The 54,237-nt window shown below is 71.1% G+C and carries 73 protein-coding genes (2 of these 73 only partly in view); 60 read left to right on the forward strand and 13 right to left on the reverse strand.

What is annotated here, in order from left to right:
* A protein-coding gene (locus D7193_RS14930) for a transketolase (RefSeq protein WP_120780067.1) crosses the window boundary here: on the forward strand, positions 1-246 show its end. 1,668 nt of this gene lie to the left of the window's left edge; only the last 246 of its 1,914 coding nucleotides appear in the window; its start codon lies beyond the left edge, outside the window; the stop codon is at positions 244-246.
* A 21-nt stretch (positions 247-267) separates the two neighbouring features.
* Here D7193_RS14930 and D7193_RS14935 read toward each other — a convergent pair whose 3' ends face one another.
* Positions 268-1,020 (reverse strand): alpha/beta hydrolase, encoded by a 753-nt coding sequence (locus tag D7193_RS14935; RefSeq protein WP_120780068.1) that lies wholly within the window; start codon positions 1,018-1,020, stop codon positions 268-270.
* Between the two features lie 181 nt (positions 1,021-1,201).
* Positions 1,202-1,672, reverse strand: coding sequence for an ArsI/CadI family heavy metal resistance metalloenzyme (locus tag D7193_RS14940; RefSeq protein WP_120780069.1), 471 nt, complete (start codon positions 1,670-1,672; stop codon positions 1,202-1,204).
* A gap of 78 nt (positions 1,673-1,750) precedes the next feature.
* Here D7193_RS14940 and D7193_RS14945 point away from each other — a divergent pair, with 78 nt between their 5' ends.
* Genes D7193_RS14945 through D7193_RS14960 form a run of 4 tightly spaced genes read left to right on the forward strand, consistent with a single transcriptional unit; the run spans position 1,751 to position 3,783 of the window.
* Positions 1,751-2,119, forward strand: a complete 369-nt coding sequence (locus D7193_RS14945) for an ArsR/SmtB family transcription factor (RefSeq protein ID WP_120780070.1) — start codon at positions 1,751-1,753, stop codon at positions 2,117-2,119.
* On the forward strand, positions 2,116-2,853 hold the full coding sequence (locus D7193_RS14950) for an aquaporin (RefSeq protein ID WP_120780071.1): 738 nt from the start codon (positions 2,116-2,118) through the stop codon (positions 2,851-2,853). Before D7193_RS14945 ends, D7193_RS14950 begins: the two co-directional genes overlap by 4 nt.
* Positions 2,850-3,359, forward strand: coding sequence for a GNAT family N-acetyltransferase (locus D7193_RS14955; RefSeq protein ID WP_120780072.1), 510 nt, complete (start codon positions 2,850-2,852; stop codon positions 3,357-3,359). Before D7193_RS14950 ends, D7193_RS14955 begins: the two co-directional genes overlap by 4 nt.
* A gap of 13 nt (positions 3,360-3,372) precedes the next feature.
* Positions 3,373-3,783, forward strand: a complete 411-nt coding sequence (locus D7193_RS14960) for an arsenate reductase ArsC (protein WP_120780073.1) — start codon at positions 3,373-3,375, stop codon at positions 3,781-3,783.
* A 53-nt stretch (positions 3,784-3,836) separates the two neighbouring features.
* Here the strand turns inward: D7193_RS14960 and D7193_RS14965 are convergent, their stop codons facing one another.
* Complete coding sequence (locus D7193_RS14965) at positions 3,837-4,712, reverse strand: alpha/beta fold hydrolase (protein WP_120780074.1); 876 nt, start codon at positions 4,710-4,712, stop codon at positions 3,837-3,839.
* Positions 4,713-4,958: 246 nt separating this feature from the next.
* On the opposite strand from D7193_RS14965, the gene D7193_RS14970 reads away from it, so the two are divergent.
* Positions 4,959-6,326 (forward strand): pyridoxal phosphate-dependent decarboxylase family protein, encoded by a 1,368-nt coding sequence (locus D7193_RS14970; RefSeq protein ID WP_120780075.1) that lies wholly within the window; start codon positions 4,959-4,961, stop codon positions 6,324-6,326.
* Between the two features lie 186 nt (positions 6,327-6,512).
* Here D7193_RS14970 and D7193_RS14975 read toward each other — a convergent pair whose 3' ends face one another.
* The 3 genes from D7193_RS14975 to D7193_RS14985 all read right to left on the reverse strand — a co-directional run bounded on the left by D7193_RS14975 (position 6,513) and on the right by D7193_RS14985 (position 8,995).
* Positions 6,513-6,923, reverse strand: a complete 411-nt coding sequence (locus tag D7193_RS14975) for a VOC family protein (RefSeq protein WP_120780076.1) — start codon at positions 6,921-6,923, stop codon at positions 6,513-6,515.
* Positions 6,924-7,088: 165 nt separating this feature from the next.
* Positions 7,089-8,309, reverse strand: coding sequence for a tetratricopeptide repeat protein (locus tag D7193_RS14980; protein ID WP_147434386.1), 1,221 nt, complete (start codon positions 8,307-8,309; stop codon positions 7,089-7,091).
* 248 nt (positions 8,310-8,557) lie between these two features.
* A complete protein-coding gene (locus D7193_RS14985) occupies positions 8,558-8,995 on the reverse strand; it encodes a helix-turn-helix transcriptional regulator (RefSeq protein ID WP_187356257.1) in 438 nt (145 codons plus the stop codon).
* 208 nt (positions 8,996-9,203) lie between these two features.
* Between D7193_RS14985 and D7193_RS14990 the strand changes: the two genes are divergently transcribed.
* The 27 genes from D7193_RS14990 to D7193_RS15125 all read left to right on the forward strand — a co-directional run bounded on the left by D7193_RS14990 (position 9,204) and on the right by D7193_RS15125 (position 23,445).
* Positions 9,204-9,476 (forward strand): hypothetical protein, encoded by a 273-nt coding sequence (locus D7193_RS14990; protein WP_147434387.1) that lies wholly within the window; start codon positions 9,204-9,206, stop codon positions 9,474-9,476.
* Complete coding sequence (locus D7193_RS14995; RefSeq protein ID WP_120780080.1) at positions 9,469-9,747, forward strand: hypothetical protein; 279 nt, start codon at positions 9,469-9,471, stop codon at positions 9,745-9,747. Before D7193_RS14990 ends, D7193_RS14995 begins: the two co-directional genes overlap by 8 nt.
* 437 nt (positions 9,748-10,184) lie before the next feature.
* Positions 10,185-10,412 (forward strand): hypothetical protein, encoded by a 228-nt coding sequence (locus D7193_RS15000; RefSeq protein ID WP_120780081.1) that lies wholly within the window; start codon positions 10,185-10,187, stop codon positions 10,410-10,412.
* On the forward strand, positions 10,409-10,642 hold the full coding sequence (locus tag D7193_RS15005; protein ID WP_120780082.1) for a hypothetical protein: 234 nt from the start codon (positions 10,409-10,411) through the stop codon (positions 10,640-10,642). The genes D7193_RS15000 and D7193_RS15005 overlap by 4 nt, the downstream gene beginning before the upstream one ends.
* The gene (locus D7193_RS15010) at positions 10,639-10,989 is read left to right on the forward strand and encodes a hypothetical protein (protein ID WP_120780083.1); all 351 of its coding nucleotides are present in this window, start codon (positions 10,639-10,641) and stop codon (positions 10,987-10,989) included. Before D7193_RS15005 ends, D7193_RS15010 begins: the two co-directional genes overlap by 4 nt.
* Before the next feature lie 198 nt (positions 10,990-11,187).
* A complete protein-coding gene (locus D7193_RS15015; protein ID WP_120780084.1) occupies positions 11,188-11,535 on the forward strand; it encodes a hypothetical protein in 348 nt (115 codons plus the stop codon).
* Complete coding sequence (locus tag D7193_RS15020; protein ID WP_120780085.1) at positions 11,528-11,776, forward strand: hypothetical protein; 249 nt, start codon at positions 11,528-11,530, stop codon at positions 11,774-11,776. Before D7193_RS15015 ends, D7193_RS15020 begins: the two co-directional genes overlap by 8 nt.
* Positions 11,776-12,396: a hypothetical protein gene (locus D7193_RS15025; RefSeq protein ID WP_120780086.1), complete on the forward strand. Its 621-nt coding sequence runs from the start codon at positions 11,776-11,778 to the stop codon at positions 12,394-12,396. The genes D7193_RS15020 and D7193_RS15025 overlap by 1 nt, the downstream gene beginning before the upstream one ends.
* On the forward strand, positions 12,389-12,829 hold the full coding sequence (locus D7193_RS15030) for a helix-turn-helix domain-containing protein (protein WP_120780087.1): 441 nt from the start codon (positions 12,389-12,391) through the stop codon (positions 12,827-12,829). The genes D7193_RS15025 and D7193_RS15030 overlap by 8 nt, the downstream gene beginning before the upstream one ends.
* The gene (locus tag D7193_RS15035) at positions 12,826-13,029 is read left to right on the forward strand and encodes a hypothetical protein (protein ID WP_120780088.1); all 204 of its coding nucleotides are present in this window, start codon (positions 12,826-12,828) and stop codon (positions 13,027-13,029) included. The genes D7193_RS15030 and D7193_RS15035 overlap by 4 nt, the downstream gene beginning before the upstream one ends.
* Positions 13,026-13,220: a hypothetical protein gene (locus D7193_RS15040; protein WP_120780089.1), complete on the forward strand. Its 195-nt coding sequence runs from the start codon at positions 13,026-13,028 to the stop codon at positions 13,218-13,220. The genes D7193_RS15035 and D7193_RS15040 overlap by 4 nt, the downstream gene beginning before the upstream one ends.
* Positions 13,221-13,329: 109 nt before the next feature.
* Positions 13,330-13,743 carry a hypothetical protein gene (locus D7193_RS15045; RefSeq protein WP_120780090.1) on the forward strand — a complete coding sequence of 138 codons (414 nt, stop codon included), beginning with the start codon at positions 13,330-13,332 and terminating at the stop codon, positions 13,741-13,743.
* 147 nt (positions 13,744-13,890) lie between these two features.
* The gene (locus D7193_RS15050) at positions 13,891-15,087 is read left to right on the forward strand and encodes a P-loop NTPase family protein (RefSeq protein ID WP_120780091.1); all 1,197 of its coding nucleotides are present in this window, start codon (positions 13,891-13,893) and stop codon (positions 15,085-15,087) included.
* Positions 15,084-15,569: a hypothetical protein gene (locus D7193_RS15055; protein ID WP_120780092.1), complete on the forward strand. Its 486-nt coding sequence runs from the start codon at positions 15,084-15,086 to the stop codon at positions 15,567-15,569. The genes D7193_RS15050 and D7193_RS15055 overlap by 4 nt, the downstream gene beginning before the upstream one ends.
* Positions 15,566-16,102 carry a hypothetical protein gene (locus D7193_RS15060; protein ID WP_147434388.1) on the forward strand — a complete coding sequence of 179 codons (537 nt, stop codon included), beginning with the start codon at positions 15,566-15,568 and terminating at the stop codon, positions 16,100-16,102. The genes D7193_RS15055 and D7193_RS15060 overlap by 4 nt, the downstream gene beginning before the upstream one ends.
* 2 nt (positions 16,103-16,104) lie before the next feature.
* On the forward strand, positions 16,105-16,461 hold the full coding sequence (locus tag D7193_RS15065; protein ID WP_206611903.1) for a hypothetical protein: 357 nt from the start codon (positions 16,105-16,107) through the stop codon (positions 16,459-16,461).
* A gap of 11 nt (positions 16,462-16,472) precedes the next feature.
* Positions 16,473-17,075, forward strand: a complete 603-nt coding sequence (locus tag D7193_RS15070) for a hypothetical protein (RefSeq protein ID WP_120780095.1) — start codon at positions 16,473-16,475, stop codon at positions 17,073-17,075.
* A complete protein-coding gene (locus D7193_RS15075) occupies positions 17,072-17,455 on the forward strand; it encodes a hypothetical protein (protein ID WP_120780096.1) in 384 nt (127 codons plus the stop codon). The genes D7193_RS15070 and D7193_RS15075 overlap by 4 nt, the downstream gene beginning before the upstream one ends.
* Positions 17,452-18,021, forward strand: coding sequence for a hypothetical protein (locus tag D7193_RS15080; protein WP_120780097.1), 570 nt, complete (start codon positions 17,452-17,454; stop codon positions 18,019-18,021). Before D7193_RS15075 ends, D7193_RS15080 begins: the two co-directional genes overlap by 4 nt.
* Positions 18,014-20,038: a DUF5131 family protein gene (locus tag D7193_RS33930; RefSeq protein WP_206611904.1), complete on the forward strand. Its 2,025-nt coding sequence runs from the start codon at positions 18,014-18,016 to the stop codon at positions 20,036-20,038. Before D7193_RS15080 ends, D7193_RS33930 begins: the two co-directional genes overlap by 8 nt.
* Positions 20,035-20,244, forward strand: coding sequence for a hypothetical protein (locus D7193_RS15095; protein ID WP_120780098.1), 210 nt, complete (start codon positions 20,035-20,037; stop codon positions 20,242-20,244). Before D7193_RS33930 ends, D7193_RS15095 begins: the two co-directional genes overlap by 4 nt.
* A gap of 381 nt (positions 20,245-20,625) precedes the next feature.
* Positions 20,626-20,883 (forward strand): WhiB family transcriptional regulator, encoded by a 258-nt coding sequence (locus D7193_RS15100; RefSeq protein ID WP_120780420.1) that lies wholly within the window; start codon positions 20,626-20,628, stop codon positions 20,881-20,883.
* 18 nt (positions 20,884-20,901) lie between these two features.
* A complete protein-coding gene (locus tag D7193_RS15105; RefSeq protein WP_120780099.1) occupies positions 20,902-21,399 on the forward strand; it encodes a single-stranded DNA-binding protein in 498 nt (165 codons plus the stop codon).
* A complete protein-coding gene (locus D7193_RS15110) occupies positions 21,399-21,614 on the forward strand; it encodes a hypothetical protein (RefSeq protein ID WP_120780100.1) in 216 nt (71 codons plus the stop codon). The genes D7193_RS15105 and D7193_RS15110 overlap by 1 nt, the downstream gene beginning before the upstream one ends.
* Positions 21,611-22,285, forward strand: coding sequence for a hypothetical protein (locus D7193_RS15115; RefSeq protein WP_120780101.1), 675 nt, complete (start codon positions 21,611-21,613; stop codon positions 22,283-22,285). Before D7193_RS15110 ends, D7193_RS15115 begins: the two co-directional genes overlap by 4 nt.
* Positions 22,286-22,369: 84 nt before the next feature.
* A complete protein-coding gene (locus tag D7193_RS15120; RefSeq protein WP_120780102.1) occupies positions 22,370-22,876 on the forward strand; it encodes a hypothetical protein in 507 nt (168 codons plus the stop codon).
* A 20-nt stretch (positions 22,877-22,896) separates the two neighbouring features.
* The gene (locus D7193_RS15125; RefSeq protein ID WP_120780103.1) at positions 22,897-23,445 is read left to right on the forward strand and encodes a hypothetical protein; all 549 of its coding nucleotides are present in this window, start codon (positions 22,897-22,899) and stop codon (positions 23,443-23,445) included.
* Between the two features lie 299 nt (positions 23,446-23,744).
* On the opposite strand, the gene D7193_RS15135 is transcribed toward D7193_RS15125, so the two are convergent.
* The gene (locus D7193_RS15135) at positions 23,745-23,933 is read right to left on the reverse strand and encodes a hypothetical protein (RefSeq protein WP_120780105.1); all 189 of its coding nucleotides are present in this window, start codon (positions 23,931-23,933) and stop codon (positions 23,745-23,747) included.
* A 205-nt stretch (positions 23,934-24,138) separates the two neighbouring features.
* On the opposite strand from D7193_RS15135, the gene D7193_RS33935 reads away from it, so the two are divergent.
* The 4 genes from D7193_RS33935 to D7193_RS15155 are packed head-to-tail and all read left to right on the forward strand — an operon-like array spanning position 24,139 to position 27,702.
* Positions 24,139-24,615, forward strand: a complete 477-nt coding sequence (locus tag D7193_RS33935; protein WP_206611905.1) for an HNH endonuclease — start codon at positions 24,139-24,141, stop codon at positions 24,613-24,615.
* Positions 24,615-25,610, forward strand: a complete 996-nt coding sequence (locus D7193_RS33240; RefSeq protein ID WP_147434390.1) for a hypothetical protein — start codon at positions 24,615-24,617, stop codon at positions 25,608-25,610. Before D7193_RS33935 ends, D7193_RS33240 begins: the two co-directional genes overlap by 1 nt.
* Positions 25,595-26,302, forward strand: coding sequence for an ATP-binding protein (locus tag D7193_RS15150; protein ID WP_120780107.1), 708 nt, complete (start codon positions 25,595-25,597; stop codon positions 26,300-26,302). Before D7193_RS33240 ends, D7193_RS15150 begins: the two co-directional genes overlap by 16 nt.
* On the forward strand, positions 26,299-27,702 hold the full coding sequence (locus D7193_RS15155; RefSeq protein ID WP_241562991.1) for a replicative DNA helicase: 1,404 nt from the start codon (positions 26,299-26,301) through the stop codon (positions 27,700-27,702). Before D7193_RS15150 ends, D7193_RS15155 begins: the two co-directional genes overlap by 4 nt.
* Before the next feature lie 491 nt (positions 27,703-28,193).
* Here the strand turns inward: D7193_RS15155 and D7193_RS15160 are convergent, their stop codons facing one another.
* The gene (locus D7193_RS15160) at positions 28,194-28,409 is read right to left on the reverse strand and encodes a hypothetical protein (RefSeq protein WP_120780108.1); all 216 of its coding nucleotides are present in this window, start codon (positions 28,407-28,409) and stop codon (positions 28,194-28,196) included.
* A 524-nt stretch (positions 28,410-28,933) separates the two neighbouring features.
* Positions 28,934-29,296 carry a hypothetical protein gene (locus D7193_RS15165; protein ID WP_120780109.1) on the reverse strand — a complete coding sequence of 121 codons (363 nt, stop codon included), beginning with the start codon at positions 29,294-29,296 and terminating at the stop codon, positions 28,934-28,936.
* A gap of 70 nt (positions 29,297-29,366) precedes the next feature.
* On the opposite strand from D7193_RS15165, the gene D7193_RS15170 reads away from it, so the two are divergent.
* A complete protein-coding gene (locus tag D7193_RS15170; protein WP_147434391.1) occupies positions 29,367-30,275 on the forward strand; it encodes a hypothetical protein in 909 nt (302 codons plus the stop codon).
* A gap of 178 nt (positions 30,276-30,453) precedes the next feature.
* Here D7193_RS15170 and D7193_RS33245 read toward each other — a convergent pair whose 3' ends face one another.
* On the reverse strand, positions 30,454-32,214 hold the full coding sequence (locus D7193_RS33245; RefSeq protein ID WP_147434392.1) for a pentapeptide repeat-containing protein: 1,761 nt from the start codon (positions 32,212-32,214) through the stop codon (positions 30,454-30,456).
* A 395-nt stretch (positions 32,215-32,609) separates the two neighbouring features.
* Between D7193_RS33245 and D7193_RS15175 the strand changes: the two genes are divergently transcribed.
* The 4 genes from D7193_RS15175 to D7193_RS15190 all read left to right on the forward strand — a co-directional run bounded on the left by D7193_RS15175 (position 32,610) and on the right by D7193_RS15190 (position 34,494).
* Positions 32,610-33,422, forward strand: a complete 813-nt coding sequence (locus D7193_RS15175; RefSeq protein WP_120780111.1) for a hypothetical protein — start codon at positions 32,610-32,612, stop codon at positions 33,420-33,422.
* Positions 33,419-33,820 (forward strand): MerR family transcriptional regulator, encoded by a 402-nt coding sequence (locus D7193_RS15180; protein WP_120780112.1) that lies wholly within the window; start codon positions 33,419-33,421, stop codon positions 33,818-33,820. Before D7193_RS15175 ends, D7193_RS15180 begins: the two co-directional genes overlap by 4 nt.
* A 121-nt stretch (positions 33,821-33,941) precedes the next feature.
* Positions 33,942-34,148 (forward strand): hypothetical protein, encoded by a 207-nt coding sequence (locus tag D7193_RS15185; protein ID WP_206611906.1) that lies wholly within the window; start codon positions 33,942-33,944, stop codon positions 34,146-34,148.
* Positions 34,149-34,224: 76 nt separating this feature from the next.
* On the forward strand, positions 34,225-34,494 hold the full coding sequence (locus D7193_RS15190; protein ID WP_120780113.1) for a hypothetical protein: 270 nt from the start codon (positions 34,225-34,227) through the stop codon (positions 34,492-34,494).
* A gap of 47 nt (positions 34,495-34,541) precedes the next feature.
* Here D7193_RS15190 and D7193_RS15195 read toward each other — a convergent pair whose 3' ends face one another.
* Positions 34,542-35,003, reverse strand: coding sequence for a hypothetical protein (locus D7193_RS15195; RefSeq protein WP_120780114.1), 462 nt, complete (start codon positions 35,001-35,003; stop codon positions 34,542-34,544).
* Between the two features lie 214 nt (positions 35,004-35,217).
* Here D7193_RS15195 and D7193_RS15200 point away from each other — a divergent pair, with 214 nt between their 5' ends.
* The 17 genes from D7193_RS15200 to D7193_RS15280 all read left to right on the forward strand — a co-directional run bounded on the left by D7193_RS15200 (position 35,218) and on the right by D7193_RS15280 (position 52,909).
* Positions 35,218-35,889: a hypothetical protein gene (locus tag D7193_RS15200; protein ID WP_120780115.1), complete on the forward strand. Its 672-nt coding sequence runs from the start codon at positions 35,218-35,220 to the stop codon at positions 35,887-35,889.
* Positions 35,890-35,912: 23 nt separating this feature from the next.
* Positions 35,913-37,388 (forward strand): phage terminase large subunit, encoded by a 1,476-nt coding sequence (gene terL, locus D7193_RS15205; protein WP_120780116.1) that lies wholly within the window; start codon positions 35,913-35,915, stop codon positions 37,386-37,388.
* 18 nt (positions 37,389-37,406) lie between these two features.
* Positions 37,407-41,501: a phage portal protein family protein gene (locus tag D7193_RS15210; RefSeq protein ID WP_120780117.1), complete on the forward strand. Its 4,095-nt coding sequence runs from the start codon at positions 37,407-37,409 to the stop codon at positions 41,499-41,501.
* Positions 41,502-41,515: 14 nt separating this feature from the next.
* Positions 41,516-41,770: a hypothetical protein gene (locus D7193_RS15215; RefSeq protein WP_147434393.1), complete on the forward strand. Its 255-nt coding sequence runs from the start codon at positions 41,516-41,518 to the stop codon at positions 41,768-41,770.
* Positions 41,771-41,845: 75 nt separating this feature from the next.
* The gene (locus D7193_RS15220) at positions 41,846-42,082 is read left to right on the forward strand and encodes a hypothetical protein (RefSeq protein WP_120780119.1); all 237 of its coding nucleotides are present in this window, start codon (positions 41,846-41,848) and stop codon (positions 42,080-42,082) included.
* Complete coding sequence (locus D7193_RS15225) at positions 42,079-42,333, forward strand: hypothetical protein (RefSeq protein ID WP_120780120.1); 255 nt, start codon at positions 42,079-42,081, stop codon at positions 42,331-42,333. Before D7193_RS15220 ends, D7193_RS15225 begins: the two co-directional genes overlap by 4 nt.
* Before the next feature lie 3 nt (positions 42,334-42,336).
* Positions 42,337-44,652, forward strand: coding sequence for a 2'-5' RNA ligase family protein (locus D7193_RS15230; RefSeq protein ID WP_120780121.1), 2,316 nt, complete (start codon positions 42,337-42,339; stop codon positions 44,650-44,652).
* A gap of 2 nt (positions 44,653-44,654) precedes the next feature.
* Positions 44,655-45,014 (forward strand): capsid cement protein, encoded by a 360-nt coding sequence (locus D7193_RS15235; protein ID WP_120780122.1) that lies wholly within the window; start codon positions 44,655-44,657, stop codon positions 45,012-45,014.
* Positions 45,015-45,181: 167 nt separating this feature from the next.
* Positions 45,182-46,117: a phage major capsid protein gene (locus D7193_RS15240; RefSeq protein WP_120780123.1), complete on the forward strand. Its 936-nt coding sequence runs from the start codon at positions 45,182-45,184 to the stop codon at positions 46,115-46,117.
* Between the two features lie 14 nt (positions 46,118-46,131).
* Positions 46,132-46,668, forward strand: a complete 537-nt coding sequence (locus D7193_RS15245) for a hypothetical protein (protein WP_120780124.1) — start codon at positions 46,132-46,134, stop codon at positions 46,666-46,668.
* 83 nt (positions 46,669-46,751) lie between these two features.
* Positions 46,752-47,030, forward strand: coding sequence for a hypothetical protein (locus D7193_RS15250; protein ID WP_120780125.1), 279 nt, complete (start codon positions 46,752-46,754; stop codon positions 47,028-47,030).
* A 47-nt stretch (positions 47,031-47,077) separates the two neighbouring features.
* Positions 47,078-47,596, forward strand: a complete 519-nt coding sequence (locus D7193_RS15255; protein WP_147434394.1) for a hypothetical protein — start codon at positions 47,078-47,080, stop codon at positions 47,594-47,596.
* Between the two features lie 65 nt (positions 47,597-47,661).
* A complete protein-coding gene (locus D7193_RS15260) occupies positions 47,662-50,256 on the forward strand; it encodes a hypothetical protein (protein WP_120780127.1) in 2,595 nt (864 codons plus the stop codon).
* Positions 50,257-50,370: 114 nt separating this feature from the next.
* Positions 50,371-51,483, forward strand: a complete 1,113-nt coding sequence (locus D7193_RS15265) for a hypothetical protein (protein WP_120780128.1) — start codon at positions 50,371-50,373, stop codon at positions 51,481-51,483.
* Positions 51,484-51,504: 21 nt separating this feature from the next.
* Entirely contained in the window at positions 51,505-51,990 is a 486-nt protein-coding gene (locus tag D7193_RS15270; protein WP_120780129.1) for a hypothetical protein, read from the forward strand.
* A 32-nt stretch (positions 51,991-52,022) separates the two neighbouring features.
* Complete coding sequence (locus tag D7193_RS15275; RefSeq protein WP_120780130.1) at positions 52,023-52,340, forward strand: hypothetical protein; 318 nt, start codon at positions 52,023-52,025, stop codon at positions 52,338-52,340.
* Positions 52,337-52,909: a hypothetical protein gene (locus D7193_RS15280; RefSeq protein ID WP_147434395.1), complete on the forward strand. Its 573-nt coding sequence runs from the start codon at positions 52,337-52,339 to the stop codon at positions 52,907-52,909. The genes D7193_RS15275 and D7193_RS15280 overlap by 4 nt, the downstream gene beginning before the upstream one ends.
* 39 nt (positions 52,910-52,948) lie before the next feature.
* On the opposite strand, the gene D7193_RS15285 is transcribed toward D7193_RS15280, so the two are convergent.
* Together D7193_RS15285 and D7193_RS15290 are read right to left on the reverse strand one after the other, a co-directional pair.
* The gene (locus D7193_RS15285; protein WP_120780132.1) at positions 52,949-53,464 is read right to left on the reverse strand and encodes a hypothetical protein; all 516 of its coding nucleotides are present in this window, start codon (positions 53,462-53,464) and stop codon (positions 52,949-52,951) included.
* A complete protein-coding gene (locus D7193_RS15290) occupies positions 53,461-53,790 on the reverse strand; it encodes a PadR family transcriptional regulator (protein WP_120780133.1) in 330 nt (109 codons plus the stop codon). Before D7193_RS15290 ends, D7193_RS15285 begins: the two co-directional genes overlap by 4 nt.
* Before the next feature lie 105 nt (positions 53,791-53,895).
* Between D7193_RS15290 and D7193_RS15295 the strand changes: the two genes are divergently transcribed.
* Positions 53,896-54,237, forward strand: partial view of a hypothetical protein gene (locus D7193_RS15295; protein WP_147434396.1) — the 5' portion only. The gene runs 87 nt beyond the window's last position; 342 of the gene's 429 nt are visible here — the first part of the coding sequence; it begins with the start codon at positions 53,896-53,898; its stop codon lies off the right edge, out of view.

Genomic DNA, 54,237 nt, shown 5'->3' on the forward strand with positions numbered 1-54,237 from the left:
GCGGCGATCGCCGCCGCGGCGGCCGACACCGGCCGGATCGTGGTCGCCGAGGACCACCGCGCCGAGGGTGGCCTCGGCTCCGCCGTCAAGGACAGCCTGATCGCCGAGGGGCGGACCACGCCGTCCCTCGTCCACCTCGCCGTACGCGGTATGCCGGGGTCCGGGTCGAGCAAGGAGCAGCTCGCCTGGGCGGGCATCGACGGCGACCACATCGCCTCGGCCGCCCGGTACCTGGTGCACGGCTGACCCCGCTCCCGCCACCGGCGGTCACCGGGCCAGTCGCCCCGCGACCCAGGTGGCCGCCTGCTCGACCGCGCCCCTGGACTGCTCGGTGTGGTCCAGCATGTCGAACCCGTGCTGCCCGTCCGGCACGTCGAGCACCTCCACCGGCACACCGCTGTCGTCCGCCGCGCGGAGGAACGCCGTCACGGTCCCGGCCACCTCGTCGCGCTCCCGGCCGACCCGGGTCAGCAGCAACGGCGGTACGGGTGCCCCCGTCCCGCCGATCGCCGCGGCCGGGTCGAACACGGGGTCGACCCGCCAGCCCGGCAGCGGCGCCAGCAGCGGATACGTCAACGCGACGGCCCGTAGCCAGGCCGGCCGCTCGCGGAGCCAGGGGCTGCTCAGCAGGCCCCCGCCGGAGAAGAACCAGAGGGCGGTCCGTTCAGCGTCGACGCGTGGGTCGGCGCGCACCCGGTTCACAGCGGAGGCCACGTCCCGCGCGGCCAGGGGGTAGTCGACGACCCTCCCGTCCGGTGCGGCGACGACGCCCAGCCGGTGTTCGACGACGGCCGCGACCAGGCCGAGCGAGGCGAGCAGGTTGCCGTAACCGCGGTAGACGGGCCAGTCGCGCGGCCCGGGTTCGAGGTCGGGGGGTAGGGGCCCGCCGTGGACGACGACCACCGCGGGCCGGGGCTGCCCACCCTCCGGGACGTACCAGTCGACGTTCGCCTCCCGCTCGCGGTGGCACTCGCGCGGGGTCAGGACGAAGGGGCGAAGGAAGTTCGGCGTCTCTCCCACGATCGGAGTCTGCCGGCGGGTACGCGTCCCGCCAACCCCCGGTCGCCGCCGCTCGGCCGCCGGCGTTCGGCTGCCGCCCTCGCCACCGCTCGGCCTCCGAGCCTGGACGGCGGGCGGACGGGCGGACGGCGCGGGTGCCCGCCCGGCGGCGTCGTCCGCCGGGCGGGCGCGCCCCTCGCCGTCAGCAGCAGGCCGGCGCGGTTCCGCTGGCCGCCGTCTCGTCCGTCCCGGCCCCGTCCGCCTCGCCGCAGCGGCACTCCTCGGTGCCCGCCTTGGCGAGCGTGTCGGCGTCGGCCTTGACGGTGTAGACCTCCCAGGGCTCGTCGCCGGGGCCGCGCACCCAGACCTTGTCCTGGAGGGCGTAGCAGCACTCGGTGTCGTTCTCCTCGAGCGTGACGAGACCGGCGTCGGTGAGGCGCCGCGTGGCGGCGGTGACGTCGTCGGTGTCGAACACCTCGACGCCCAGGTGGTCCATCACGGTGGGCCGGTCGGGCTCGCCCTCGATCAGGACGAGCTTCAGCGGCGGGTTCTCGACCGCGAAGTTGGCGTAGCCGGGACGGCGCTTGGCCGGCTCGACGCCGAAGAGCTTCGCGTAGAAGGCGACGGAGCCCTCCAGGTCGGACACCCGCAGGGCGAGCTGGACACGGGACATCGTTTCCCCCTTGTCTAGACGATTATCGAAGCAGGCCTCACTGTTGCACCCTGTTTCGACGTCTGTCAAGCTAGAGAAATGTCGAAACAGAGCCTGCCGGTGGTGGACCTCCAAGCGGTCGCCTGCTGCTCGCCCATCGCCGTCCGACCCATGGACGCCGAGCAGGCCGCGGTGGTCGCGCCGATGTTCAAGGCCCTCGGCGACCCGATCCGGCTGCGCCTGATGTCGATGATCGCCTCGGTGCCCGAGATCTGCGTCTGCGACCTGACCCCGGCGTTCGACGTGTCCGGCCCGACCATCTCCCACCACCTGAAGGTGCTGCGCGAGACCGGTCTGGTCGACGCCGAGCGCCGCGGCACGTGGGTGTGGTACCGGGTCCGACCCGAGGTGTTCCGGCAGCTCGGCGCCCTGCTCGACGTACCCGCCGCCACGTCGGCGGACGCGTGAGCCGCACCCTGGCGCGGCGCGCCTCGGCCGAGTTCGCCGGCACCGCGCTGCTGGTCACCGCCGTCGTCGGCTCCGGGATCACCGCCGCCCGGCTCTCCCCCGGCGACGTGGGGCTCCAGCTGCTGGAGAACGCGATCGCCACCGCGTTCGCCCTGGGCGCGCTCATCCTGATGGTCGGGCCCGTCTCCGGAGCCCACCTCAACCCCGTGGTCTCCGCCGTCGACTGGTGGCTCGGCCGTCGCGCCGGCACCGGCCTCACCGGGCCGGACCTCGCCGGGTACGCGGTCGCGCAGGTGGCCGGCGCGATCGCCGGAGCCGTCCTGGCGAACGTGATGTTCGACCTGTCGCCCGTCGCCTGGGCATCGACCCCGCGCACCGGCGGGAACCTGTTGCTGGCCGAGGTGGTCGCCACCGCCGGCCTGGTCGTCCTCATCGTGGCCCTCGCCCGCAGCGGCCGTACCGCCGCCGCGTCCGCCGCCGTCGGCGCCTACATCGGCGCCGCCTACTGGTTCACGTCGTCCACCTCGTTCGCCAACCCGGCCGTCACCGTCGGCCGGGCGTTCACCGACACGTTCGCCGGCATCGCCCCGTCGTCGGTGCCCGGCTTCGTGGCCGCCCAACTCGTGGGCGGCCTGGTCGCCGTCGCCGCGATCGCCGCCTGGTACCCCCACCCCGAACGCGCGGCCGATGCCGTCGTCGTACCCCCGCTGGCCGAGGAGACCGCACGCCCATGACCGTCACGTCCACCGGCATCACGATCACCGCCATGACCGACGCGCACGCCGACGCCGTCCTGGACATCTACCGGCTCGGCATCGCCACCGGCAACGCCACCTTCGAGACCGAACCGCCCACGTGGCAGAGCTTCACCACGACCCGGATGCCCGGTCACCGCTGGGTCGCCGTCGACACGGCCGGCCGCGTCCTCGGCTGGATCGCCTGCTCACCCGTGTCGGACCGCTGCGTGTACGCGGGCGTGGTCGAGCACTCCGTCTACGTGCACCCCGACGCGCGCGGCCGGGGCGTCGGGCGGGCCCTGCTGGACGCGCTGATCACCTCCACCGAGCACGCCGGGATCTGGACCATCCAGTCCGGCGTCTTCCCGGAGAACGTCGCCAGCCTCGCGCTGCACGCCACCTGCGGCTTCCGCGTCGTCGGCACCCGCCAGCGCATCGGCCGCCACCACGGCGTCTGGCGCGACGTGACCCTCATCGAACGCCGCAGCCCCGTCGTCGCCTGAGCGGAAGGCCACCATGACCGACAAACCCCGCGTCCTGTTCCTCTGCGTCCACAACGCCGGGCGCTCCCAGATGGCTGCCGGCTGGCTACGCCACCTCGCCGGCGACACCGTCGAGGTACGCTCCGCCGGCACCGAGCCCGCCGACCGGATCAACCCGGTCGCCGTCGACGCCATGCGCGAGGTCGGCATCGACATCACCGGCGCCGCACCCGCGCTGCTCGACCACGACACGGCGGGCGCCAGCGACGTCATCGTCAGCATGGGCTGCGGGGACGCCTGCCCCGTCTTCCCCGGCAAGCGGTACGAGGACTGGAAACTGGCCGACCCGGCCGGCCAGCCCATCGAGGTCGTACGCGAGATCCGCGACGACATCCGCGGCCGGGTCGCCGCCCTGCTCGACGACCTGACCGCGACCCGACGCTGATCCACACTGGATCGCGGAACGGCGGTATCCACCCGGCGGGCGGGCCCCCGGTCTCAGTCCTCGCCGTCGAGCACGGCGCGCAGCCGGCGCGCGAACGCCTCGGGCTGACCCGGATATCCGGACTCCGCGTCGAGGAAGCCGCCGTGGTGACTGGGGAACACGGTCGGCTGCCGGCCGAACAGTTCGGCGGCGGCGGCCACCGACGTGCGGCCGGTGAAGATGTCCCCCGACTCCTCGCCCACCGCGACCACGATGCGGGTCGGCGCCTCGACCAGGGCGTCACGCTCGGGACGGTAGCTGCTGACCGCCCAGGACCGGTCCGACAGCAGAGGGTCGTCCCGGGAGCCGTCGTCCTCGCTCGGCATGCCGAACTGGCCCGGATCCGGCACGGGCTTCGCGAAGTAGTCGTCGGTGAACTCGCCCCGCCACGACGTCATGGCGATGAAGGCCGCCATGCCGGCATTCCGGCCCCCGGCCTCGTACGCGTCCCGCACGGCGGCGCGAGCGCGCTCGGCGGCCTCGGCGTCGGGCAGCACCGGAATGAGTGGCGGTTCGTGCGCCACCAGCGTCGTCACGTCGTGGGGAAAGGCCGCCACCAGCGCCAGCGCGGTCACCGCCCCGCCACTGCTGCCGAACAACTCGACCGGCCCGACCCCCAACGCCTCGATGATCGCGTGCACGTCGGCGGCCTGGACGGTCGGGTCGTGGTCGGTCCGGCCGTCCCGGCGGCGGCTGCGGCCCAGACCGCGGGGGTCGTAGGTGACCACCGTTCGCTCGGGCAGGTGCGAGACCAGCGCCGTGAAGCCGCTGGCGTCCATCGGCTGGCCGATCAGGAACAGCGGCGGGCGTCCGTCGGCCGTCGGCAGCGGGCCGTGCACGTCGTAGACGAGGTCGGCCCCGTCGGTCTCCAGCGTGTGCGTGTCCGTCATGGCGTTGTCGACCTCCCGCGGTGGTCCGGCACAGCGCTTCGGAACGTTACGCCTCGCGCGCCCCGCCCGCCGACCCGTCGGAGGCGACACGCGGACACGCGGCGCGACACCCCGCGAGCAGCGGCGGCCCCGGGGCTGGCCGTAGCACGCCGCGTTGGCCTGGCGGTACCGTCACCGTCGTCGTGCAGCGGGACCGGGCGGCGATGACCGAGGTTCCGACCGGTGGCCCGGGTATAGGGTGCGCCGGTGGAGGATCCGAGCCGGCTGTTCCGCGCAGCCGCTGACCACGCAGCCGATTACCGCCGGTCGTTGCCGGACCGGCCGGTCGGAGCGCCCCTGGACGACGCCGCGCTGGTCGACGCGTTCGCCGGGCCGTTGCCCTCCGCCCCCTCTCCCCCGGAGCAGGTGCTGGCGGACCTGCTCGCCGCGGCCGAGCCCGGTCTGGTCGCCAGCGCCGGCCCGCGGTACTTCGGTTTCGTGGTCGGCGGTGCGTTGCCGGCGGCAACCGCGGCCGACATCGTCGCCGCCGGTTGGGACCAGCTCGCGACGAACGCCGTCACGTCGCCGGCCGCTGTCGCGGCCGAGGCTGCCGCCGGCGCCTGGTTGAAGCAGCTGCTGGGGATCCCGGCGTGGGCATCGGTCGGTTTCGTCACCGGATGTCAGGCGGCCAACACGGTCGGGCTGGCCGCCGCCCGACACCGGGTGCTGGCGGATGCGGGCTGGGACGTGGAACGGCGCGGGCTGCTCGGTGCGCCACGGATCCGGGTGATCGCCGGGGACGAGCGGCACGCGACCATCGACCGGTCGCTGCGCCTGCTCGGCCTCGGGACGGACGTGGTGGAGCCGGTGCCCGCCGACCCGAACGGTGCCATCGACCTCGCAGGATTGCGGGAGGTGCTGCGCGCCGGCTCCCCCGGCCCCACCATCGTGTGCCTTCAGTCCGGCAACGTGAACACCGGCGCCTGCGACCAGCTGCGGGAGGCGTGCGAGCTGGTCCACCGGCACGGCGGGTGGGTGCATGTGGACGGGGCGTTCGGGCTGTGGGCCGGTGCGAGCCCCGCCACCCGGCACCTGGTGGACGGGCTGGACCTGGCGGACTCGTGGGCCTGCGACGGCCACAAGTGGCTGAACATCCCGTACGACTCGGCCTTCGCGTTCTGCGCGCACCCCGACGTGCACGCGGCGGCGATGTCCTACACCGCCGCGTACCTCGTCGGTTCCGGCGGTGTACCGGTGGGCGCGGAGCTGACCGCCGAGTCCTCGCGCCGGGCGCGCGGGTTCGCCGTGTGGGCGGGGCTGCGGGAGCTGGGCAGCGACGGGGTCGCGGCACTGGTCGATCGCTGCTGCGCGCTCGCCCGCCGATTCGCCGAGTCTCTGACCTCGGCGGGGTTCGAGGTGGCGAACGAGGTGGTCCTCAACCAGGTGCTGGTCAGCTTCGGCGACGACGCGCGCACCGACCAGGTGGTGGCGGCGGTGCAGGCCGACGGCACCTGTTGGGCGGGCGGTACGACCTGGCGGGGACGACGATTCATGCGGATCTCGGTGTCGAACGCGACCACGACCGAGGAGGACGTGGACCGGTCGGTCGCCGCGATCGTCCGCGTCGCCGCGTAGGCCGAACATGGAGGGTACGGCCGCAACAGGCTGTCGATGATGCACGACTTCACCGCTGAAGCCTCCGCCCGGTCGATGGTCGACCGGATGAGGAAGACCTCGGCTGGGACCTGGCGGGATCTCACGGAGGCGGTCCGGCAGGAGTCCAACCGCCGACAGATCCGCTAGCTCGTGCGGACGGCAGCGCTACTCGCTCTTGGACCAGATGGGGCCCTGCTCGGTCCAGGTGACACCCTTGTTGCGGCAGAGGCAGAACGGGTGGCCGACGGGGTCGGTGTAGACGCGCCAGCCGTAGCCGTCGGGGCCGACGGAGTCCTGCCGCAGGGTCGCGCCGAGGGCCAGGACGCGGCTCTGTTCGGCCTCGATGTCGTCGACTTCGAAGTCGAGATGGAACTGCTTGGGGTGCTCGCTGTCGGGCCACTGCGGGGCGCGGTAGTCCTCCACCCGGATGAAGGCCAGTTCGATCTCGCCGAACCGGATACCGGCCCAGTCACCGTGGCTGCCCTCCTTGACCGGGCGGCCCGTCACCTCCGAATAGAAGGCTGCCAGCGCCATCGTGTCCGGGCAGTCGATGATGAAGTCGGTGAGTCGCAGCATCCGGCGAATCTTGCCACAAGATCAAACACGCCGGAAGTTGAGACAGATCCCAGAGCCGCGACCCTGACAGTTGGGCATCGGTATCAGAACCGCGTGACACTGGGTCGGGTCTTGAGCGCAGAGATGAACTCCGGGATGCGGGGCGTGGTGACCGACAGCGTCAGGTCAATCAGAGGCTGCGCTTGAGGAAGCCTGCCGCTGTACGAAGAGGTCCGCCTCCAGCAGCCGTCCCGAGAGCCGGCCCGCCTCGTGAATTTCATCGGCGGTCATTCGTGGCACGATCGCGTGTGCTTCGTGGATGCCGTCTCCGCTGCTGACGTTCAGCATGGCGAGGTACCACCGAAGTGCTTGCACAAGGTCGACCGGTCCGCCGAATCCGTCGCGGTACCAGCAGGCCGCCGCGAACATGCTGCCCTTGTCGCCGGCCTCGGCGCCGCGCACGTACCACTGCAGCGCCTCCTCGTCGAGGTCACGCTCGCTGAGTCGGTCACCCAGCCGTGGATACGCCTCGGTGATCCCGGCCTCGGCCGCTTGGCGTAACCAGTGCACCGCCTCGTCAGACCCACCGGACAGCACACCCAGGTTGAATGCGGCAAATGCGTCCCCTCCCTTGGCTGCGGACTGGTAGAGAGCGGTCGCCCGAGCATCGTCCTGTGTCGTGCCGATGCCGTGCTGGACAAGGTACGCGAGCGTGCGCTGGGCGACCGGGTCCCCGTCATCCGCCGATACGGTCAGTAGTTTCACGCCTCCGGCCGGATCTCCGAGATGGAAGGCGCGGATCACGCCGAGCATCGTGCGCGCCCGGCGGTCTACCGAAGCCAGCATGCGCAGCTTCGGCGCGAGAAGAGTCAGTTCCCGCTCGGCCATCTCGATGCCCGCCTTGGCGGCCTCCAGGTACCAGAACGCAGCCTCCGGCAGGTCCACCTTGTGGTACGCGAAGAGGGTGCCCAGATCGTGCAGCGCCTGCGCCTCTCCAGCGGCGGCAGCCATTCGCCAGTGTCGCTCCGCCTCGCCATGGTCCACGGGCACACCCTGACCGGTGCCGTACATCAGCCCGACCATCCGAAGCGCAGGCACGCCGCCCAGCTCGGCCGAACGCTGATACCACCGCAGCGCCGCCGAATGGTCCTGTACGACCCCCCGGCCGGTGGCGTAAAGCACCCCGAGGTTGTGAGCCGCCTCGGCGTTGCCCAACTCGGCCGCGCGCTCGTACAGTCCGCGAGCCCTCAACGGATCCGCTGGCTCGCCCTGCCCGCTGCTGGCCAGCTGGCCCAGAAGCAGCAGCGCCCGGTCATCGGGCCCGGCCAGCTCCAACTGCTCACGAGCCTCCTCGAAGGCCCCGCGCTGCGCAGCGAGCACTCCACGGTCGTACGGCGGCAGTGTCACGCGGAGGAGTGTACGGACGGCTCTCGTAGCCGCTACTGCTGTCACCGCCCCGGGGAGTGATCTTCCCGAGGCGATTTCGGCTGGTGACGAAGGGTGGGCGCGGCAGGTTTCGAACCTGCGACCCCTCGCTTGTAAGGAGAAGCGCCCCGAGCGACTAAGCGTGAGCGCGGGACCTGCACTGCTGGGTGTGCGAGAAACGCGTAAGCGAGTGCTCGCTGGCAGGCCATCCCGGCACCCCTCCCCCGCGCTCAGACTGCTTCGGCCGACGACTGGCCGCCGGGCCCCGGGCGGCCGGCGAGCTGGGCGCGCAGCAGCTCGCGGAGGGCGAGCTTTTCCGCGTCGGTGTAGCGGGGGTCTTCGAGCATCACCAGGATGTCCTCGGTGGTCGCGTCGAAGCGGCGGGTCCGGACCCGCTCCGGGGGTAGGCCCATCTCGTCGCGGGTGACGATGCCGAGGGCGACGGGGACTTCCCGGGCGTCGACCTTCAACGCCTGGACGATCGCGCGGACCTTGTCGAACTCGGGCGCGGGGACCTTGGCGTTTTCGTAGCGCTGAATGGTGGGCCGGCTGACGCCGCTGGCGTCGGCCAGTTCGTCCTGGGTCCAGCCGAGGTCGGCGCGGGCTTCGCGGATGAGGCGGCCGAGGCGCACGAGGGGGTTCTCGGTGCCCTGCTCGCCCCCGTTCACAGGTGCACCATACGGCCGGCCGGAGCCCCTGTCATGTAACACCACAGGTACGTATCGCGCGTGATACCCGGCGCTGCCCACCGTAAGGGCTGTCGCTCCCCAGCTAGCCGCATTCACCCGGGTAACTATAGAGTTGAAAACTCCCCGATCGGCGTACACGGCGTGTGACCTCTTGCGTATCAGTGCTGATACGTGCAAAGTGGGCATCATGGCTGATACGCAGACGCTAGAGCGGGGCATCACCACTGATGCCCGCGCCCGCTGGCGCCTCACCGACCAGGCACTACGCCGCCTGAAGCGGGTTACCGGCATCAGCTCCACCGACGAGCTGGGAGCCCGCCTGGGCTTCCCCTCACGCATGACTTGGTGGCGACTGCGCAACGGCCTCTACGACATCCGAATGTCCGAGGCCCAGCACCTCTCCGACGTTGCCGGCTGGCCCATCAGCCGCATGTTCGAGCGGGTGAGCGCCGGTGAGTGAGGTCAGCCGCCACCACCAGCAGATCGGCAAGGTCGGCGGGCTCCGCCGCGCCGCCCGGCGCACCAACGAGGCGGGCCGCAAGGCCGCCGCCCAGGCCGCCCGCATGGCCCGCTACGACGCGCAGATCCCCTCGGAGATCACCGACGAGGTCGAGCGTGCCCGCCTCCGTGACGCGCTCCTGCGCGCCGACATGGCCGAACTCGCCCGCCGCTCCGCCGTCAAGCGCAGCAGGGCGGCCGGAACGCAACGCCCCGGAAGGGCCGTCGCGTGACCGGCCTCTCCCCCACCACGACTCCGGCCGTCCGGCCGGAGCCCGGACCGGCTGCGTCGGCGTCGCCGGTCCGGGCCCAGACCACCTGCACCCGGCCGCGCGTACCGCGGCCCAGCCACAAGCGGACGGCCGGCTGCCCCGGCCGGGTGCAGGTGAAGCCGAACGCCCGGCTAGGCACCGCCGCAACGACCCCCGCAGCGGTGCGAAGTCACGACCGGTTCGCGGCGGTCGGGGCAGGCGCAAGCCACACACCCACAGAGGGGGTGGGGGTGCCGCAGCCGGTGAGGGCCAGCGACGCCCCCACCCCCACCACGCACACGGCCCCTGGATGACGGAAGGGCGGACGCCCTGGCCGGCGTCCGCCCGTTCTTCCCGCCCGCTGCCGGACCTGACCCGGCTCGGGGGCTCACGAACCACCACCGAAGGGAGCTGGTCCGATGACCATCACCGTACCGGGCACAGCCGTGACGGACGAAACCGTCGTCACCCTGCCGGGGGACATCCTCGACGACAACTGGGTGCGCGGGTACGAGCCGACCGGCGAGCCCCGCACGACCGCTGACCTGCGCGCCACCTACGGCACCGCCGACCCCGACGAGCTGGCGTGCCGGTTCGCCGTGGCCGAGGACATCGCCCTCGCCCGCACCCTGGCTGGTGACCGGTGAGCGCCCCGAAGCGCCGCCGCGTCGGCACGAAGTTCCTGCCTGCCACGCCGGCCGCAGTGCAGCCGCTCGAACTCGACATCGACCGCGACCACGACGGCGACGGCGACGGCGACGGCGACGAACGGTCCGCGGTACGCGACGCCCTGCTCGACTACGGCCCATTCGTTGCCCTGCTGGCGCTCCTCGGCCTGGCCGTCGCCTGGGTCATCCAGATGGTGGTGCAGCGGTGAAGACCTGCCTGCCGCCCGGCCTCAGCTTCCTCGACACCGTCGTGGTGCCCCGCACCGCCACCGCCGGCAGCGCGTTCCACCGGCCCGGGGCGCTGCCCCACATCGCCGGCTGCGGCCAGGAGCAGATCGAGCTGACCTGGCCCGAGCTGGCCGCGCTGGCGATCGGCATGGGCTGCCGGCCCTGCCCCGTCTGCTGGCCCCAACCTGCCGAGACAACCGGCCAGGGCGCACCCCGGCTGCGGCCGGCGGCCCCGTGGCCAACCAACGGCACCGGCCACCAGTCGCGGTTGGGCCGCACCTACGAGAGCCCGTCCGCGCCCCGGCCCGCCTTCCCGTCGGCCGCCTGACCAGAGAGGACACACCGTGGTCACACCCTGGTCGCGTCTTCGCGCGCTGAGCACCGAGACCGTGCTGTTTGGGCCGCCAGTTGGCCTGGCCGACCTGCTGTCGGAGGACGCCGTGGACACGGTGCCCCTCCCGGCGCCCGAGCCTGCGCCGGCCCGGCCGCGCCGAGGCCGGCACCGCGCGGATCGGCGGGTGCGGCCGTGATCGAGTTCATGGTGAACCACGCGCCCGGTAGCTACGTGATCGGCGTGGTCCTGCTGGCGGTCGGCGGCGGGCTGCTGTGGCACGTCATCGGTGAGCAGGCGCGGGCCCGGCGGAGCACCCGTCGTCGGGCGATCGCCCGCCAGCAGGCCCTCACTCCGCACCCGGCTGGCCGGCACCGGCCTGTGCGTGTGGTGCGGCGGGTGACGCGCGGCGTCGCGCCGGTGCCGCGCCCGGCACCGGACAGCACGGGCACCCTGCCTGGCCTCGACGGCGCGATGCGGCTGACGCCGACCGTCGGCCGGGCCGACGGGATCCCCGGCCAGCGGGGAGCGTCCCGTGGCTGACCAGACGTGGTCGTGGGTGCTCACCGGCGTGGGCGTGTTCGGGCTGTGGCTGGCGGGCCGCCGCAACCCGTGGGGGTGGGCGGTCGGCGTCGGCGCGCAGGTGTTGTGGGTGGCGTACGCGGTCGTGACGCGGCAGTGGGGTTTCCTGCTGGGCGCGTTCGTCTACGGCCCCGTCTACCTGGGGAACTTCCTGCGCTGGCGGCGTGAGGCCACCGCCGTTCCGGCCGGGGGTGGTGGCTGATGCCCGTCGCGCTGCTCCCGCCGGTCACCGGCGGCTCCTACCGCTCCCCCGGCACCGTTCCGCTGACCAGTGGGCCCCGCTACCTGCGGGGCCCACGCAACGGGATGTGGCATCGTCCCCGGGCCGCTGTGCAGTACCCGGAGCGGCTGGTGTGGACGCTGTGGTGCGGGCCGGCCATGTTCGACCAGGCCGACCAGCCGGTGCTGCGTGCCGACGAGACACCGGACGGTCAGCCGGTGTGCGGCACCTGCGTCGGCCGCGCCCTCGGCGCCGGCCAGGACGAGGTGCCCGCGACCCTGCCCGCGTTGACGTTCTCCCCGCGCTGGCTGGCCCCGCCCCGCTGCCCCGGCTCCCGGTCGTGGGACCTGTACGAGCGGCCTGCCGGGCCGGCGCACGGCTCGGTGGGGGCGTGCCTGGCCTGCGGCGACCTGGTGGCGCTGCGGGCCTTCCGCGGCTGGCACGGGTACGTGTCGGCGGTCGAGCACGTTCCCGGCCCCGGCCTGCTGCCCGGCTGCCCGTTCCGCGCGTGGAAGCACATCCACCGCCGGCCGTCCGGCCGCGCCGGGTGCGTGTGCGGCTGGCACGACGAACCCCCGGCCGGGGGTAACGGCCATGCCTGACGGTGACCTGCTGGTGCTGCTCGGGCAGCGCGTACGGACCCTGCGCTCCGCCTGCGGGTGGACCCAGCAGCAGCTCGCCGACGCGATCGGCCTGAGCCGCACGTCGGTGACGAACATCGAGGCGAGGCGGCAGGGCGACGTCGGGGTCACCACCCTGGCGCGGCTGGCTACGGCGCTCGGCGTGGGCATCGCCGACCTGCTCGACGGTGCACCGGCACGGTTCCCGTGGCTGGACCTGGCCCGCGCGGTGACGGCCGCGGAGCGGGAGCACCGCCGCGACGCGGACAGGGCGTGGAACGACCACGACTACAACGGGGCGATCCGGGCGCGGGGCATCGCCGATGGGCTGGACCTGGCACGGCAACTCCACCTGAGGGTTGTGGCCGGGCCGGACGGCCCGGTCGAGGCCCCGGTCGGGGGTGGCCGGCGGTGAGCGGCGTCGAGTGGCGGTACACGCCGGCCGGGCGGGTGAAGCACGCCCTGCGGCATTCGAGGGACGCCGTCGCCGTGTGCGGGGTGGGGCTGTTGCCGGCGTCCGAGTGGCGGGGCACGGGCGGCCAGGCGGAGTACGAGCTGGTGGCCCGGCTGCCGATGTGCCAGCGGTGCGCCCACGCGATCGGGGGTGGCCGGTGAACTGCGCGGACCTGTTGGGCGTCGGCCTGGTGCTGCTGGTGGGCGGGCTGGTGGTGGACGTGTCGGGCCCGATCCCGGGTGTCGGTGTTTCCGCGTTCTGGCTCGGCGCGGGCGCGCTGGTGCGAGGGCTGTGGCTGCTGGGCAGGGCGGCGGAGCGGGGTGCGCGGCGGTCGAGTGACGGCCCACCCTGACACATTTCTCAGGAATTCATTACGACATTTCCTAGAAAGTCCTGAGGAATATCGGTAGTGTCGGGGGTGTCAGAGGTCAACCAAGCCGCCCGCTCACCAGGAGGAATGCATGACCGACTTCAAGCCCGGCGAACTCGTCGACATCACCATCGAGCACGCCATCGTCGCCGAGGCGAAGCCCGATGTCCTGGCCGTCAACCTGCCCGGCACGAAGCCCGGCGAAATCACCGGGTTCATCACGATCAACCCCACCCGCGCAGGAGTCACGGTCGCGCGGGTCGCCCCCGCCGATTGGCCGCCGCGGCACGGCGACATGTGGCGCGACAACGACAACTTGCTCTGGTTCGTCTCCCTCCGCGAGTCCGGCCACGAGTTCCCCCGCCTGGAGACGGTGTTCACCCCGGCCGACGCACGCCAGGTGGACCGCTTCGCCTCGTACGAGGCGGGGCGGCTGCTCGCTCAGCGCGGACCGATGACCCTCGTGCACCGCGAGCACCCCGACTCGGCCGAGTCCGGCGAGTGACCGCGGTGACGGCCGGGCCCGCCGGCAGCACGCCCGCCGGCATCACGCCCGCACCGACCGTCTCCGACGGGCCGGCCGTCACCGCCCAAGACCACTGATCAACCGGCTCTCACCAGCCGCAGCGCAACCGGTAAGGAGCACCACCACATGGCACTGATCACCCGCCCGCCCACCGGGCTCGTTCCACCACCCGTCGTCCTGCTGGAAGGCGAGACGGGGTCCGGCCGGAGCTGGACCGCTGCCCTGCTGTCTGCCTCGGACCGGGTCGGCCGCACCTACTGGATCGAACTGGGCGACGAAACGACCGCGGACCAGTACGGCAAGATCCCCGGCGCGCGCTACGAGATCGTGGTTCCCGACAACCGCGACAAGGTGTGGGACTACGCCGCCCTGTACCGGGCGGCCCGCGACTTCAAGGAGGAGGCCGCCCGCGCGGCAGCCGCCCGCGAGAAGCCGCCGGTCCTGGTGGTCGACCAGTCCGGGGCGATCTGGGACATGCTCAGCGAGTGGGCCGACAACCGGGCCCGCAGCACCCGCGCGAACCGGGCGAAGCTCGCCGAGAACCCGAACGCCGAAATCGAGATCACCAGCAACTTCTGGAACGACGCGACCGCCCGTTGGCGGAAGCTCATGACGCAGTTCCTCACGACCGAGGGCATCGTCATCCTGCTGTCCCGGGGTGAGGAGGTCACCGCCTTCAAGGACGGCAAGCCGGTCAGCGGCAAGACGACGTGGAAGGTCGCCGGCCAGAAGTCGTTCACCTCGGCCATGCCGATCTGGGTGCGGATGACGCGTGACGGCAACCCGAAGCTCATCAAGCTGCGCGCGGTGGAGAACGGTGTCCGGCCGGGTGTCGACCCGGAGCGCGGGTTGCCGGGGTTCACCCTGGAAAAGCTGATCTTCGAGCGGTACGGCTGGGAGCCGACTGCCTCGGGTGCCCGGGAGATTGTGCCGATGGTCGCCGGCAGCGACGCCCCGCTGTCGGACGCGGCGGCCGTGATCGAGCTGGCTATCGAGGCGGCCGAGTCGACGGCCCAGCTCCGCCAGGCGTACGACAAGATCGGCCCCGCGTTGGAGGACGGCCAGATCACCGAGGCCGAGCAGCGAATCCTGTTCGCGCTGATCAACCAGCGGAAGCCGCAGATGCCCGACGCCCCGGCCAACGGCCGGCCCGCGGAGGTGGCGCAAGCGATGGACCAGCATCGGCGGGGCGTGCACCGTGAGGGTGCCGCCGACGAGAACCCGCACGCCCCGGTGCACGTACGCCCGCACGAGGACGTGAACGCTGTCCCCGGTCCGCAGGGTGAGCAGGCGGCGGCCGAGTTGGATCGGGCGGCGGCATGAACCGGGCCGAGAAGATCCACGCTCTGTTCGCCTGCGATCAACTGGCGAGGGCCCTGCGCCGCAGCCTCAACGCCGATGCGGAGAGGGAATACGCCGACCAGGGCATCGTGCCGAGCTGGAAGGCACCCGGCATCACCGCGTCCGGGTCGACGTCCAAGCCGTCGGTCGCGGTCGTGGACGAGCCGGCGTTCCTGGCCTGGGTCGCCAAGCGGTACCCCACCGAGGTCGAGACGATCCAGCGGGTCCGCCCCGCCTGGCAGGGCCAGTTCTTCGAGGGCGTCGTGAGCCGCGGCGCCCCCGCCTGCGACCCGCAGGGCGAGGAGATCCCCGGCGTGGAATGGCGGCCGGGCGGCACGTTCGGGTCCATCTCGCTGACCGCCAGCCGGGACACCAAGGCGCTCATCGGCCAGCTCGCCGACGAGATCGCCGCCGGCACACGGCCGTTGGAGCTGCCGACGGTGGCCGAGGTACCGCAGCCGTGAAGCGGACGCCCCTGTCCCCGATGTCGGCGAAGCGTCGCGCTGAGGTGGCCGCCGCCGGTAACCCGCGCCCGTTCTCGACGCTGGTCAACCGGGCTGCGCCGCTCGGCCGCGCCGCCGGCCTCGACCGGAAGCCGACGCTGCGGGTGACGAAGCCCGCCGACACCGGCCCCGACGCGGCGACAATGCAGGTCGTCGTCGGCCGGGACCAGGGGTGCTGCGTGCGCTGCGGCCGGTACGTCCTCGGCGGGGAACGGGGCCGCGACTGGTCAGTGCAGCACCGCCGGGCCCGGCAGGGACGCGACGCGCGACCGGACACCAACCAGTCGCCCAACTTGATCCTGCTGTGCGGATCGGCCACGACGCTGTGCCACGGCTGGGTCGAGTCGTACCGGACCGCGGCCCGCGACGGCGGGTGGGCTATCCGGCAGAGCGAGAACCCGGCGCTGATGCCCGTCGACCACTACCAGTACGGGCGGGTGTGGCTGACCGCTGACGGCCAGTGGACCCGCCAGGCGCCGGCGGTGGCCTCGTGAACGTGAGCACCCAGCACGAGCCGACCGATCGGTGCCTCGGGCAGCACTGCTACAGCCACAACATCGACGAGCCCGACGACAGGGCGTACATCGTCTGCGTCGAATGCGGCCACGTCTACCGCACGGCCTTCGAGCTGTGGCGGCGGTACATCAACCAGTCCGCCCGGATCTTCGCCGTTGACATTCGGCGGCCGAAGGGCGGCATCACCGTCAAGGGCTTCCACGGCGGCGATGACGTCTTCCTGCCGTTCACCCCGCCGCCGTTCGCGCGGGTCCTCGCCCCCTGGTTCCTGCTGCGGTCGCTGTTCCGTCGGCCGAGCCGGATCACTTTCTGCCAGCACTGCATCCACGACTTCTGAGGAGGACCCGCATGGACGAGACGACGTACGCGCCGCAGACGGAGGTCGAGAAGGCGACCCTGCGGGTGATCGCGGCCGACCGGTACGCCCGCGAGGAGGACCCGAACGCCGACGCCGAGTCCGAGCACGCGGACGAGCTGCTGGCCTTGGCCTGCCGGGACCTGGTCGACGCCGTCAACGCGGGCGACCCCCGGGAGTGGCCGATCGGCTGGGCGTGCGGGGAGGTCGGCACCGGCTGGCCGAACGGCACCGACGGGCGGCCGGTCCACACGCAGCCGTGCCGGTTCCGGCCGGACCACGACGGCCGCCACGACTGGGCGATCGCCGAGGACGCGGCCGAGGCCGCCAAGCCGGCCGGGTTCATCGTCCTCATCCGCGAGAACGACCGCTGGTGCGACAACTGGGACGGCGAGGTCCACCCCGACCAGGCGGCCGGCAGCGCGGCGCTGGATGTGGCGAGGTCCGCCGGGTACGAGGCGGTCCTGGTTGCCGCCGTTCCCGTGGCGGCGGAGCCGACCGAGACGGCCGAGCAGTCGACGGCGATCGTCCACGCGAACCTGCTGCGGATGGGCTGCGCCGGCCTGACCGAACCCGCGCCGGAGGCCGTCCGGTGACCAGCCTCGACCCACGCGTCATCGCTGCCGACATCATGTGCGGCAACGCCCGCAGCATCACTCCGGGCGAGGTCTGGGCGCACATCGGGCAGGCGTACGACACGGCCGAGATCGACGCGACCCTTGCGGACGAGGTCGTCGAGCTGATCCGCACGGCCGGGATCGACCTGCTCTGGCACGACGGCAGCAGCAACACCGAGCTGGACGCCGCCCGCGTCGAGATCGAGCGACTGACCGCCGAGCTGGACAGGGCCCGGCAGGTCGTTGAGGCCGCTCAGGCGTGGAGCGCCCCCTACCGCACCGTGTTGGAGTTCGGCGACCGCTGCGAACGGCTGGCCGCCGCGGTGAAGGCCCACGCCAGCGAGCAGGTGCCAGCGTGACGGCCCCGGCCCTCCGGGCGGCCTCCCCGAAGCAGCGCCGCTCCCCTGCCGCCGCCCCGACCCGGAACCGGGAGGAGGACGAGCTGTTGGGCAAGGCATTCGACCTGGCGCAGCGGCTCGGCATCCTCGCCTACCACCCGCTGCCGGCGCAGATCCGGCCCGGCCGGTACGTCACCGCCGCGCAGGGCAGCGGCGCGAAGGGGTTCCTCGACTCCGTGTTCGCCGGCCCCGGGGGTCAGCTGTTCCGCGAGTTCAAGGCCACCGACGGGGTTGTCAGCGTCGAGCAGCAGCGGTGGATGGACATGCTCGCGGCCGGTGGCGCCGACGTGGCCGTGTGGCGGCCGGTCGACCTGCTGTCCGGGCGGATCAGTGCCGAGCTGAACGGCATCCGCCGGCCGCGCAAGCCGGTCGGGGACGTGGACGCGTTCCGGGCCGCGTTGGAGCAGATCCGCGACGCAAGCCCTGACGCGGTGTCCACGTCGGCGCTGCTGGCCACGGTGCAGCAGCTCGCCGCCGACGTCCTCGCCGGCCGGTACCACGACCTGACGGGGATGGCCCGTGGCTGAGAACACCGGGATCTCGTGGGCGGACCACACATTCAACCCGTGGTGGGGGTGCTCGAAAGTCAGCCCCGCGTGCCGGTTCTGCCTGGACCCGGCGACCCGGGTCCTGTACGCCGACATGACCTGGCGACCGATTGGGGACGTGAAGGTCGGCGACGTGCTCGTCGGGTTCACCGAGACGCCCGCGTTGGGCGTCAACCGGGTGATCGAGCCCGCCGTGGTCGAGGCCGTGTGGCGTACCGAGCAGCCCACCGTCGAGCTGACCGTGGGCGACCGCGTGATCGTTGCGAGCGCCGAGCATCGGTGGCTGACCGACCAGGCCCGCCCGACCTGGAAGACCACCGAGGAGCTGACCCTCGGGATGCCGCTGAAGACGCTCGGCTGGGGCGTGGAAGGTCCCGACCTGTCCAGCGAGGACTACCGGGCGGGCTACATCGCAGGGGTCACCACGGGCGACGGCACCATGCGCTGGGACGCCACCTGGGACCTGCCAGCGCGTGACCACCCGCAGGTCTACTGGCGGGTCGCGGTGAACGCCGACGACCGCGCCATCCTCGACCGGCTCGTGGACTACCTCGCGGGGTTCGGAGTCGAGGTCGAGGTCCGCGACTTCAACGGCGGCCCGTGCGCCAAGCCGGTGCTGAAGGTCGAGACGCGTAGCCGCCCGAAGCTGGCGCGCATCGCGGAACTGCTGGCCGAGCGGTCCGCGCCGGACTGGCAGGCCGGATGGCTCGCCGGCATGTTCGACACCGACGGCTCCTACAGCCGGGCCGACAAGTACACGCTCCTGCGGATCGCGCAGAAGAAGGACAACGGGGCCCTGGCCGCCGTCGAGCGGTACGCCGCGAACCTCGGCTACGCGATGAAGCGCGAGAACCACAAGGGCTGCCCCACTGCCCGCCTGCACGGCCGTGTGGACACGCAGGTCGCGTTCCTGTCCCGGATCGCACCGGCGCTCACCCGCAAGTGCGAGGGGTTCTACGGCCGGCGGCTGTTCGGCCAGTCCGTGGAGGTGAACGGCATCCGCCGTGGCCCTGTGCGCGAGCTGGTCGACATCCAGACCAGCACGCGGACGTTTATCGCCGAGGGCGTGGCCACCCACAACTGCTACGCCAGCGCCACCGACAAGCGCTGGGGTGGCGAGCACTGGGGCCGCAAGGCCCGCCGCCGCATGATGTCGGAGAAGTACTGGCAGACGCCGCGCCGGTGGAACCGGGAGGCCCTGGCCACCGGTAAGCCGCTGTTCATCTTCGCCGCGTCGATGGCCGACGTGTTCGAGGACCACCCCGACGTGGTCGACGCCCGCCGCCGGCTGTGGAACCTGATCGAGCAGACCCCCGCCCTGGTGTGGATGCTCCTGACGAAGCGGCCGGAGAACGTCGCCGCCATGGTGCCGTGGGGTCGCTCGTGGCCGTCCAACGTGTGGCTCGGGGTGAGCGCCGAGAACCAGCGGTTCGCCGAGCAGCGCATCCCGATCCTGTCCGAGCTGCCGGCTGCCGTGCGGTTCGTGTCCGCCGCGCCGCTGCTCGGCCCGGTCGACCTGACCTGCTCCGCATGTCGCGGTCGGGGTGGGTGGACGGGTCACACCAATCTACGCGGGGAACAGGACGCGGACTGCGGACTGTGTGAGGGCCGAGGCGTGTGGCCGGTCCAGTGGGTCATCACCGAGGGCGAGTCTGGGCCGAAGGCGCGGCCGTCGCACCCGGACTGGTTCCGGTCGTTGCGTGACCAGTGCCAGGCCGCCGGGGTGGCGTTCCACCACAAGCAGAACGGCGAGTTCACCCCGTACGGGCCGAAGGTCCGCGACGACTCCTACCCGGGTGGGTGGGCGCCGGACTGGGACCGAGAGCCCGACGCCTGGGTGAACCGGGAGACCGGCAAGTCCGTCCGCACCGAGGCTGAGGTGCCGGTGACCGGGGCGTGGCAGGCGGTGTGGAAGGTCGGCCTGAAGCAGGCCGGCCGGCTGCTCGACGGCGAACTGCACGACGCCCGCCCGGAGCCGGTGGGGGTGCTGTCGTGATCGCCGGCACCACCTACCTGCTGCGCGGGGAGCCCGTCACCGTCCTGGTGGCGTGGCGGCCACAGCGCCGCGCCGAACGCCTCGACAACGGCCCGCACCTGCACCTGCGGGCGACCGCCCCGCAGAACGTGATGATCCGCCGGGCCGACGGGTCGACCGAGGTGCGCCCGTTCCGTGGGCTGCGCCGGCCGAAGGCGAGGCACTGATGGCCCGCCCCCGTCTCGCCCGGATCACCTGCCCCGGCTGCCAGAGGTGGCCCGTCTCAGTCGGCCGTGCTGGGCAGCGGATCTACCCCCACAAGGACCCGCAGACCGGTGAGCAGTGCACCAACTCTGGCCAGGAATTCGACCTGTACGGAGCCGGCCAGTGACTCACCACGGACCCCTCCACATCCGGCCGGTCATCGACCTCGACCTTGGCCGCGCCCACCAGTACGGCTACCGGCGCCCCCGCACCAACCCGATCCGCATCGGCGGAGAGCAGCCCGATCTGCCCGCCGACCAGACCCGCAACCCAGCAGAGGAGCCGACATGCGGCGATCGACCCACGGACTGAGCGCCAACGCCACGTCCGCCGACCTCGGAGCCATCGACTGGCGGCACCACGCCGCCTGCCGCGACGAGGACCCCGAACTGTTCTTCCCCATCGGCACCAGCGGGCCGTGCCTGTTGCAGGTCGAGCAGGCCAAGGCCGTCTGCCGCCGCTGCACGGTCACCGACCAGTGCCTCTCCTGGGCCATCGCATCGGGCCAGGACGCGGGGGTGTGGGGCGGCATGTCCGAGGAGGAACGCCGCGCCCTGAAGCGCCGTGGTGGCCTCCGCGTCCTCCGCGCCCACAACGCATAACCAACTAAGGAGATCAACATGGCGGGAGACACCACCATCACCGTCGTCGGCAACCTGACCGACGACCCCGAGCTGCGCTTCACCCCCGCAGGCAAGCCGGTCGCCAAGTGGCGGATCGCCTCCACCCCCCGGTTCATGGACCGGGCGTCCGGTGAGTGGAAGGACGGCGAACCGCTGTTCCTCGCCTGCACCTACTGGGGGCAGTCGGCCGAGAACGTCGCCGAGTCGTTGCAGCGCGGACACCGCGTCATCGTGCAGGGCCGGCTGCGGCAGCGCTCGTACGAGACCCGCGAGGGCGAGAAGCGCACCGTCATCGAGCTGGAAGTGGACGAGATCGGCCCGTCGCTGCGCTACGCCACGGCGAAGGTCCAGAAGATGTCCCGCGCCAGCAGCGGCGCCGGGGGCGGGGTGCCGCGCGGCGGCGCGGACGACGACCCCTGGGCGACGTCGGCGAGCCCGGCACACGGCCGCTCCGGCACCAGCGGCAGCGGCTTCGACGAGGAACCCCCGTTCTGATGGCCGCCCGCCAGCTCACCCTCCTCACCGCCTACCTCGGCGCCGTCATCGCCATGACCATCACCTTCGCGGTCCAGAAGGTCATCGGCGTCGTCGCCTGGTCCTGGTGGTTGGTGCTGTCCCCCTTGCTGATCGCCGTGGGCGCGTTCGCCGTCCGGTTGGCGGTCGTGTTCTTCACCGAGTTCGCCAAGGCTTGGAAGGAGCCCGCGACGTGACCCTGTTCATCCCCACTGGCGAGTTCACCGGCCTGCTCGAAGACGTGATGGGCTTCGCCTGCCCCGACCCGGAGTTGCCCCGCATCCACGCGGTGCGGATCGAGTTCGACGGCGAGGCCGTGCACGCCATGGCCACCGACGACGTGCACGCGGGCGTGTCGACCTGGCACCCGGACGACCTGCCCGAGGGCGCCGGCAGCCAGGAGGGCCTGTTCGCCCGCCGGGGCGGCGGGGACGACCCGTGGCACATCGTCATCTCCCTCACCGACGCCGCCGACCTGGTGAAGAAGGTGAAGCTGAAGGAGAAGGACCGGTGGGTGCCCCTCGGCCTCGACTTCATCGAGGGCGTGACGGACGTGCACCGGTTGCGGGTGGCCCGCAACACCGACTGCGGCTACCCCGGCCTGGCGGTCACCGTCCTCGACCGGGACGTGGAGTTCCCGAGCATCCGCGGCAGCCTCGACCCCAACACCGTCGGCCGGCCCGTGTCGGAGATGGAGTTCAACCCGATCCTGCTGGGTCACTTCGGCGCGGTGCGGATGCGCGGCGACTCGATGCGGATCGCGTTCACCGGCGAGGAGTCGATGGCCGTCGTGACGATCGGCGACCGCTTCGTGGGCGGTATCCGCCCCGTTCGGCGCACCTCCCGCCGGCTCAGCTCCGTCGCCTGACCAGACAGCTACGCGGGGGCGGCCGAAGCCACCCGAAGCCGGCCGCCCCCACCCCCGCAACCCAACCACGAACAGGAGCACCACATGGGAAGTTTCGAGCGCACCCGGCAGGCGCGGCGCGAGGTCGCCGACGGTGCCGCGGTCGGCATGTCCGCCGGCTGGCGGATCGGCATCGCGGTCCTCGTCGTCCTCGCCGTCGGTGCCGCGATCGCCATCGGCAGCTGGTACTTCAGGGTCGCCACCTCCGGCGTGAAGGGCGCCGGTGACGCGACCCGCATCACCAACGACGGCCAGAACCGGGTCAACGCCCAGGAGTGGTTCGCCGGCATGTACCAGGAGATCCGCTCGACGGACCGGCGGATCGACGAGGCGTACGCCGAGGTGTCGCGCAAGCCCACCGAGATCAACCAGGAGAACTACCGCGGCCTGGTGAACCGGTGCATCGACATGGTCGGCGACTACAACGCCGAGGCGCAGAAGGTGTCCCGCGGCCAGTGGCGCGACCCGAGCCTGCCGGCGCAGATCGACGACACCGACCCCACCACCGACTGCCGGGCCGCGCACTCGCCGGACCCGGCCACAACCCGCTGACCCGAGAGGACTACCTACCCGTGAAGAAAACCCGCGCCCGCAACCTCGTCGTCCTGGCCGCGCTGATCGGCGTCGCGTTCGCCGCCGGTGGCGCGTCGTGCACCTCGTCCACGCCCGACAGCATCCCGCAGAACGACAAGCAGGCCAACGCCAACTACGAGGCGCAGAAGAAGAACGACCCGTTGCCGAACCTGAACGACTCGTTGGAGCGGGCCAACGTCATCGAGCACCTGAAGCGCAACAACCAGCCCGACCGGGTGCGCTACATCTACCTGCTCGCTGACACCGGAGGCGTCTACGCCTACTACGTGATCAAGGGCAAGGTCACGTCCACCGCCGCGCAGCTCACCCCGACGGACAACGTCGTGGACGTCTGCTCGAAGGGCACCGACTACTGCCCGGAGGTGGTGCAGGGCCCCACCGACGACGGCTCGTACGGCGGCGACGAGGGCGGCATCTACTTCTTCACCAGCACCGGTGTGGAGGTCCAGTGGAACGGCCGGTGGCTCCTCACCGACGCCCCCATGGAGATCAAGACGCCGACGCTGACCCTCACCGAGAGGAAGTAGCTCGCGGCCTGGCGCGGCTCGTCGAGGGGGCGGGCCGCGCCGCCGGCCGGCAGGACCAGGAGGGGGGTGACGGCGGTGAGCCGTCCGTTGATGGTGATCGAGCGGCGGCCGGTGCCGGGGTTCGTTCGCCGGTCGCCGCCGTCTCAGGGCTGCGGGGCCGGTGTGGTGCCGTGCGGGCGGCCGGCGCGGCTGTACGCGTGCGGGTGGCGGTGCGTCGAGCATCCGCCGGTGGGCCGGGCGGGCGGCATGAAGCCCGCGGCCGAGGTGGCGGCGGGCTCAGGCGGTGCGGGGTGAGGCGGCTACAGGTCGGTCGGGTCGCCGAGGGCTTCGCGGGCGCGGCGGTACCAGTCCAGTTCCACCACCACGAGGCTGTCGGTGCTGTGCCTGCCGACGAGCTTGTGCGAGTCAAGCGGCCCGGAGGCAGCCTGCTTCGCCCACTCGCCGATCTCCTTGCGGACGGTCTCGACGCTGACCCGTTCCACCTTCATGCCGAGATCGTATCCGCCTTCCTGCGGATCTCCTGCGGTAGTCCTCCGCCGATCGCCCATAACCGCCCAAACTCCTTAGGTTGTTCTCTGGAAAGTCCTAAGGAAAGAGGTTAGGGTCAGGACGTGGCCAGGTCAATCTGGCCGCACAAACCGGCAGCTCACCTGCCCTGCACAACCCCCCAGCACCACCAGAACGGAGCACCACGTGACACGCAGCAACGAGCACTACGACAGCGTTCGCAGTGCCGTGTCGTGTTCGCAGCTTCCCCCACCGGCGCGGCTTCTGATCCACGCCCTGTGCTTCGAGTACCAGGACAAGCGCCCGGACCACCCGTCCAACTTCAGGGCCACCATCGGCACCCTGCAACGCGTCACCGGCATGGCCCGCTCCACCGTGGCCGAATACGTCGTCGCACTGGAAGAGGCCGGCTGGCTTGACCGCACCGTCCGGCCCTGGGACGTGACGATCGGCCTGCCCACCTGCCGGCTCCGCGACTCGATTCCCGACGAGGTGCGGCAACAACTGATCATCAGGGACGGCTACATCCGTCGCGCCTGCGGCGCCACCACTGACCTCACCGTTGACCACGTCCACCCCTGGTCGAAGGGCGGAACCGACGACCTCGACAACCTGCAACTCCTTTGCCGGCCCTGCAACAGCCGGAAGGGGGCGCGGGACTGATGGCGCGGAACTACGCACAAATCTTCTGCGCCATCTGGCGCGATCCGGACTTCATCGCGCTCCGAGAGTCGACGCAACGCGCATACCTGATGGTCGTCACCCAGCCGGGGATCTCCGCCGCTGGCGTGCTGCCTCTGACCCTGCGCCGTTGGGTGAAGCTCGCCGAGGACAGCACCAGCGAGAGGCTGCGCGCGGACATCGCCCACCTGGAGGCAGTCGGCATGGTGTTCGTGGACGAGGACACCGAGGAGCTGCTGGTCAGGTCGTTCGTGCGGCACGACAACGGCTACCGCAACCCTCGTCGCCAGCCGTCCATCCGGGACGCCGCCGCTGAGGTTGAGTCGCCGCGGCTGCGGGCTTCGCTCGCGGCCGAGTTGGTGCGCCTGGGTTGCCCGCCGTGGATGCCGGAGATGGCAACGGTGACCGGGGTGACGCCCGAAGTCCCGGCGCCGGGGAATGGCTATGGCGACGACCCGGTGGGGGCTATGGCGTCGCAACTCGATAGCCAGCCGAATAGCCATTCCGATAGCCATTCCGGTGACGGGGATGGCATCGACCGAATGCCTATCGAGTTGGCACCGGCGCGTACCGCAACCCCCAACCCACAACCCCCAACCCACAACCCCGACCGTCCTTCGGACGGTCTGTTCACCGCGCCGCCTGCGGCGACGCCGGCCAGCAAAGCACCGCGAGGGCCACGCCGAGCAACCCGCATCCCCGACGACTTCGAGGTCACCGAGGGCATGGCCGCGTGGGCTGCCCAGCAGATGCCGCACGTCAACGTGCAAACGGAGACCGACAAGTTCCGCGACTACTGGCGGGCGAAGGCCGGCAAGGACGCCACCAAGACCGACTGGCCGGCGACATGGCGCAACTGGATGCGTACCGCCGCTGAGCGGTCGCCGAACGTGCAGGGCCGCCGCAGCGGTGGCCCGCTCAACCAGCCGTACCGCAACCAGGACAGCGACGAGTACACGAGATGGGTGAGCCAGTGAGCACCGACCACGACACCGAGCCGGTCCGGGCCGGCGACATCCTCGCCGCCGCCGGCTTCCGACCCGGCGCCGAGCCCGCACAGGTCGAGCCCAAACCGTTCGAGCCCGAACCGTTCGACCGCATCGCGTTCCGCACCGACCAGGCTGCCGCCACGCTGGCCGCCCGCATCCCGCCGATGTTCGCCGACGCGACCCCCGACCACCCGCAGGTCGCCGCCTGGGTACGCCGGTTCCTCGCCAACCGACACGACTTCCCGTCGCTGGTCCTGGTCGGCCCGACCGGCACCGGCAAGACCTGGCTGTGCTGGGGCGCGGTCCGGGCCGTCGTCGAGGGCGTGGCCGCCCGCGGTGAGGGTCTGCGGTGGGAGGCCACCACCCACCCGGCCCTCAACGCGGCGCTGCGGCCCAGCGCCGACAACGCCCACGTCGGGACGCTGGAACGGCTGATGCACGCGGACCTCGTGTTCCTCGACGACCTCGGCGCCGGCAAGCAGACCGAGTGGACCGGCGACGGCCTGCTGAGGCTGGTCGACTACCGCTGGTCACACCGCCTGCCGATGATCTACTCCGCCAACGCGGTCGGTCAGCCGCTCATCAACGCCGTCGGCGACCGGATCAACTCCCGCCTCGGTGACGCAGTCAAGGTCGCGCTCCTAGGCGACGACCGGCGGTGGCGGCGGAGGTCAGCGTGACCGGCCTCATGGAGCGCACCGCCACCAGCCCGGAGGAGTGGGGTCCGCCGCCGACCGACGAGCCGCCGCCGTCGGAGGGCCAGTACGACCGGGTGCCGCCGCACAACGTCAAGGCCGAGCAGATCGTCCTGGGCGCCATGATGATGTCCGTCGAGGCGATCGTCGACATCGAGCGGATCGTCAAGCCCGGCGACTTCTACCGGCCGCTGCACGGGCGGATCTTCGAGACGATCACGAAGCTGGCCGCGCAGCGGGAACCGACCGACCCCATCGCGATCGCCGAGGCACTGGGCCCGGACCTGTCCCTCGTCGGTGGGGCCCCGTACCTCCACACCTGCTACGCCGCTGTTCCAACGGCCGCCAACGGGCCGTGGTACGCGCGGATCGTCAAGGAGAAGGCCGACCTACGGCGCATCGCCGACGTTGCCACGTTCATCCGGCAGCGCGTGTTCGAGCTGGGCGACCTGCCGGCCGCCGACCTGGCCGAGCAGGTGCGGGAGCGGCTGAACGCGATCGAGGACGGCACGGTCGAGGGTGCCCGCCGGTGGGCGCAGATCATCCCGGACGTCGTGAAGGCGATGGAGGCCGCCGCCGACCCGGAGCAGGACGACGCGCCGCGGATCCCCACCGGCTTCCGGGACCTGGACCGGCTGCTCGGTGGGGGCTGGAAGGGCGGGCAGCTCATCGTCGTGGCCGCCCGCACCGGCGTCGGCAAGAGCATCGCCACCCTCGGGTTCGCGAAGACAGCCGCCGTCGATTGCGAGATCCCGTCGGCGATCGTGTCGCTGGAAATGGACGACGTCGAGATCGGCCTACGGCTGCTGTCGTCCGGGTCGAAGGTGCCGCACAAGGTCATCCTCACCGGCCTGCTCGACGAACAGGACGCGAGCTGGGTCGAGTGGTTCAAGAGGATCAGCAAGGACGCCCCGCTGTGGGTCGACGGCACCTCCTGCCAGTCGCTGGCGGACATCCGCTCCCTGGCCCGGAAGCTGCACCGGCAGCACGGGCTGCGGCTGCTGGTCGTGGACTACCTGCAACTCGTGGAGACGACGAAGGGGGCGGAGAACCGGCAGCAGGCTGTTGCGGCGATCTCCCGCGGGCTGAAGCTGCTGGCGAAGGAACTCGACATCGCGGTGATCGCCGTGTCGCAGCTGAACCGGGGTCCGGAGCAGCGCGCCGACAAGCGGCCCATCCTCAGTGATCTTCGCGAGTCCGGTGCGATCGAGAACGATGCCGACGTGATCATCCTGCTGCACCGGGATGACTACTACGACAAGGAGTCGCCCCGCGCCGGGGAAGCGGACTTGATCGTCGCGAAGCAGCGCGGCGGCTCCACCGACACGGTGACGGTGGCCGCGCAACTTCACCTGTCCCTCTTCGCGGACATGGCGATCGTCTAGGCGCACGTCGGCCAGGTCCGGTGCTTAGGCGAGTTTCTGGTCCGGATCTGGTCGCCGTAGGGTGACGTGTGGCTGCCGTCGCCGACAGCCGCCCGGGTTCCCCCAAGGCCGTGTCACCGACGACCTCCTGTGCATTCGCCTACACAGGGCCGAATCAGCGAAGGCCAGCGACGGCACCGCCACCAAGTCGGCGCTGCCCTCGTCCACGTCGGGTTCCCGGACGGCGAAGCTGGGCCGGTTGCCGTTCGGCGACGTCTGCTCGGCAGCCGCGGGTGGAGCGGCGTGGGTTCGGCAGGCAGGTGTTCGAGCGGATCGTCGCCGCGCGGCGAGCTGGTGGGGACGTCGCCGGCTAGGGCGTGCGGATCGACGCGAAGGACAAGTTCGGGGGCGGGTTCGACTCGCGGGATGCTCCGCTCGCCGGACCAGGTGGGCTAGTCCGCCTGGCGGACCAGACGGCCCCCGCACCGAGCCGGTGCGGGGGCCGTACTGGTTCAGCGGATCTGCCGGTACACCCGGTCGAGGACCAGGAAGGTGGCCAGCGCCAGGCTCACCGGCGTGGACATCTCCGGGAGGTACTGCGCGCCGACCCCGACGACGGCCGCGACCAGCGCGAACGCGAGGGTGCGCAGCGGGACCGTGCGGCCCTGTGGCGCTCCGCTCGGGACCTTGTACTGCGGTTCTGGGGGATAAGGAAGTACGCTGTTCATTGGCGACTTGCCTTTCTGCCTGCTCCGGCGATTGGTAATTGCGCTTCGACGGGCGCCCGGCTGCAACCGGGCGCTCGTCCTTCTTCTCGCGCCGCGTCGGTCGACGACGGCACGTCGTCCGGCGCCTCGAAGTGGGTCCACGTGCCGCGGTCCCGCCCTTGGTGCTGGAACTTCCCAGACTCTATCCGGCCGATACGGCATGCCGCGCCCACGGCACCGGTTGGACAGCTATCGGACCTTGCCCCGGACGCCTTGTGTGGCAAGGCGAGGCCCGATAGTTCTGGCCCGGGTGGACGGCCCGGACGTGCGCGACCGCCCGGAGAAGGATGCCTGGCAGAAAGGGCCGGTGACCAGGATTTGGCGGTTTGCCACCCAAGTTCCGGCGGCTCCTCGGTGGGCTTGACGACCGGCTTGCGCTCGACCTCCGCGGCGTTGTCCACAGACCCGTAGATGGGACTCGCGCAGGCGGCCAGCGGCCTTGTAGGAAGACCCGTAGGCGGGACTCGGCCAGAACGGCCACGGAGTCACCGTGGCCGGACGTCGCAGTCGGCGCTGATGATCGGGTCCACCCGGACGTCGGGGCGGAGGCGGCAGCGGAGCACCAGGTGACCGCCGCAGGAACAGGGCCGCCAGTCGCGGACCGGCCGGGTCGCCGACCCGCCGGCGTACGGATGCCCCTCCTTGCAGACCTCCGGCTCCTCGCCGACCAGCTCGCGGACCTGCCGGTGGGGGAAGGCGACCACGTGGGGGTCGGCGCGGGCGCGGTCGACCAGGTGGCGCAGCTCGGCGGGCGAGCCCACGACCCGCTCGATCACGGTGACACCGGCCCGGCTGTTGCCGGCCCGGTCCCAGCGGATCGTGAAGTGCCACCGGTTGCGCCACTCCACGCCCGCAGGCTACTCGCACAGACGTTCGATCGGCGGTTGGACTGTCCGACCCGCCGGACATACTGGCGGGATGTCCAGTGCGATGAATGTGACGTACCGGGTGGCCCGCGACCTGCCGGCCGCCCAGCAGGCCACCTGGAGCAACCTGCTCGCCGACTTCACCGCGGAGGTGCCCAACCCGGAGAAGGTCGAGGTGGTCATCACCGACGAGTACGAGAAGGTGACCGGCGAGTACCTGGTCCAGGAGGTCGACCGCTCCAACGACACGATGACCGCCGAGCAGTACCGGGCCGACAGGGCCGACGGTGCGCGGGCGGCCGCCAAGACCTGCGTCTTGCCGGGCGACCGGATCGTCGTCGTGGCCAGCAGCGGCCTGGTGCCGTACGGGATCCGTCCCGCCCGGCACGGTCTGCTCCACGAGGCGCAGCATGTGCGCCTGCACCAGCACGGGGACGCCGCATGGGCCCTGCACCGGCGGGCGCCGTTCACGCTGCCCGAGCGGGAGATCACGTGGGAGTACCTGTGGCTCGCCGAGAGCGCCATCGACGAGTACCGGTGCGAGCGCACCGTCCACGACCGGGGGTGGACGGACCCGGTGAACACGGTCGGCGCCGGTGATGTTGCCGGCGTCGTCGCGACCTTCCGCGCTGCCCGCACCGCCTGGGACCGCACCGGCGACCTGATGGGCGCCTACCACGCCGCGTTCGCCTCGCTGGACCGGATGTCGAAGGTCCTCGGCTACGGGGCTGCCGGTGTCGTCAGCGGGGTAATCCCGGCCGCCGCGTGGGCGAAGGCGCCCGTGGCGGGCCGGATTCTGGACGTGGTGGAGAACCTGCCGGGCACTGACGCGCTTGTGCCGCCTGAGGATCTGCTCGCGGCGGCCGTGGAGGTGGCGAAGCGGCTGCGCCGGATCTTGCAGGAGATGGGCTTCGACTACTTCTTTACGCCCGACGGCGGCACGTACCTCAAGCCGCTGTGACCCGCCGGCCCGCTGGGTGACCTGCGGGCCAGCATGGCCGGAAGGTGTCCGGCCGCAGTCCGATTGCCTATGCTCATAGCCGTGACGGGGCTGATAGAGATCGCGGTGGTGGTGCTCTTCGTAACGCGGGTGACCCGGCTGATCGTCGCCGATTAGATCACCCGCCGCGCGTGTTCGTCTAATCGGCCGCACTGACCTCCAGGGTTCGAACTTGGCGAGGAATAGCAACCCGTGCAAGTGGACCCGAATAATAGTTGCTCCACAGAACTGTCAGCCACTTCTCGTCGGGAAGCACGATCTCAGTAACAGACTCATAATTGAATCTTGAATTCCATAGGTTGATCACGGCCCTCACACAATATGCCTTTTCGAGCGAAATCCTCCCTCCTCGAAAGTCCACTCCCACTAAGTCGAAGACCGAATCATGGATCGACGAGTGATCCAGATTAAGGCTGCCGGCCCAAAATTCGGCGGAATTGAACTGGAGGGTTGCCTTTGGGTGATCATCCCACACCATGTCGCGCTCTTCCACGGGCAACCGTTCGAGCCTCTTAACCCAATCAGAGACCTCCCGCGAAGGCTCTTTCCGCTCCGGCCCCTCGAAGTGTGAGTACTCGAAGTCGACCAGACAGCCCTTGAATCTAGCTCCGGCGAAGTTGACCTCACTACGTGTGAAGCGCGCGTACGCGAATGAAAGGCGCCCTCCAGCGAGGACCGAGTTCGCGAGGGAGATTATGCCCCCCTCGAATCTAGATTCGCGAAATGAAACTGTGCCCCCATTCAACAAGATGTGCTCTAGAGTTACCCAACAACCATCTCGACGCGCTCCTCGGACGAGCTTTTCGTCGCGAGCCGTCTCGCTACTTGACCGTTCTTCATACTGAAGTGAGCCGAGGTAAATGCGGCCGTCCTGGATGATTGAGTCGTTGAAGCTAAGCGGCGCAGAGCCACGTCTGTCACCAGTCGGGTAGACCGAAAGGCGACCGAAATTGAGCAGCGAACCGTCAATCAGGCAGCCCTCGAAGGAAAGTTGGCCGCCACGAATCACTCCATGACTGCACGCAAGTGCGGCGCCCGAAAATTGGGCTTCCACAAAGGACACTTTACCACCGTCAAGGAGTAGGCCACTTAGCGCCACCTCACCCCCCGAAAGCTGTGCATGGCTAAGGTCTAGACACCCACCAGCCACCACCAGCCCCTTGAGACTGAGTTCGCCTTCCAACAACTTCGCATTCGAGAGGTTCAAGGTCGACCGCTCAAGCCTTATATCATCAAAACAGGCGCCATCAAGCGTGGCGCCACTCATGTCGAAACGATACCCATCCCACGTCTGGGCCGCCTCCTCCAACAAATGCTCTCGGATCACCGAGAACACAGTCCGCCGAACCTCCCGCTCGCCACTGTTCTCTATACCCGGCATCACCGGGAGTCGCGCATATGCACAGAGGACATCGATACATCGCTGACGGCCCGCCGGCCAATCCTCAGCCAAAGACGCAAGAGAGTAGACGCCGCTTAGCCGAACGGCAGGCGAGTCAGCGTTACCGAGAAGGATTACGGCCTGATCAAACCTTTCATTGAGGCTTCGATACACCTCGCGTTGTTCAGACCGTTCACTCCGCTGGTGATCCTTCTCGCCTCGGAGATGCTCAGCTTCCGTTGCAAGTTGCTTCCTGTAGGCAACAACAAGAGCACCAGCGCCCCCGATGCCACCGGCAACGGCTAGTGCCACCTTCGCGAGGTCCAAGACGTCCTTGGGCGACGAGGCTCCGATTTTCGTGCGAGGGTTCATCAAGAGGAGCCAACCAACAAAGCCCACCGTGGCCGCTACAGCTAGCGCGAGAATTACGACAAAAGTAATCGCCATGATAAGAGGAACTCGTCCAACGGAATGGGGGTTCTTAAGGACAGTTGAATTTCGTTCCGCTTCGTCCGTCATTCGCATACCGTTTCCGTTGCACAGTGTCTATAGTGTGTCGCCAGAGCGCGATCGGAGCCTAAGCTGTTCGCTCCTGCAGCACCCTGGTCGAGGGCTCGATCCCATCCCGATGCTCCTATAGAGGTCAAGGGGTGAGGAGGGCGAAGTCGCCGCGTAGGGCGGTGTAGATGTTTCTAAAGATGTAGCGCTTCAGGCAGCCGGAGGCTTCCTGCTTGTTGAGGACCCCGGTGGCGCGTGGTTGCCGCTAAGACCGGGTGCGTAGGCTACTGCGTCCGAACACGCCAGCGGCGGCCGAGCCCCCCGACCCGGCCGCCACCACGATCCCGTTACCTTCCACGGCACGTGTGATCACCGCCCACAGTAGCCCCTGAGCTGCGCCGGAGGAGATCACCAGCATGACCGACACCACCAGCTCCGACCGGCAGTGCATCTCCGGCGACCGCTGCAAGGGCTACGACCACCTGGCCAAGCACCCCGCCTGGACCGACCCGTACTGCGCGCTGTGCGAAGCGTGCCTTGCCGCCGCCCGCCGCGACGTCCGCACCCTGCTCTACGACTGGCTCGACCTGGCGCAGATGCAGGCCCCGTCCCTGTCGCAGGCGATCAACCCGCAGCCCGGCGCCCACCGCGACCCGCCGATGCCGCTGCGCGGCGAACCCGACGCCCTGCAACGGGAGATCCACCACGTTCTCACCACCTGGGAGACGGAGGTCCGCAACGCGGCCGGCCTCGCCGACCTGCCACCGCTGGCCCAGCACGGCGCCGCGGTGCAACGCGCCGTCACCGTCCTCGAACCCCGCCTGCGGCTGCTCGCAATGTTGCCGCCGACGGCCGTGTACCCGACCGGCTGCGAGGACCCCGCCACCGACGTCGCCGGCTGGGAGGCCGTCGCCCACCTGTCCCGGCTGCGTGCCCGCGCCCGCTCGATGCTCGGCTGGACGTTCCGCTCCCGCTGGGTGCCGGGGGACTGCTGGGCGTGCGAGGGCCGCGACGCCGACGACCTCGACGGCCCCCTGTACCGGGCGGAACCGCGGTACGAGGAGGACGACTGCGAGGTGTGGTGCGACCGCTGTGGGGAGCACCGGCCGGCCGCCGACTACGACGAGTACGTGCGGACGCTCCGCTGGCCTGGCACCCCCGACCCAGAGCCCGATCCGGAGCCCGATCCGCAGCCGGCGCCGGAGACGCCCGCCGAGGCGACGGCGTGAAGCCCGACTACGACCGGCAGACCAACCCCCGCTGGCCGAACCACCTCGACGACGCCACCCACCGGGCGCGGGCGGTCGCCCGCATGTACCGGGCGCACCTGCGCGCCGTCCGCCCGGACCTGTGCGACCAGGCCGACGCCACCGCCGCCGGCTTCGGCGAGGACTGGATGCTCGACCGCCCCGAGGTCATCGAGCCGGACCGGGAGCTCACCACCGCTCAGGCCGCCGAGCTGGTCAACGTCTCCCCGCTCACCATCCGCAAGTGGGCGTGCCTCGACCACCCGGACGACCCGACCCGCAAGCTGCTTCCCCGCTTCGACAAGCGGGGCCGCGAGACCGTCTACCTGGCCGGTCAGGTACTCGAAGCGGTCGCCGTCCTGCGACGCGCCAAACCGTGACCAGCAAGGTCACTTGCGGCGACGTGTTCCGGCCGGTATACGTTTGAGCAGCACCGTTGTCTCCAAAGGCCCGCCGCGTCCCCCGTTCGCGGCGGGCTTTTGCGTGTCCGGGGGTGGTGCGATGGCCGCGAGGATGCGCCGCGCCCGCACGATCGTGGCCTGGATCCTCCTGGCCGGCTCGATCATCTGCTGGCCGATCTCGATGAAGACGTGGGCGAAGGACGAGCCGCCGTTCGTGCTGTCGCTGTCCTTCCTGGCGATCATCATCGAGGCCGCGACCCTGCTCACCTCGTCCCAGGTCCACGAGAGCCAGGAACGCGACCAGTGACCCGGCGGGGCCTGAACCTCCGACTCCCGCCGTGATGGCGGATGCCCGCCGCCCGGGGTCCAGGGCGAATCCCGTGATGGGCGACGGCGTGATGCCGAAGGAAACGATCTACGACCTTGTGGGCACGTTCGATGTGCAGGTCGGCTGGCAACCCACCCCCACCGGCTCCGTGCAGTTGGGCATCGAAACCCACGACGGGCGCAGCATCGCCGAGCACCTGACCGGCGACGGCGAAACCCCGGCCAACTTCACCGGCCTGTGGGGCACCCTCGACCGCGAGGGCATCAACCGGCTGATCCGCACCCTGCGCCGTGCCCGTGACTCCGCGTTCGGCCGCGACGAGTGAGTGCCGCCCCGGCCCGGCTCGCACCGCCGGGCCGGGGCCACCCCCGGTTACCGCACCTGCTTCAACAGTGCCTCGACGTCGGTCAGGGTGAACGGTAGGCGCTCCCCGTCGGTGGCCGGCAGCTCCACCTCCACGGTCAGGTCACCGAGCGCTGACACCGGTACCGAACTGGACTCCACCAGCCTGCCCGAACCGCCGACCGGGATCCGGTTCCCGGCATCCGCCTGAAGCAGCTTCTGCTTCTCGCCGTCCGGCCAGTCGTACCCCGCCTCCAGCTCGGCGTCCTCCCGGTTCGGCCCGTACATGAGGTCCATCTCCCCGTTGCCCGGCATCAGCGGCAGTACGTCCTGGGTGCCGTTGCGGACCTCCAACGTCAGCCGCACGATCGCCCTCGACTTCGGGACGTCGACCCCCCACGCGTTGGGGACCTGCTCGACGGCGACCAGCTTGGCGGTCAGCCCGTCGGGCCAACTCGCACCCTCGGCCGCGGGCCCTTCCAACACCGGCATCGCCCCGTCCGTCCCATCAGGCGCCGGGGACAACGTCGGGACGGCGGCCGTGGACGGCGAACCCCCAACCACCGGGTCCATACCCCCCGAGCACCCCGTGGCCAGCACGGCAACAACACCCGCAACTGCGACATAACGAAGAACATGCATCGGGCCAGCATGGCTGACGCTGCGTGAGGTCGCTGTCACCGACACGAACCCGCCGAAGGTGACCATGACACCCAAACCCAACCCCGCCCGGCATGACAGAAACCTCTGCCTCGGCAAAAAGCACGGCAAGCAACGCCCCGGAGCCAAGCACGGCAAGAACCCCGTCCGTGACGAGCACGGCAACGACCTGTGCACCCGCCCCGCCGGCTGGGGAACCGACCACCCCGGGATCGGCCGCTGCAAGCTCCACGGCGGAGCCACCACGAGCCACAAGGTCGCGGGGATGGTGGCCATGGCCGAGCAAGCCGTGAGGACGTACGGCCTGCCGGTCGACGTGTCCCCCACCGACGCCCTGCTTGACGAGGTGAAGTGGACCGCCGGGCATGTCGCGTGGCTACGCGCCCGCGTGCAGGAGATGGAAGCCGAGGCCCTGTCCTGGGGCAAGCGGTCGACGGTCGACAAGCAGAGTGGCGAACATCCGGGCGTCGACACCACCGAGGGGGCTGCGCCGCCGGTGCTGCTGGACCTGTACCAGCGGGAACGCAAGCACCTCCTCGACGTGTGCAAGGCCGCGATCGCCGCCGGCATCGAGGAGCGGCGCGTCCGCTTGGCCGAGTCGCAGGGCGCGCTGCTGGCCGACGTGATCCGCCGCATCCTCGGCGACCTGAACCTGACCCCGCAGCAGCAGGCCCTTGTGCCCGACGTGGTGCCCCGGCACCTGCGCGCCGTGTCCTGACCCTCGGTTCGGGGGAGGGCGCTGTGGTGTCGCCTTGGGAGGCCGCGGCCCGGCAGTTCGAGCCGCCGGTGCGCCGGTGGGTGTCGCCGCTGGACCTGGCCTGCGACCTGGACCCGCAGATGGTCCGCACCCCGGCGTTGGAGGCCATCAACCGCAACCTGGTCGACTTGGCGGAGGGCCGGTTGCCGGGCAACCGACTGGCCGTGTTCATGCCCCCGCAGGAGGGCAAGTCCACGCTCTGCTCGTATTGGCATCCGCTGTGGCTGCTGGCCGACTTCGACCCGGACCTGCGGATCATCGACGTGTCGTACTCCGACGAGATGGCCCGCCGGTGGGGTGCCGACGTCAAGCTGGCCGTGGAGACGTACACCGGCGATGAGGGCACGGTGGACCTGGGTGTGCGGCTGCGCGCCGACTCCCGCGCTGCGGGGCGGTGGCAGGTTGCCGACCGGCGCGGCGGCATCTACTGCGCCGGGGTCGGCGGTTCGATCACCGGTAAGCCGGCGGACTACATCATCGTCGATGACCCGCTGAAGAACATGGAGGAAGCCCAGTCGGAGGCGTACCGGCAGCGGGTCATGCGGACCTGGCAGTCCGTGCTGATCCCCCGGATGGGCCCGCGTACGAAGGTCGTGTGGATCCAGACGCTGTGGCATGAGGCGGAGCCGATTCAGGAGATCATCAGTGGGGAGACCGGCGCCGACTGGAAGATCATCCGGATTCCGGCGATCGCCGACCGCCCCGAAGACCCGCTCGGCCGGAAAGTCGGGGAACCGCTGATCTCCGCCCGAGGCAACCGGGACTGGGCGAAGATCCGCAAGGCCGTCGGCGCGTACGTGTTCTCCGCCCTCTACCAGCAGTCCCCCACCCCCGCCGAGGGCAACCTGTTCAAGCGGATGTGGTGGCGGTACTGGACCGCCCACGGCACCACCCTCACGCTGGGGCAGCGGACGTACGACCTGCGGGACTGCTGGCGGTTCGCCACCGTCGACCTCGCCGCGTCCACCAAGGCGTCCGCCGACTGGACCGTCATCTCCGCGTGGGCGCGCACCATCTCCGGCGACCTGGTCCTCCTCGACCGGGTCCGGGCCCACATCAGCGAGAACCAGCACTTCACGCACGCTCGGCCGCTGATCGAACGATGGGGCCTCGACACCCTGTTCGTTGAGGCCACCCAGCACGGCATGACCATCACCCGGGAGGCCGCGAACGCCGGAGTGTCCATCACCCCGGTCAGCGCGGAGACGGACAAGCTGTCTCGCGCTCTGCCCGCCTCGGCGTGGGCGAGCGGCGGCCGGGTGTGGCTGCCGGCCGGCGCGTGGTGGCTCAACGAGTGGGTCAACGAGCACGCCGCGTTCCCCAACGGGGCGAACGACGACCAGGTGGACACCCTCGCCTACGCGGTGCGGGTCGCCGTCACCCAGGCCGCCCCCGGACCCCCGCCGCCGCCGGCCTCGCCGCCGGCCGACGAGGTCGACTGGAACAGCGAGCCGCTGTAGCAGGACGGGGGTGGCTCGATGAACGCCCCCACCTCGCTGATCGGCATGGTCGACGACAACCAGTACGGCACGATCGTCACCGACGTCTACGAACACATCCCCGACCTGCTGTACCCGGCGTCGGTGCCGATCTACGCGCAGATGCGCCGCGACCCCCGCCTGGCCGCCGTGGTCGACGGTTACGGGTTGCAGATCCGCCGCGCCCAGTGGCAGCTCGACGGCGCCGGCTGCCGGCCCGAGGTGACCCAGTTCGTGGCTGACTGCCTGGGTCTCAACGTGGTCGGTGAGGACAAGGCTACCGGTGCCCGCCGCCGCGGCGTGTCGTGGAACGACCACCTGCGCTCCGCCCTGCTCAGCCAGGTGTGGGGGCACTACGCGTTCGAGTTGGAAGCGGAGATCGTGGACGGCCGGCGTGCCCGCCTCACGACCCTCGCCGAGCGCATCCCTGCGACGATCATGGCAATCCACGCCGACCCGCGCACTGGCGCCCTGCTCGGCATCGACCAGCAGATCACCTCCCGGCAGCCGTCCCCGCAGATCCCGGCCGACCGGCTCGTCTTCTACTCCCGCAACCGGGAAGGTTCCGGCTGGCAGGGCACGAGCCTGCTGCGGCCGGCGTACGCGCCGTGGCTGCTGAAGCGGGAGATGCTGCGCGTCAACGCAATCTCCAACCGGCGCTGGGGTGCCGGCGTCCCCGTCGCCGAAGCCAACCCCGGCACCAACCCGTCGCCCGCCCAGATGGCCGAGGCGCAGCGGATGGTGTCCGCGGCCCGCGCCGGGGACCAGGCTGGCGCGTCGGTGCCGCCCGGGTTCACCATGCGCATCGTCGGCCTGTCGGGCAGCATCCCCGACACCCTCGGCTTCATCCGGTTCCTCAACCAGGAGATGTCCGGGTCGGTGCTGATGCCGCACCTGGACCTGGGCACCACCCAGACCGGCGCCCGCGCCCTCGGCGAGTCCTTCATCGACTCGTGGACCCTCGCCCTGGAATCGGAGGCGGAGGCGATCGCCGACACCGCCACCCGGCAGGTGTGCGTGCCGATCGTCGACTGGAACTGGGGCGAGGACGAACCCGTCCCCCGCGTCGTCGTGTCCGGTGTCGGCTCGCGCCGTGAGGTGACCGCCGAGTCGCTACAGCTGCTCCTCAACTCGGGGGCGCTGTCGGCAGATCCGAGGCTGGAAGCGTGGGTGCGCCGCGAGTACCGCCTTCCGGAGCGGGACCCGGACGCCCCGAGGCCCCTGCCGGCCGGAGCGCCGGCCCGCGTTCCTGACCGGCCTCAGGTCGACGAGGAACGCGCCCAGGAGGAAGAAGAGACCCCGGGGGGCGGCGACGGTGAGCGGGTCGCCGCCGCCGCCCCACCGGCTGTCGATGTGCAGGGCATGGACGCCGCCTACCGGCAGGCCGTCGAGGACATGACGGCCGCCTGGTCGCAGGCGTCCGGGCCCCTGGTGGCTGCTCTGGCCGCTGCTGTGGCCGCCGAGGTGGCCGGTGGGGCGCTCGCCGGCCTGGCCGCCCTCGCCATCCCCGCCACCGCCACCAGCGCGCTCACCCGGGCCGTCACCGACGGCATGACCACGCTCGCCCGCGCATCCGCTTCGGCCGCGGCCGTCGAGGTCCGCCCCATCGCCCGCATCAACCCCGCCCTGTCCCGCACCAGCCTCGGCCGGATCGCCGAGAACGCCCAGGTGGCCACCCACCTGATCGTGGCCGGCTACCGGTCCGCGGCGACCCGCGTCGCGCTGGCCCACGCCGGCGTCAAGGCCACCGTCGAGCAGGTCCGCCAGGCCGTCACCACGGCCCTCACGGACCTCTCTGAGCCGAAGACCGGCGGCCTGGTCGCGGGCAACCTGTCCGCCGCGGCCGGCACCGCGCAGGGCATCGGCCGGGAACAGGTGCTCGGGGAGCTGCCCGACGGCGTCCGGTTCCGGGCGTCGGAGGAGCTGGACCGCAACACCTGCCGGCCGTGCCGGCTCGTGGACGGCGCGGAGTACGCCACGTTCGAGGACGCGTTGGCCGACTACCCGACCGGACGGTACCTGTACTGCGCCGGCCGGGAACGCTGCCGTGGCTTCATCTACGCCGTCATCGACGAGGACACCGCCGAGGTGGCCGCCCGCCGCAACGGCTTCAACCCGAACCAGCGGCGCGACGACCACGGCATGTGGACCCGCGGCGGCGGGGCCGGGTCGGCGAGCGGCGTCGAATCAGCTCACGCCGCCCTGCTTCGAGGCGAGGCCGTCACCGTCGACCCGGAGAACATCGACGCGCTGATGCGCCTGTCCGCGGGCGGGCCGATCTACAACCTGTCCCGCTTGCAGGTCAAGGGCGAGAACCCGAACCTGTTCCGCCGCAGCGCACGCGACGTTTCCCGAGCAGAGATGCCGCAGCTGTCCCGGCAGGACGGCAGCCTCGACGCGTTCGTTCGGACGCTCGCCGAGCGGGGCATCGGGGTCCGGCGGGAGGAGGTCGACCCGCGCCGGCTGACCGCCACCCAGAACCAGCTCGAAGGGGCGAAGGTCAGCAAGCTCTACGCCACGCTGAAGGCTGAGGGCTGGCCCGAGGGCTCCGCCATCTTCGTCTCCCGCGACGGTGTGGTCCTCGACGGGCACCACCGGTGGGCGGCGGCTGCGGCCGTGGCGGTGACCGGCCCGATGGAGATCACGGTGCTCCGCGTCGACACCGACATCGACACCCTGTTGGACCTCGCACACGAGGTGTCCGCTCTGCGTAAGGGCTTGGAGGACGTCGCCGTGACCGCCAGCCGGGTTTACACCTTCGAGGTGACGGAGATCGTCACGGACACCGACGATGGTGTCCCCGAGGCGCTGTTCGGCGACGAGGTGGCGGCCCGCCGGAAGGGCTTCGACCCGAACCAGAAGCGGGACGAGGACGGCAAATGGACCCGGTTCCTACCCGGCCGCAGGGGCGGGAAGTCCGACGGCAGCGGCAACGGTCGCAACGGCGGCGGGGACGGCGACGCCAGTTCCTACGGGCTGATGAGCGACGAGGAGTTCGAGGCCCGGCAGAAGATGATCGCCGACGTCATCGGCAAGGCGCGGAAGACGCTGGCCACCGAGGTCACCCACACCACCGCCGACGGTGCGTGGCAACCGGAGCGTGACCGGATGCACCGGGAGATCGCCGCCGAGCTGTACGCGAAGGCCGACAAGGTGCCTCGCGGCGGCAAGGCGGTCATCGCCGGTGGCCTCGGCGGCGCGGGCAAGAGCACGGTCCTGCGGGACCACGCCGGCATCGACCAGTCGCAGTACCTCACCCTGAACCCGGACGACGTCAAGGAGCTGATGGCCGAACGCGGGCTGATCCCCGAGGTGCCCGACCACCCGGACCTGTCACCCATGGAACGGGCCGCCCTCATCCACGAGGAGTCGTCCCGCATCACGAAGCTCCTCGCCGACATGGCGTACCGCGACCGCCGCAACATCATCTGGGACATCACCATGTCCTCCGAGAGCGGCGTCGTCTCCCGGCTCGACGACCTCGACCGGAACGGCTACGAGACGCGCGGCGTGTTCGTCGACATCCCGGTGGAAGTGTCCGTGGAGCGGGCGTTGTCCCGCTACCGGAACGGCGCCGACCGCTACCGGCAGGGCAAGGGTCTCGGTGGGCGGTTCGTGCCTCCGGCGATCATCCGGGCGCAGGAAACCCGCAAGGGCCGGACGGTCAACCGTGAGGTGTTCGACGGGCTGCAAGAGCGGTTCGACGGCTGGGCGATCTACGACAACAGCGTCACCGGTCGCGCCCCGAAGCTCGTGGCTGAGGACTACCGGTCGACCGACTTCGGCGCCGACGGCGTGAAGAAGATCGACCAGGCGGTGTCCAACGCGGGCGTGTCCGGGCTGAAGCGGAAGGTCACCTTCCGCAAGCGTGACTGGGACGGCCCGTTCAAGCAGCGGGTGGACGTGTTCACCAAGGGGGACCGGCGTGTTGAGGTCGAGCACCTTCCCGGCGGGGCGATCCTCGCCGAACTGATCTTCGAAAAGGGCAAGCGCCGGATGGTGCTCGGCCGACTGACCAGCCCGTCGGCCCGTCAACTCGCCGGATTGCTGCGCGAGTTGGCGAAACCGTTCAACCCGTCTGAGACAATGGGGTAGAGGAGGTGATGGAAGTGTCGAGCGTCCGTGACGTGCTTGACCGGCTGGCAGCCGGGGAGATCACGCTGAAGCAGGCCGCCGAGGACTTCCGCACCCGCAAGTGGCCGGCACAGCCCGCCACCACCGAGGAGCAGGCGTGGGGTGTCCACGATGACCCGGCCCCAGCCGAGGACTCGTGGGACCTCGTGAACGCCGACTCCCGGCTCACCAGCGACCAGTACAAGGTGCTCGCCGAGGCGTACACCGAGGCGATCTCCGCCAAGAGCTGATCGCAGCCCTGTAGCTCTCTCGCCCGGCCGGGCGTGACCTCGGCCCCCTGACCAGTCATTGGTGAGGGGGCCGAGTTGTCCCGCGTCGAGATCACCACCGCTGGTCACAGCATCGTCGTGGACGCCGATGGGCCGCTCGACCAGGTCGCAGGCAAGGCACTGTACCTGTGGGAGCGGACCCGTGATCCGCGTATCGACCGCGTCTACGGAGCGGTCGGCTTCTCCATGGAACGCTCCGACCCCGCCTACGTGGGCAGGCCGGACGTCGACCTCCACCATCCCGATCCGCAGAGAGGACGGGATGGCCCATGAAGCCGACCGTCGGCCGCATCGTGCAGTACGTCTCCTACGGCACCCCCGGCGGTGAGTACACCAGCCAGTGCCGGGCCGCGATCGTCGCCGGAGTCCCCGACGGCGCCCCGCCCTCGATCGGACCCGACGGGCCCGCCCGGCAGCTCGACCTGGCCGTGCTCAACCCCACCGGCCTGTTCTTCAACCGCTGCGCGCAGGACGAGACCGGCAAGGCCGGCGGCACCTGGCACTGGCCCGAGCGGGAGGAGTAACCGATGCCCTCCACAGCCCCGCTGGCCCGCCGCGACGGCGTCGAGCTGGTCCGCACCGGCCGCTGGGACATTTCCACCGGCCAGTGGACCGCCGCCCGGGAAGACCTCGCCGCCGCCGTGGCCGCCCTGTCCTGCCCGGCCATCCAGAAGCCCATCATCAAGATCGGCCACACGGACACCCGGTTCACCCCCGGCGACGGGGAACCCGCGATCGGCTGGTACGAGAACCTGCGCACCACCGACGGTGGACACACCCTCGTCGCCGACCAGGTCGCCCCCGCCTGGCTCAGCGACGTGCAGGCCGCCGCCTGGCCGAACCGGTCCGTCGAGGGCTCCTACAACTACCGGTGCGGGCTCGGCCACACCCACCCGTTCGTGCTGACCGCCGTGGCGCTGCTCGGCGTGACCCCTCCCGGGGTGTCCACCCTCACCAGCCTGAACAGCCTCGACGACGTGCGCGCCCTGTACGGGCTGGCCGCATCATCCCGGCAGCCCGGCGTAGCCGAAGTGCGGATCGCCGCGTCGGTGGGCGGTGACCTGACGCTGCACGTCGCCGCCGCCGAGCAGACCGAGCACACGGGCGCGATGGTCGCCCTCATCCCCCGCGCCGCCGACGCCGCCCGCCTGGCCGTCGAGGGCGGCGAGCCGGTCGACGAGCTGCACCTGACCCTGCTCTACCTCGGCAAGGCCGTCGACTTCTCCCCGAAGGCGCAGGCCGCGGTCGTGGACGCGGTACGCCGCGCCACCACCGACACCCCGCCCGTCGAAGCGCACGCGTTCGCGGTGTCCGTGTTCAACCCGCCCGGCGTGACCAGCGCGGACGGCCGGGACCGGGACACCTGCCTCGTCCTCGGGATCGGCGGCGACGACCTCGAATACGTGCAGGCCGTGGCCGCATCCGCCGCCCGGCACGCCGCCCTTCAATTCCAGGTCGACGTGAGCAAGCCGCACCGGCCGTGGGTGCCGCACGTGACGCTCACCTACACCGACGACCTGTCGCAGATCCCGGCGCTGGCCGCCCGCACCGGCCCGGTCGTCTTCGACCGAGTGCGGGTCGCGTTCGCCGGCCAGCACATCGACATCCCCCTCACCGCGGTCGACCTCGCCGACATCTACGGCCCGCAGGCGGTCGACCCGGTCGCCGCCGCCGCAGCCGACACCGACGGCAACCAGCTCAAGCGGTACTGGCTGCACGGCGAGGGCCTGAAGAAGTGGGCGAACAACCCCCACCCATGGACCGCCCTGTACCGGCACCTGAAGAAGCACGTCGACCCCGAGCGGGCCAAGCGCATCGCGAGCGAGTGGTTCCACGAGCACTTCGGCTACTGGCCGGGCTCGAAGGAGCACCGCAAGACCGCCGCCTCGACCGGCCTGCCAGGAGAGGACACCATGCCCAACCCGACCCCCAGCCTGACCGAGCGGATCCACCAGGCGTGGAACGCCGCCGGCCAGCCCGAGCAGCAGTGGATCGTCGAGGCCGCCGAGGACGAGGTCATCGTCATGGACAACACCGACCGCAGCTTGGTGCGGGTGCCGGTGACGGTCGACGGCGACAGCATCTCGTTCGGCGCCCCGCAGCGGGTCCGCACCGCGTACGTGCCGGCCGACGAGCAGGTGGCCGCCTCCCGGATGGTGTTCGCCTCCGCCGAGGAGTCCCGGCCGGCCCAGCCGCCGGCCGCGCCGGCCCCGGAGCCGCCCGCCGACCCGGCCGGCGAACCCACCACCGACCCGGCCGAGGGCGAGCCCGCCCCGGTCGAGCCCGCCGAGCCCGCCACCGGCGAGCCGGCCCCCGTTCCCCCGGCCGCCGAGCCGGAGCCCAACACCGATCCGAAGGAGGACCCTGTGTCCACCCTGAGCACTGACGTGCGCTCGCGGCTCGGCCTGCCCGAGGACGCCGACGACAACGCGGTCATGGCCGCGCTCGCCGACCTGAAAGCGAAGGCCGACGCCGCCCCGAACCCCGAGCAGGTCGCCGCCTCGACGGCCGCGACCAACGAGATGAAGGCGGAGATCACCCGCCTGTCGACGGAACTGGCGAAGATCAACGCCAGCGCGGCGGCCGACGCGAAGAAGGCCCTCTTCGACGGCGCCGTCCAGACCGGCCGCATCAAGCCGGCCGACCGGGCGACGTGGGAGGAGCGGTACGACCGCGCCCCCGAGGTCACCGCCGACATCCTCGCCTCCCTGGCCCCGAACACCGCCGTCCCCGTGGCCGCGTCCGGGTTCACCGGCGACGTCGACATGGCCGGCGTCGACACCGAGTACGAGGCGCTGGTGGCCGGCATCGACGGCCCGTTCGCCGAGAAGGGAGCCAACTGACCATGGGCGCCTACGAGCCGAAGTACCTGTACTCCGACCAGATCAACGCCACCTTCTCGGCGAACACCACCGGCGGCCAGTCGGTCATCGTGACCGGCAACGGCACCGTCGGCCCGGCCACCGCCGGCAGCCCCGCGTGCGTGGGTGTCGCCGCGAACGACGTGGCCGCGAACCAGCGCGGCGCCTACTTCCCGCGCGGCAAGGTCCACGTCTCGAAGGCGTCCGGCGCGATCACCGCCGGAGCCCGCGTCGACACCGGCGCCGCCGGCACCGTCGCCTCCGGCGCCGCCGGGGTCAACAACGTCGGCATCGCCCTCACCACGGCCGCCGACGGCGCGGACGTGGAGTGGATGGAGATCTGACCCACCCCGCTGTCGTGACGCCCGCCGGCCGCCACTCCTGACCGGCGGGCGCCCGCACACCCCGCACCACAACCCCAGACCCGCGCACCACCAAGGCCCCACGCATCCCCGCGTGCGGGCCTCTTCGTCGTGCCCGCCAGCCGGGCCACCTTGGAAGGACGACCCGAATGCCGGGCGCTTACCCTCCGGCCGCACCCACGCTGGCCGGCGACCTGCTCACCATCCACCGCCTGCTCCAGAACCCGACGTACCTGCGTCGCAGGCTGCGCACGATCGCCGAGCTGCGGTTCGTCGCGGACCGCATCCTCACCGGCCGCTTCCGCACCAGCGGCGGCGCGATCGCGTTCGAGCAGTCCGAGCCGATCATGAACAGCCGTCCCGTCGAGGCCGTCGCTCCCGGCGGCGAGTACCCGCGGGACAGCACGCCCGAGGGCACCGCCGCGCTGGCGGCGGTCAGCAAGTGGGGCCAGGCGGTCCCGCTGACCGACGAGAAGCTGAAGCGGTCCGTCTACATGGGCCAGGAGCTGAACCGGGCCCTGATCAAGACCGCGAACACGGTCATCTCGAAGGTCGACCGGCTCGCCACCTCCGCCGTGGCGTCGGCCGTCACCAACTCGATCGCCGCGTCGGCCGCGTGGAACGCCGCCTCGCCGATGCTGTTCCGCGATGTCGAGCTGGCCGCGGCGAAGATCGTGGACCTCAACCAGGGCTACAACCCGCGCGCCGTGCTCATGTCCACCACCAAGTACGCGCTGCTGATCACCGACCCGGCGATCGCCGCGCTGCGCCGCCGCGAAGCGTCGGACAACCCGATCTACGGCGGCGACATCGACCGGCTCGGCAAGTACGAGATCGTCACCACCGCCGTCGCGAACCTGCCGTCCGACGACGTGTGGGTGTACGACCCCGACCAGCTCGGCGGCATGGCCGACGAGACCGAGGTGGACCCGGGCTACGCCACCCTGCCGAACAACCTTCAGTACAAGACCAAGCGGATCGACGAGCGGGACTCGTGGGACATCTGGGCCCGCCGGATCACCGTCCCGGTCGTGCAGGAGCCGGGCGCGGCGATCCGCCTCACCGGCACCGGTTCGCTGGGCTGAGAGGGGACCTGATCGTGGCTACCTACCAGCTCGTGGGCGAGTGCGCCTACGTGTCCACCAACACGGCGCTCGGCCGGGCGAAGGTGCTCGTGCACAAGGGCGCGCTCATCCCCGCCGACGCGCCGGAGCTGAAGCACCTGCTCGACATCGGCATGGCCGCCCGCGTGGGCGGCGACGAGACGGGCGGGGTCAACGCGGCCGGTGAGCCGGCCGCGGTCGCCGACCGCACCGTGGTCCCCGCCTCGGACGGCTCCCGGGCGATGGAGCCCGTCGAGGAGCAGACCGCGACCGGCACGGCGCACGGCCAGTCCCTCAACGTCAGCAACGCCGACGCGGAGCCGACCGAGGAGGACAAGGCTGCCGCCGAGACGGCCGCCCGCCGCCAGGCCGCCCGGGAGAAGCTGGCCGCCCTCGGCGGCAAGGCGCCCGACGGCCGCGCGTCCACCGACGTGCTCGTGGAGTACCTGGTCGCCCAGGGCGGCAACTACGACGACCTCATCCGGTCCGAGCGCTCGGACCTGGTCGAGACGGTCAAGTCCCGGCAGGGCTGACCCCCTGGTCCGGTCCGGCCGCCCGAACTCCCCAGCGCCGGGCGGCCGGACCACCCCTGCTCAACCCCTGAACGGAGGCCGCCGTGGCGGTGTCACCGCAGCACTTCACCCTCACCGCCAACGTCGAGAAGACGTTCACCTTCGATGTGAACGGGGCGACCGTCGAGGTCACCAACCTGGACGGGGCGGCCGAGGTCTACTTCACCGTCAACAACACCCCCGCCGTCGTCGGCCAAGACGGCTGCCACGTCCTGCCCGCGGCGATCTGCTCGATGGAGCTGCCCGACGAGACGAAGGGCGTCAACTCGGTCGTGCGGGTCCGCTCCGCCGGCACCCCGAAGGTGTCGGTGAGGGTGTGGTGAGCCGCGCGTTCTGGGGCCCCGGCAGTGGAGCCGGAAGCCTGCCCGCGGTGCAACCGATTCCGTCCGGGCAGTGGCGGGGCAGCCCCGGCGCCATCGCCACCCTTTCCGCCGCCGTGGACATCGAACGGGCGCAGCTCGTGTGGCTGCCCCCCGGACAGGCGTTGCAGGCCCTCGGCGTATACGTCAACGTCGGCGTCGCCGACACCGACCTGCGGTTGGGGATCCGCGCCGACAGCACCGGCCTCCCCGGCGCGCTGCTCCTCGACGCCGGCATCATCGCCGCCACCCCCGCCGGTGTCCGCGCCCTCGCGATCACGTTCACCGTTCCGGCCGGACCCGCCACTGGCGTGCCGCTCTGGCTGACCGTCACACCGCAGGGCACCAACACGGTGAGCCTGGTCGGCACGGTCACCGGCCAGGAGACACGGGACCTACCGAACGCCAACTCGGCGTTGCTCTACCACGGCACCGTCACCCAGGGCGGTGTCACCGGCGCCTTGCCTGCCGGGTTCACCCCCAACGGGTACGCGTCGCCAGGCCCGGCGTTCGCCATTCAAGCCGCCTGACCAGGCCAGTCCATACCGGCCGCGCGCCGGACCCCACCCCATGAACCCCTGAATGGAGGTGGCCCGTGGCCCGGCTGTACTCCGACCTCGGCCAGCGGACCGTCTACCTGCGTAACGGCCTCGCGCTGGCGCAGGGCCTTCCGTGCCTGATCTACAAGACCCCGCCCGGCCACCCGTCGCCACAGCCCGCCAACCTGGCTGCCTTCGACCCGGCCAACCGCGACGCTCCCGGCGCCCCGATCGTCGGTGGCGCTCTCGTCGTTGACCTCCACTCGAACAGGCCCGCGTTCTGGGACCTCGACGACATGCCCTGCCTGTGGATCACGGTCAGCGGCGGGCCGATGGAAGCGATCTACCCGGACTCGCAGCCGCAGCTCGACGCGCAGGCCGCGCGGATCACCGCCTTGGAGCCGGGCGGCGGAAACGAGGTCGCGACCGCCGCTGCCCTCGCTGCCGAAACGACCGCCCGCACTCAGGCGCTCACCGCCGAAGTGAACGCCCGAGTGGCCGGCGACTCGACCACCGCGGCCACCGCCGCCGCAGACGCCACAGCCAAGGCCAACGCGGCGCAGACCGCCGCGATCGCCGCCGTCACACCACGGTTCGCCGCCCTCGAACGGTTGTCCGGCCTGGCCGTGTTCCGTGACGCGGAGAACCTGCTGGTCCGCGCCCCCTTCGACGCGACCCGCGACATCCTCATGCCGTTCGACGCCAACGGCGGCGCCGAGAACATGTTCATGCTCAGCAACCCCGTCGTGTCATCGGTGGCGCTGATCCCGTCGTCAGCCGCCGACTCGACGATCTGGCCGACTGTCACCGGCGCCACCAACATCCACGGCACCGGCGACGAGAACGCGCCGATCAACACCGGCTGGTCGTACGTCGGAGGGAACCACGGATACAGCGTCGGCTCCCAGGTGACGGCCACCGGTCACGGGAAGACCACCGCTGACGTCGGCTCGCAATGGTCGGACGGCACCCGCACCTACACGCTGCTGCGGGTCGTGGACGTGAACACCCTGCTGTTCGCCAACCCGTACACCGTCTCCAACGGCATCGCCACGGGCGGGGCCGTCGCGCCGGCTGCCACGCTCACGCACGTCTCCGGGGCCACGAACACCGGTTCGGTGCCGATCACCGGCGGAGTGGCCGGGGCGGTGCAGATCCACCCGTCCACCTACGGCCGCACCTACACGATCGAGCTGGACGGCCGGCCGGTCGCCGACGGTAAGACGTTCGGGCAGGTGCTCACCGTCACGGAGACGTACTACGTCGCCTCCTACAAGGGCCTGGTGGACACGGCGCAGGCCAACATCGGCACCCCCGTGCACACGATCATGAGCCAGGTGCCGGCGCTCGCCCGGGTGTCGAACACCTACCGGGTCACCCCCGCCACGGTCGTTGTCGCCCAACGCCTCACCGCGCTGGAAAAGACGAACGTGAACATGGGTGTCACCCAGGCGATCGGGTTGACCACGCCAGCGGGTGGGAAGCTGCGCCAGTTCATGGCCGGCATCGGCACCGTCGGCGGGTTCAACTTCTCGACCCTCGCCGACCTCTCTGCCATGACCACCACCCTCAACTTCGGGCCGGCCACCTACCTCAACCCGGTCCAGCCGGCGGTCAGCGTGCAGCAGTGGGCGTGCAACGCGGCCGGCGACCCGCAGTGGGGCCTGGCGCTGGGCGTCCTACCCATCGCCGACGGTCACCCGACGCAGCGGCTGAAGAACGCGCCCACGCAGACGTGGTTCATGCCGAACACGACGAAGAAGAACTACCCGCAGATCGCGTGGTCGAAGCCGATGAACCCTGGTGAGAGCCTGTCCGCGACCGCGTACCGGCGTTACCTCGCACCGCCGGCCGAGGTCACCGAGTTCACCGTTTCCGACGGCACGAACACGTGGGCGATCATCGAGCGGACCACCACCACCAGCGAAGGCCGGGCCGCCGCGCCGCAGCTCCTCGGCCGCCGGCTGGTGCCGGCAGGCGTGACGACCATCGCCGCGGCCGAACGAGTCACCGGTGAGGGCATCGCCTACTCGGCGCCGGCCCTGCCGGCGTACGGCATGTGGCAGGCCGTCCCGGACGCATCGCGGTTGGAGACGATCCCCGGCGCGACCGGACAGCCGGGTAGCTACTTCCTGGTGGCGCAGGGCAACGTCACCACCGCCGCGCTCACCGGCAGCTTCAACATCCTGTACCTGTTCCCGATGTACCTGCCCGAGGCTGTGCTGGTCGACCGGGCCTGCATCGAGGTGACGGCTGTCGGTACCGGCGTGGTCCGGCACGGGGTGTACGCCAACGACCCGGCGACTGGTCTGCCCTCCGGCGCCGGCCCGATCGCCGACTACGGGACGGTCGACGTCAGCGCCACGGGCATCAAGGAATCGACGCTGTCGACGCCTGTGCTCCTCCCTGCCGGCTGGCACTGGTACGGCTGGGTGTGGCAGGAGACCAACACCACCCCGCCGACCATGCGCCTCCTCAACAGCGGAACCGGAATCGGTCCGTTCAACATCGGCGGCTCCCCATCGCTCATGAGTGGGGCGAGGCTGGGCTACTTCGTCAACGCGGTGGCCGGCCCGCTCGGCGCGGTGACGGTCAGCGCCGGCAACAGCCACCAGCTCAACTCCCCGCGCGTCGCTTACCGCCGCGCCTGATCCGCGCGTCCCCCGCTGGCTCCGGCCGCCCCCGTGTGGTGGACGGCCGGAGCGCATCCCCCATCGGCCGGTCCTGCCCGGCCGGACTCCGCCCGAGCAGACAAGGACACCACCATGCCCGTCCCCGCCGGAGGCACCAACCCGCAGGAATCCGGACGCCTCATCGGCCCCGACGAGGCGTACCGGGTCGTGTTCCTGCAAGACGGTCGGGCCCGCGCCCGCGGCTACCCGGTCCCACTGTTCGCCGACGAAGCCGGGTCGATCCCCGCCGACGTCTTGACCGTCAACGGCGACGACGTCCCCGAGTCCACGCTGATCGTGGACGTGCACTCGCGCATCCCCCTGTTCCAGTACCCGCCCGGCAGCGACGTGGTCTACACGTCGATCAACGGTGGGCCGATCGTGCCGCTGTACGCCCGCGTGGACGACCGCATCGATAAGCTCGCCGACAGCGTTGCCGGGGTCGGCGACGACATCGCGAACGCGGTCGCAGCAGAAGCCGCGAACCGGGCCGCCGCCATCACCGCAGCGATCGGCCCCGAACAGGCCGCCCGGGTGGCCGGTGACAACGCGCTCAGCGCCCGACTCAACACCGTCGAGTCCGCCACGGAAGGCATGGCCGACGACCTGGCCGACGTCATCGCCGCCGTCGCGCAGCCTCCCCGGATCGGTATCCCCGGCGCGACCGGGCTGCCCGGCCAGTACTTCCTGGTGAGCCAGGGGTCGCTCGTCACCGTAGCCCTGACCGGCAGCTTCAACATCCTCTACATGTGGCCGATGTACCTGACGCAGGCCGTCTCGGTCGACCGGGCCTGCATCGAGGTGACGGCGGTCGGTACGGGTGTGATCCGGCACGGGGTGTACGCCAACAACCCGGCCAACGGCTGCCCGGTTGCTACCGGCCCGATCGCCGACTTCGGCACGGTCGACGTCAGCGCCACCGGCGTCAAGGAGTCGGTTCTGTCCCCGGCGGTGCAGCTCCCTGCCGGCTGGCACTGGTACGGCCTCGTGTGGCAGGGCGTCAACACCACCGCTCCTGCCGTGCGGTCCATGAACGCCACCAGCGGTTTCGGTCCGCTCAACATCGGCGCCGCACCGTCGCTGATGAGCGGCAACCGGCTCGGCTACTTCGCGACTCCGGTCCCCGCAGCGTTGGGAACGATCGTGGCGGAGCCGTCCAACGCCCACCAGCTCACACCCCCGCGTGTCGCGTACCGGCGGGCCTGACCACCGTTTGGAGGTGGCGGTATGCCGGTCCCCGCGGGTGGCAACGACCTGCCGATCATCGTCGAGGACCCGCCCGTCTGGGCGCCCACCATCGAGCAGGTCGCCGACCACGTCCCGTACATGACCGTCGACACCGTGACTCCCGGGTCGCAGGAGTACCTGGGCGTCTTCAACGTCCTCACCACTCCGACAGGGGAGCAGGCGCGGCGGCTCATCGACGCCACCTGGCCGTCGGTGCAGGCCGCCGTCGGCGAGATGGTCGAGCAGGTGTGGCCGCTCGCGCAGACGGTGGCCGCGCTACGCGCCGCCGCGGCGATCGTCCGCGCTTACCCCCGCGATGACGGGGACCTCGCCAGGGCCGCCGCTCTGGACGCCCGCGCCGACGCCGACCTTGCCCGGCTGATCGCCGCGAACGACGCCGCCGGTGGCGGTGACGGCAACAGCCTCGACCTGCTGCCCGTCTACTCGTTCCCCCCGCCCGTCCCGTGGGGCGACTCCCTGCTGTAACCCCCCGCCCTGCACCTCGAAAGCGAGCACCGATGACCGACTTCAACGCCGAGCTGCCCACGAACGCGGGTGTGCTTCTGACCACCCGCACCGGCACCACCAGCGGCGACACGGTCCCCGCCGGCTGCGTGCTGATCCTCCGCAACGCGGGCGCCGCGTCCCACACCGTCAGCCTGACCGTAGGCGCAACGTTCGACGGCCTGTCCGTCTCGAACAGGGCAGTGTCGATCGGCGCGGGCGGTGTCGGCGCGATCCGGGTCCCGGCCAACTACGGCGACGCGAACGGCCGCGTGCCTATCGCGATCAACGGCACCGCCAACGAAGTCACCTACCAGATCCTCGGGATGTGAGCATGCGACCGAACGCCGAGTACATCGCCAACCGGACCATCCTGGTGAACTCCGTCCGGGCCTACAACCCGGGCGACGACGTGTTCGCCTCCGCCGTCGAGAACCTGGGCCTCACCGTGGGGGTGGACGTGCTTCCCGCCAACCCGAACGTGATCCCCCGCCCGGCGGCGAACGCGCGCCGCGCCGACTGGGTGGCGTACTGGGTGGGGCAGGGCATGCCGCAGGACCAGGTCGACGAGATGACCCGCGACCAGCTCGCCGCCCGGGAGCCCGAGGTCATCGGCTCTCCCGACCTCGACGCCAATTTGACCGTGCCGGCCGTCCCGAACCCCACCCCGAGCCCGGCCCCGGACACGGTGGCGTTCCAGGTGGCCGAGCAGTCTGGCCAGGCCGCCGAGCAGCAGGCGGCGGAACGGGTGGAGCGGCCCGGCCAGGGCGCCCGGAAGGCCGAGTGGGTGGAGTACGCCGTCTACCGGGGCATGGCGCGTGAGACGGCCGAGGAATCGACGATCCCGCAGCTCGCCGCCTGCGACTACGACAACCTGTTCGGCCCCGAACGGCCCGAGTAAACAACGATGGCGGCCGAGTCGTCCCCAGCCGCCGTCGTTCTAGCGCCGGAAAAGACCTCTGTTCTCGCGCCTGTACCTGAATGCCGGCCGCACGATGAGGATGGCCAGGCCGATCTGAACCACAAGAGCGATCACGACCAGGATGGCCGATGCTCGCCCGTGCACGGACCCTGACGCGTAGCCGAAACCAAAGGTCGACACGATCGCCGCCACGAAGAAGGGCAGCGCCTCGTTCCATACCTTCTCCGGGACAGTCGTGTGACGCGCGAGCCATTGCGTTGTGGCGTGCCTGACGGACACGAACACTCTTGGCAATGCCCTACCCGCTGCCCCCGTTGAGAAGCGAAGTGCGGTCATCAACTTGAGCAGCTTCCCCGGCCGCTCATCGATGATTGCGGTCCATTCCTCCGCGTACCCGGCCGCGATGTCCGGGTCGATCGTCCACCTGTAGGCGGCCCAGCGGACGAGCTTGCGGGCCGCCCACGGGGACACGTCGGTCATCTCGTTGACCAGCAGCCCGAAGACGAAGCTGGCGATGATCTCCCAGCCGTTCACGCCTCGCACCAGCCGAAGGCCAGACGGGGGCGCGTGGTCGGCGCGGGCTTCGGCCGGCGGGCGGCGATCAGCTCGCGTGCGCTCGTGACGCCGTGCGGGGTGAGGCGGTAGTACCGGCGGCGGGGCTTGCCCGGCTCGGCGTCCTCCTCCCAGCGGGAGGTGACCCACTTCGACTCGGCGAGCCGTTCGAGCATCTTGTAGATCGTGGGGCCCGACTTCCCGGTCGCCTTCATAATCGCCCAGCCGTGCAGCTCGTTGTCGTCTGCGTCGAGGAGGGCGTCGAGGACGGCCAGGAGTGGCCCGGTAACACGTACAGGTCCATCCACGGCCTTAACGATACTAGGTGAAATAAGGGTCGTCCACTCGCGCAGCGGGCGTGTCCCACCAGGACCGTCCCACCAGGACGACGCGACCGACCGGGGGTGATGCACATGGCCCGTGTGGCGTGGAACTACGCCGAAGATGAACGGCTCCTGCACTCCGAGGCCGGCCCGGTCGGACGGGACCTGGCCCGCAAGGGCGAACGCGTCGCGGCCGAGCAGCGCCGCACCGCCCCCGTCTCCCCCGACGGCTCCCACGGCCGTGAGCCCGGCTACATGCGCGACCACATCAGCTCGAACCTCGACCGCGACAGCCTCGGCCTGTACGTCGACATCGGCACCGACGCGAAGACCCCCAACGGCCACGCGTACCCGCTCGATGTGGAGCTGGGCACCCGCCCGCACACCATCACCTCGCACGGCGACTACCCGCTGCGGAACCCGAAGACCGGG

It is taken from the genome of Micromonospora costi (assembly GCF_003626655.1).
Lineage (GTDB): Bacteria > Actinomycetota > Actinomycetes > Mycobacteriales > Micromonosporaceae > Micromonospora > Micromonospora costi.

Coding starts and splice junctions, on each gene's coding strand:
- D7193_RS14940 (WP_120780069.1), bottom strand. CDS start 1,672: ATGTCCCGTGTCCAGCTCGCCCTGCGGGTGTCCGACCTGGAGGGCTCC.
- D7193_RS14945 (WP_120780070.1), top strand. CDS start 1,751: ATGTCGAAACAGAGCCTGCCGGTGGTGGACCTCCAAGCGGTCGCCTGC.
- D7193_RS14955 (WP_120780072.1), top strand. CDS start 2,850: ATGACCGTCACGTCCACCGGCATCACGATCACCGCCATGACCGACGCG.
- D7193_RS14960 (WP_120780073.1), top strand. CDS start 3,373: ATGACCGACAAACCCCGCGTCCTGTTCCTCTGCGTCCACAACGCCGGG.
- D7193_RS14965 (WP_120780074.1), bottom strand. CDS start 4,712: ATGACGGACACGCACACGCTGGAGACCGACGGGGCCGACCTCGTCTAC.
- D7193_RS14975 (WP_120780076.1), bottom strand. CDS start 6,923: ATGCTGCGACTCACCGACTTCATCATCGACTGCCCGGACACGATGGCG.
- D7193_RS14990 (WP_147434387.1), top strand. CDS start 9,204: ATGGCTGATACGCAGACGCTAGAGCGGGGCATCACCACTGATGCCCGC.
- D7193_RS15000 (WP_120780081.1), top strand. CDS start 10,185: ATGACCATCACCGTACCGGGCACAGCCGTGACGGACGAAACCGTCGTC.
- D7193_RS15025 (WP_120780086.1), top strand. CDS start 11,776: ATGCCCGTCGCGCTGCTCCCGCCGGTCACCGGCGGCTCCTACCGCTCC.
- D7193_RS15030 (WP_120780087.1), top strand. CDS start 12,389: ATGCCTGACGGTGACCTGCTGGTGCTGCTCGGGCAGCGCGTACGGACC.
- D7193_RS15045 (WP_120780090.1), top strand. CDS start 13,330: ATGACCGACTTCAAGCCCGGCGAACTCGTCGACATCACCATCGAGCAC.
- D7193_RS15050 (WP_120780091.1), top strand. CDS start 13,891: ATGGCACTGATCACCCGCCCGCCCACCGGGCTCGTTCCACCACCCGTC.
- D7193_RS15055 (WP_120780092.1), top strand. CDS start 15,084: ATGAACCGGGCCGAGAAGATCCACGCTCTGTTCGCCTGCGATCAACTG.
- D7193_RS15070 (WP_120780095.1), top strand. CDS start 16,473: ATGGACGAGACGACGTACGCGCCGCAGACGGAGGTCGAGAAGGCGACC.
- D7193_RS15105 (WP_120780099.1), top strand. CDS start 20,902: ATGGCGGGAGACACCACCATCACCGTCGTCGGCAACCTGACCGACGAC.
- D7193_RS15110 (WP_120780100.1), top strand. CDS start 21,399: ATGGCCGCCCGCCAGCTCACCCTCCTCACCGCCTACCTCGGCGCCGTC.
- D7193_RS15120 (WP_120780102.1), top strand. CDS start 22,370: ATGGGAAGTTTCGAGCGCACCCGGCAGGCGCGGCGCGAGGTCGCCGAC.
- D7193_RS15135 (WP_120780105.1), bottom strand. CDS start 23,933: ATGAAGGTGGAACGGGTCAGCGTCGAGACCGTCCGCAAGGAGATCGGC.
- D7193_RS33240 (WP_147434390.1), top strand. CDS start 24,615: ATGGCGCGGAACTACGCACAAATCTTCTGCGCCATCTGGCGCGATCCG.
- D7193_RS15150 (WP_120780107.1), top strand. CDS start 25,595: ATGGGTGAGCCAGTGAGCACCGACCACGACACCGAGCCGGTCCGGGCC.
- D7193_RS15160 (WP_120780108.1), bottom strand. CDS start 28,409: ATGAACAGCGTACTTCCTTATCCCCCAGAACCGCAGTACAAGGTCCCG.
- D7193_RS15170 (WP_147434391.1), top strand. CDS start 29,367: ATGTCCAGTGCGATGAATGTGACGTACCGGGTGGCCCGCGACCTGCCG.
- D7193_RS33245 (WP_147434392.1), bottom strand. CDS start 32,214: ATGACGGACGAAGCGGAACGAAATTCAACTGTCCTTAAGAACCCCCAT.
- D7193_RS15175 (WP_120780111.1), top strand. CDS start 32,610: ATGACCGACACCACCAGCTCCGACCGGCAGTGCATCTCCGGCGACCGC.
- D7193_RS15185 (WP_206611906.1), top strand. CDS start 33,942: ATGGCCGCGAGGATGCGCCGCGCCCGCACGATCGTGGCCTGGATCCTC.
- D7193_RS15190 (WP_120780113.1), top strand. CDS start 34,225: ATGGGCGACGGCGTGATGCCGAAGGAAACGATCTACGACCTTGTGGGC.
- D7193_RS15195 (WP_120780114.1), bottom strand. CDS start 35,003: ATGCCGGTGTTGGAAGGGCCCGCGGCCGAGGGTGCGAGTTGGCCCGAC.
- D7193_RS15200 (WP_120780115.1), top strand. CDS start 35,218: ATGACACCCAAACCCAACCCCGCCCGGCATGACAGAAACCTCTGCCTC.
- D7193_RS15210 (WP_120780117.1), top strand. CDS start 37,407: ATGAACGCCCCCACCTCGCTGATCGGCATGGTCGACGACAACCAGTAC.
- D7193_RS15225 (WP_120780120.1), top strand. CDS start 42,079: ATGAAGCCGACCGTCGGCCGCATCGTGCAGTACGTCTCCTACGGCACC.
- D7193_RS15230 (WP_120780121.1), top strand. CDS start 42,337: ATGCCCTCCACAGCCCCGCTGGCCCGCCGCGACGGCGTCGAGCTGGTC.
- D7193_RS15235 (WP_120780122.1), top strand. CDS start 44,655: ATGGGCGCCTACGAGCCGAAGTACCTGTACTCCGACCAGATCAACGCC.
- D7193_RS15240 (WP_120780123.1), top strand. CDS start 45,182: ATGCCGGGCGCTTACCCTCCGGCCGCACCCACGCTGGCCGGCGACCTG.
- D7193_RS15265 (WP_120780128.1), top strand. CDS start 50,371: ATGCCCGTCCCCGCCGGAGGCACCAACCCGCAGGAATCCGGACGCCTC.
- D7193_RS15270 (WP_120780129.1), top strand. CDS start 51,505: ATGCCGGTCCCCGCGGGTGGCAACGACCTGCCGATCATCGTCGAGGAC.
- D7193_RS15275 (WP_120780130.1), top strand. CDS start 52,023: ATGACCGACTTCAACGCCGAGCTGCCCACGAACGCGGGTGTGCTTCTG.